Source organism: Paenarthrobacter sp. Y-19, assembly GCF_029223985.1.
GTDB classification, from domain to species: Bacteria; Actinomycetota; Actinomycetes; order Actinomycetales; family Micrococcaceae; genus Arthrobacter; species Arthrobacter nicotinovorans.
On sequence record NZ_CP119414.1, the window covers coordinates 225555 to 282997 of the forward strand.

52 protein-coding genes and 2 pseudogenes (1 of these 54 only partly in view) are annotated in these 57443 nt (G+C 63.5%); 20 read left to right on the top strand and 34 right to left on the bottom strand.

The genetic code is table 11. The features are described from left to right. Positions 1-35 precede the first annotated feature (35 nt). Positions 36-731: a hypothetical protein gene (locus PYR64_RS01105; protein WP_275777841.1), complete on the top strand. Its 696-nt coding sequence runs from the start codon at positions 36-38 to the stop codon at positions 729-731. Positions 732-811: 80 nt separating this feature from the next. Here the strand turns inward: PYR64_RS01105 and PYR64_RS01110 are convergent, their stop codons facing one another. After that, positions 812-1060, bottom strand: a complete 249-nt coding sequence (locus PYR64_RS01110) for a hypothetical protein (RefSeq protein WP_155845926.1) — start codon at positions 1058-1060, stop codon at positions 812-814. Between the two features lie 297 nt (positions 1061-1357). Here PYR64_RS01110 and PYR64_RS01115 point away from each other — a divergent pair, with 297 nt between their 5' ends. Beyond that, entirely contained in the window at positions 1358-1585 is a 228-nt protein-coding gene (locus tag PYR64_RS01115) for a hypothetical protein (RefSeq protein WP_275777843.1), read from the top strand. Positions 1586-1642: 57 nt separating this feature from the next. Here PYR64_RS01115 and PYR64_RS01120 read toward each other — a convergent pair whose 3' ends face one another. Together PYR64_RS01120 and PYR64_RS01125 are read right to left on the bottom strand one after the other, a co-directional pair. After that, on the bottom strand, positions 1643-1885 hold the full coding sequence (locus PYR64_RS01120; protein WP_144027634.1) for a hypothetical protein: 243 nt from the start codon (positions 1883-1885) through the stop codon (positions 1643-1645). A 70-nt stretch (positions 1886-1955) separates the two neighbouring features. Further along, positions 1956-2210: pseudogene (locus PYR64_RS01125) on the bottom strand (IS30 family transposase); the annotation flags it as partial. A 399-nt stretch (positions 2211-2609) separates the two neighbouring features. Between PYR64_RS01125 and PYR64_RS01130 the strand changes: the two are divergent. From PYR64_RS01130 to PYR64_RS01140, 3 genes are all read left to right on the top strand, one after another. Beyond that, positions 2610-4139: a M23 family metallopeptidase gene (locus tag PYR64_RS01130; RefSeq protein WP_275777844.1), complete on the top strand. Its 1530-nt coding sequence runs from the start codon at positions 2610-2612 to the stop codon at positions 4137-4139. Between the two features lie 95 nt (positions 4140-4234). Continuing rightward, on the top strand, positions 4235-4717 hold the full coding sequence (locus PYR64_RS01135) for a glutathione peroxidase (RefSeq protein WP_018778081.1): 483 nt from the start codon (positions 4235-4237) through the stop codon (positions 4715-4717). A 140-nt stretch (positions 4718-4857) separates the two neighbouring features. Continuing rightward, complete coding sequence (locus PYR64_RS01140; RefSeq protein WP_018778080.1) at positions 4858-5823, top strand: phosphodiesterase; 966 nt, start codon at positions 4858-4860, stop codon at positions 5821-5823. On the opposite strand, the gene PYR64_RS01145 is transcribed toward PYR64_RS01140, so the two are convergent. Continuing rightward, entirely contained in the window at positions 5801-7366 is a 1566-nt protein-coding gene (locus tag PYR64_RS01145) for a stealth family protein (protein ID WP_229778630.1), read from the bottom strand. The two genes, PYR64_RS01140 and PYR64_RS01145, sit on opposite strands and share 23 nt — an antisense overlap. A gap of 79 nt (positions 7367-7445) precedes the next feature. Further along, positions 7446-8366 (bottom strand): hypothetical protein, encoded by a 921-nt coding sequence (locus PYR64_RS01150; RefSeq protein WP_039239606.1) that lies wholly within the window; start codon positions 8364-8366, stop codon positions 7446-7448. Positions 8367-8511: 145 nt separating this feature from the next. On the opposite strand from PYR64_RS01150, the gene PYR64_RS01155 reads away from it, so the two are divergent. Together PYR64_RS01155 and PYR64_RS01160 are read left to right on the top strand one after the other, a co-directional pair. Next, positions 8512-8811, top strand: coding sequence for a type II toxin-antitoxin system VapB family antitoxin (locus PYR64_RS01155; protein ID WP_018778077.1), 300 nt, complete (start codon positions 8512-8514; stop codon positions 8809-8811). A 58-nt stretch (positions 8812-8869) separates the two neighbouring features. Beyond that, the gene (locus PYR64_RS01160; RefSeq protein ID WP_275777845.1) at positions 8870-9514 is read left to right on the top strand and encodes a LytR C-terminal domain-containing protein; all 645 of its coding nucleotides are present in this window, start codon (positions 8870-8872) and stop codon (positions 9512-9514) included. Positions 9515-9590: 76 nt separating this feature from the next. Here PYR64_RS01160 and PYR64_RS01165 read toward each other — a convergent pair whose 3' ends face one another. Then, positions 9591-10286 carry a TetR/AcrR family transcriptional regulator gene (locus tag PYR64_RS01165; protein ID WP_018778075.1) on the bottom strand — a complete coding sequence of 232 codons (696 nt, stop codon included), beginning with the start codon at positions 10284-10286 and terminating at the stop codon, positions 9591-9593. A 117-nt stretch (positions 10287-10403) separates the two neighbouring features. Here PYR64_RS01165 and PYR64_RS01170 point away from each other — a divergent pair, with 117 nt between their 5' ends. The 5 genes from PYR64_RS01170 to PYR64_RS01190 all read left to right on the top strand — a co-directional run bounded on the left by PYR64_RS01170 (position 10404) and on the right by PYR64_RS01190 (position 16392). Beyond that, the gene (locus PYR64_RS01170) at positions 10404-11402 is read left to right on the top strand and encodes a LacI family DNA-binding transcriptional regulator (protein ID WP_275777846.1); all 999 of its coding nucleotides are present in this window, start codon (positions 10404-10406) and stop codon (positions 11400-11402) included. Positions 11403-11584: 182 nt separating this feature from the next. Continuing rightward, a complete protein-coding gene (locus PYR64_RS01175) occupies positions 11585-12919 on the top strand; it encodes an extracellular solute-binding protein (protein ID WP_026267213.1) in 1335 nt (444 codons plus the stop codon). 35 nt (positions 12920-12954) lie between these two features. Next, complete coding sequence (locus PYR64_RS01180) at positions 12955-13902, top strand: sugar ABC transporter permease (protein WP_110504916.1); 948 nt, start codon at positions 12955-12957, stop codon at positions 13900-13902. A 2-nt stretch (positions 13903-13904) separates the two neighbouring features. Then, positions 13905-14801, top strand: a complete 897-nt coding sequence (locus PYR64_RS01185; RefSeq protein ID WP_275777847.1) for a carbohydrate ABC transporter permease — start codon at positions 13905-13907, stop codon at positions 14799-14801. Between the two features lie 52 nt (positions 14802-14853). Then, positions 14854-16392, top strand: coding sequence for an alpha-N-arabinofuranosidase (locus PYR64_RS01190; RefSeq protein ID WP_018778070.1), 1539 nt, complete (start codon positions 14854-14856; stop codon positions 16390-16392). Positions 16393-16472: 80 nt separating this feature from the next. Here PYR64_RS01190 and PYR64_RS01195 read toward each other — a convergent pair whose 3' ends face one another. After that, positions 16473-17231: a DsbA family oxidoreductase gene (locus PYR64_RS01195; RefSeq protein WP_255520247.1), complete on the bottom strand. Its 759-nt coding sequence runs from the start codon at positions 17229-17231 to the stop codon at positions 16473-16475. 68 nt (positions 17232-17299) lie between these two features. Here PYR64_RS01195 and PYR64_RS01200 point away from each other — a divergent pair, with 68 nt between their 5' ends. Further along, positions 17300-18373 (top strand): glycosyltransferase family 4 protein, encoded by a 1074-nt coding sequence (locus PYR64_RS01200; protein ID WP_275777848.1) that lies wholly within the window; start codon positions 17300-17302, stop codon positions 18371-18373. 52 nt (positions 18374-18425) lie between these two features. Then, positions 18426-20561, top strand: coding sequence for a glycogen debranching N-terminal domain-containing protein (locus PYR64_RS01205; protein WP_275777849.1), 2136 nt, complete (start codon positions 18426-18428; stop codon positions 20559-20561). On the opposite strand, the gene PYR64_RS01210 is transcribed toward PYR64_RS01205, so the two are convergent. The 8 genes and pseudogenes from PYR64_RS01210 to PYR64_RS21715 all read right to left on the bottom strand — a co-directional run bounded on the left by PYR64_RS01210 (position 20558) and on the right by PYR64_RS21715 (position 29397). Next, positions 20558-21088, bottom strand: a complete 531-nt coding sequence (locus tag PYR64_RS01210) for a GNAT family N-acetyltransferase (protein ID WP_018778066.1) — start codon at positions 21086-21088, stop codon at positions 20558-20560. The genes PYR64_RS01205 and PYR64_RS01210 overlap by 4 nt on opposite strands. 82 nt (positions 21089-21170) lie before the next feature. Then, the gene (locus tag PYR64_RS01215; RefSeq protein WP_275777850.1) at positions 21171-22499 is read right to left on the bottom strand and encodes a NosD domain-containing protein; all 1329 of its coding nucleotides are present in this window, start codon (positions 22497-22499) and stop codon (positions 21171-21173) included. Positions 22500-22528: 29 nt separating this feature from the next. Further along, positions 22529-23470, bottom strand: coding sequence for a carbohydrate kinase (locus tag PYR64_RS01220; protein ID WP_189076187.1), 942 nt, complete (start codon positions 23468-23470; stop codon positions 22529-22531). A gap of 13 nt (positions 23471-23483) precedes the next feature. Then, on the bottom strand, positions 23484-25043 hold the full coding sequence (locus tag PYR64_RS01225) for a glycoside hydrolase family 32 protein (protein WP_275777851.1): 1560 nt from the start codon (positions 25041-25043) through the stop codon (positions 23484-23486). Positions 25044-25083: 40 nt separating this feature from the next. Further along, complete coding sequence (locus PYR64_RS01230; RefSeq protein ID WP_018778062.1) at positions 25084-26133, bottom strand: LacI family DNA-binding transcriptional regulator; 1050 nt, start codon at positions 26131-26133, stop codon at positions 25084-25086. An 86-nt stretch (positions 26134-26219) separates the two neighbouring features. Further along, positions 26220-27149, bottom strand: coding sequence for a carbohydrate ABC transporter permease (locus PYR64_RS01235; protein WP_181423318.1), 930 nt, complete (start codon positions 27147-27149; stop codon positions 26220-26222). Then, the gene (locus PYR64_RS01240) at positions 27149-28036 is read right to left on the bottom strand and encodes a sugar ABC transporter permease (RefSeq protein ID WP_039239628.1); all 888 of its coding nucleotides are present in this window, start codon (positions 28034-28036) and stop codon (positions 27149-27151) included. The genes PYR64_RS01235 and PYR64_RS01240 overlap by 1 nt, the downstream gene beginning before the upstream one ends. Positions 28037-28110: 74 nt before the next feature. Then, positions 28111-29397 (bottom strand): annotated as a pseudogene (locus PYR64_RS21715) (sugar ABC transporter substrate-binding protein). 352 nt (positions 29398-29749) lie between these two features. Here PYR64_RS21715 and PYR64_RS01255 point away from each other — a divergent pair. After that, positions 29750-31102 carry a NosD domain-containing protein gene (locus tag PYR64_RS01255; protein ID WP_275777853.1) on the top strand — a complete coding sequence of 451 codons (1353 nt, stop codon included), beginning with the start codon at positions 29750-29752 and terminating at the stop codon, positions 31100-31102. A 131-nt stretch (positions 31103-31233) separates the two neighbouring features. On the opposite strand, the gene PYR64_RS01260 is transcribed toward PYR64_RS01255, so the two are convergent. The 4 genes from PYR64_RS01260 to PYR64_RS01275 are packed head-to-tail and all read right to left on the bottom strand — an operon-like array spanning position 31234 to position 34740. Next, positions 31234-31626 carry a universal stress protein gene (locus PYR64_RS01260; protein ID WP_018778057.1) on the bottom strand — a complete coding sequence of 131 codons (393 nt, stop codon included), beginning with the start codon at positions 31624-31626 and terminating at the stop codon, positions 31234-31236. Continuing rightward, the gene (locus PYR64_RS01265) at positions 31623-33230 is read right to left on the bottom strand and encodes a tripartite tricarboxylate transporter permease (RefSeq protein ID WP_055976971.1); all 1608 of its coding nucleotides are present in this window, start codon (positions 33228-33230) and stop codon (positions 31623-31625) included. Before PYR64_RS01265 ends, PYR64_RS01260 begins: the two co-directional genes overlap by 4 nt. Beyond that, complete coding sequence (locus tag PYR64_RS01270) at positions 33230-33733, bottom strand: tripartite tricarboxylate transporter TctB family protein (RefSeq protein ID WP_039239631.1); 504 nt, start codon at positions 33731-33733, stop codon at positions 33230-33232. Before PYR64_RS01270 ends, PYR64_RS01265 begins: the two co-directional genes overlap by 1 nt. Further along, on the bottom strand, positions 33730-34740 hold the full coding sequence (locus tag PYR64_RS01275) for a tripartite tricarboxylate transporter substrate-binding protein (protein WP_018778054.1): 1011 nt from the start codon (positions 34738-34740) through the stop codon (positions 33730-33732). Before PYR64_RS01275 ends, PYR64_RS01270 begins: the two co-directional genes overlap by 4 nt. A gap of 251 nt (positions 34741-34991) precedes the next feature. Between PYR64_RS01275 and PYR64_RS01280 the strand changes: the two genes are divergently transcribed. Beyond that, the gene (locus PYR64_RS01280) at positions 34992-36569 is read left to right on the top strand and encodes a sensor histidine kinase (protein WP_018778053.1); all 1578 of its coding nucleotides are present in this window, start codon (positions 34992-34994) and stop codon (positions 36567-36569) included. Beyond that, complete coding sequence (locus tag PYR64_RS01285; protein ID WP_018778052.1) at positions 36566-37234, top strand: response regulator; 669 nt, start codon at positions 36566-36568, stop codon at positions 37232-37234. The genes PYR64_RS01280 and PYR64_RS01285 overlap by 4 nt, the downstream gene beginning before the upstream one ends. 39 nt (positions 37235-37273) lie before the next feature. Here PYR64_RS01285 and PYR64_RS01290 read toward each other — a convergent pair whose 3' ends face one another. From PYR64_RS01290 to PYR64_RS01345, 12 genes are all read right to left on the bottom strand, one after another. After that, a complete protein-coding gene (locus tag PYR64_RS01290) occupies positions 37274-37750 on the bottom strand; it encodes a heme-degrading domain-containing protein (protein ID WP_210077426.1) in 477 nt (158 codons plus the stop codon). Beyond that, positions 37743-38774 carry a Gfo/Idh/MocA family oxidoreductase gene (locus tag PYR64_RS01295; protein WP_275777855.1) on the bottom strand — a complete coding sequence of 344 codons (1032 nt, stop codon included), beginning with the start codon at positions 38772-38774 and terminating at the stop codon, positions 37743-37745. Before PYR64_RS01295 ends, PYR64_RS01290 begins: the two co-directional genes overlap by 8 nt. A 4-nt stretch (positions 38775-38778) precedes the next feature. After that, positions 38779-39663, bottom strand: a complete 885-nt coding sequence (locus tag PYR64_RS01300; RefSeq protein WP_275777856.1) for a biopolymer transporter Tol — start codon at positions 39661-39663, stop codon at positions 38779-38781. A 95-nt stretch (positions 39664-39758) separates the two neighbouring features. Next, positions 39759-40757 carry a sugar phosphate isomerase/epimerase family protein gene (locus PYR64_RS01305; RefSeq protein ID WP_079581596.1) on the bottom strand — a complete coding sequence of 333 codons (999 nt, stop codon included), beginning with the start codon at positions 40755-40757 and terminating at the stop codon, positions 39759-39761. A 1-nt stretch (position 40758) separates the two neighbouring features. After that, the gene (locus PYR64_RS01310) at positions 40759-41964 is read right to left on the bottom strand and encodes a Gfo/Idh/MocA family oxidoreductase (protein ID WP_275777857.1); all 1206 of its coding nucleotides are present in this window, start codon (positions 41962-41964) and stop codon (positions 40759-40761) included. Between the two features lie 28 nt (positions 41965-41992). After that, positions 41993-43114 (bottom strand): Gfo/Idh/MocA family oxidoreductase, encoded by a 1122-nt coding sequence (locus PYR64_RS01315; RefSeq protein ID WP_055976951.1) that lies wholly within the window; start codon positions 43112-43114, stop codon positions 41993-41995. Continuing rightward, on the bottom strand, positions 43111-43857 hold the full coding sequence (locus PYR64_RS01320) for a sugar phosphate isomerase/epimerase (protein WP_018778045.1): 747 nt from the start codon (positions 43855-43857) through the stop codon (positions 43111-43113). Before PYR64_RS01320 ends, PYR64_RS01315 begins: the two co-directional genes overlap by 4 nt. Before the next feature lie 56 nt (positions 43858-43913). After that, the gene (locus PYR64_RS01325; protein ID WP_018778044.1) at positions 43914-44807 is read right to left on the bottom strand and encodes a carbohydrate ABC transporter permease; all 894 of its coding nucleotides are present in this window, start codon (positions 44805-44807) and stop codon (positions 43914-43916) included. Next, the gene (locus PYR64_RS01330; protein ID WP_018778043.1) at positions 44807-45769 is read right to left on the bottom strand and encodes a sugar ABC transporter permease; all 963 of its coding nucleotides are present in this window, start codon (positions 45767-45769) and stop codon (positions 44807-44809) included. Before PYR64_RS01330 ends, PYR64_RS01325 begins: the two co-directional genes overlap by 1 nt. A 15-nt stretch (positions 45770-45784) precedes the next feature. Then, positions 45785-47113 carry an extracellular solute-binding protein gene (locus tag PYR64_RS01335; RefSeq protein ID WP_018778042.1) on the bottom strand — a complete coding sequence of 443 codons (1329 nt, stop codon included), beginning with the start codon at positions 47111-47113 and terminating at the stop codon, positions 45785-45787. Between the two features lie 109 nt (positions 47114-47222). Further along, entirely contained in the window at positions 47223-48035 is an 813-nt protein-coding gene (locus PYR64_RS01340) for a hypothetical protein (RefSeq protein WP_275777859.1), read from the bottom strand. Further along, positions 48032-49123: a Gfo/Idh/MocA family oxidoreductase gene (locus PYR64_RS01345; protein WP_275777860.1), complete on the bottom strand. Its 1092-nt coding sequence runs from the start codon at positions 49121-49123 to the stop codon at positions 48032-48034. The genes PYR64_RS01340 and PYR64_RS01345 overlap by 4 nt, the downstream gene beginning before the upstream one ends. A 201-nt stretch (positions 49124-49324) precedes the next feature. On the opposite strand from PYR64_RS01345, the gene PYR64_RS01350 reads away from it, so the two are divergent. Then, positions 49325-50542, top strand: coding sequence for an ROK family transcriptional regulator (locus PYR64_RS01350; protein WP_018778039.1), 1218 nt, complete (start codon positions 49325-49327; stop codon positions 50540-50542). A gap of 85 nt (positions 50543-50627) precedes the next feature. Next, positions 50628-51821, top strand: coding sequence for an MFS transporter (locus tag PYR64_RS01355; RefSeq protein WP_110504932.1), 1194 nt, complete (start codon positions 50628-50630; stop codon positions 51819-51821). A 232-nt stretch (positions 51822-52053) separates the two neighbouring features. Here PYR64_RS01355 and aceB read toward each other — a convergent pair whose 3' ends face one another. Both aceB and aceA read right to left on the bottom strand, forming a co-directional pair. Continuing rightward, positions 52054-53706: a malate synthase A gene (aceB, locus tag PYR64_RS01360; protein ID WP_079581590.1), complete on the bottom strand. Its 1653-nt coding sequence runs from the start codon at positions 53704-53706 to the stop codon at positions 52054-52056. A 256-nt stretch (positions 53707-53962) separates the two neighbouring features. Next, entirely contained in the window at positions 53963-55294 is a 1332-nt protein-coding gene (aceA, locus tag PYR64_RS01365; protein ID WP_275777861.1) for an isocitrate lyase, read from the bottom strand. Positions 55295-55449: 155 nt separating this feature from the next. On the opposite strand from aceA, the gene PYR64_RS01370 reads away from it, so the two are divergent. Next, positions 55450-56964, top strand: coding sequence for an XRE family transcriptional regulator (locus tag PYR64_RS01370; RefSeq protein WP_020608529.1), 1515 nt, complete (start codon positions 55450-55452; stop codon positions 56962-56964). A gap of 209 nt (positions 56965-57173) precedes the next feature. Here the strand turns inward: PYR64_RS01370 and PYR64_RS01375 are convergent, their stop codons facing one another. Then, positions 57174-57443, bottom strand: the 3' portion of a protein-coding gene (locus PYR64_RS01375) for a hypothetical protein (protein WP_275777862.1). 108 nt of this gene lie beyond the right edge of the window; only the last 270 of its 378 coding nucleotides appear in the window; its start codon lies beyond the right edge, outside the window; its stop codon occupies positions 57174-57176.

The following is a 57443-nucleotide window of genomic DNA, read 5'->3' on the forward strand; positions in this document are numbered from 1 at the left end:
TTTACACGTGCCCTATGTTGGTTCATAGTCGAGCCATGAGAGAGGCCGGCATTCTTCCTGAGGACGCCCCCGACCCCCGTGTCGCATGGGCCGACAACCTCAAACTCATGCCCATTCCGATCATTGGGCTCGCACCCCAACCTTCGCTGGAGGACACGGACTCCGTCGGGCTGACCTATTGCTTGGATGATCGTGGATACAGCGATATGACCGCAAGCATCACCTACACTCTCTGGCGAAACCCGGATGATCGCTCAGACCCGGTAAACCTTGCAGACCTCGACGAAAAGACACGCAGATCGATCGAGGAAGTTCCGCCATGGCCCCGGCCGCGCTGGCTGATCGAGCAGGTGGAGCGACTGCGCTACCCGCAACTGTGGGAGGCCGTGCGAACCGTCTGGCACCGCGCTCCATCCGAGCGCTCATCGGTTCAATGCCTCCTGGTTGACCATGTCAACCACATCCTGATGAATCAGTACCGGCAGGAGATTTGGCCGGGCAGCAAACCTTGGGACCAACACGCACCCCCAATAGCCGGTCGGGTGGTCAACAGTCAGGCCAGAATCGTCATCAATGGAGTCAGTGTGCCCGGTGCGGAGGTTGATACGGACCCGTTCGTCTACGGCGTCGGCGCCCAACTAGCAACCGGCGGCGTCGTGACGGCCGTGCTTCCACGCGTTGAGCTCAAGAGCATCCACCTCCAATTCACCACCCGCGTGAAAGGGCCCTAGCGTCCGCAAGGCGATCGGCTTAAGTACTTCTGCGCTCTACGACGCAGTAGGAGCGCGTTGCTCTGATGTGACCGCTAGCGTTAGCGCCTAGCTTCGCGGCCGGAACTTGCGGCGCTCGGCATTCCCTTTGATCCCGCGATGACGCCACCGATCAGGAGCACAAAGCCAAGTCCGCCGATGGCGAACGGAAGGATAAAGGTTGGGGGCTCAACCCTAAGGGAGCCAGCTTCGTCGATCCAGGTCCCGTATTCGGTGCCGTAAAAGAAGATCAGCACCACAATTGCAGCCCCAATCAGAGCGCTGGCCCACGCCCACACATTTCCTCGCATGGTCCCTATCCTCTCAGTTCAATTCACTTTCGGCGGCGGATGCTTGCTGGCGCCCGTAGAGGGTTGCCCCTCCAGCCGCTGCAGGGCTGCGGTGGGAGTGCCCGGTGAAGGATCCAAGGATCGCTCAACGTGCAGCAGAGCCCCCGTCATTTGCCGCGCGTGTGACAACATGTGCTTATGAGCGCGCAGCTTGAGGTTCCGAGGCTTGGAGACCTGAGTGGCCTCGGGATTGCGGTCGAGCCGTCTCATCAGTCTGGGGTAGTTTCCTTGGTCGCGAGGGCTAACGACGGATGCACTGTGACACTGACCTGGGATGAGATCGCTGGATCAGTGAGCGTCCGCTGGCTGGACGGTGCCGTAGTGCGGCTTGCTGTCGAGCGAGAGACCCCGGTCAAGATCAGCGTGCGCGACGAGCGCGGCGTCATTGAGTTCCGCGTCTGGTCGCGCTGGGAAGGACTGGGCGGCGAATTAGTGGTGCAGGTCGGTGAGCACGTATCTGTGCGCGACACGCTTCTGCGCATATAAGAGGGTCCTGCGTTCGGCCAGGATCCTTTACAGTGCGCCCATCACAGTCGCCTTAGATCAACCCTTTTTGGCCAGACTTTCCAGTGTTGAAAGAACCAGAGGACGAACGTCTGATGCCTCGGAGTACGGCACACTGCTTCCAGGCGAATACAGCGAAAGAACGTACAGCAACTCTTCCGTCCGGTCGTCGCCGAGATACTCGTCGATAAGAACTCGTTCCAACGCCTGTGCAGCATGCATGGACTCGTCGCCGCAAAGGAACCGATCGGCTGATTGCTGGAGTCTTTCTGAAACGCTCATGGTGCCCTTACCGTAGCAAGACCTCTAGTCATGTGGCGCTTCCCGCAAAGGGATCGGCGGATTCAGGCGGTTATTGCGACAGGAGTCCTTCGATCGGTTTTCTGAACTCTAGTCTTTTGCGTGGTCGGTCGTTGAGTTCCTGTGCGACCCAGTCGAAGTCTTCGGCGCTGTGGATGCTCAGGTCGGTGCCGTTGGGGAAGTGCCGGCGCAGGAGGCCATTGGTGTTTTCGTTGATGCCGCGTTGCCAGGGTGAGCGCGGGTCGTAGAAGTAGATGTCGATGCCGGTGTCTATTTTCACGGTCTTCCAGTCCTGCATTTCGATGCCCCCTCCGCTAAGTCTGCAATCACGGCAAGAACCCAAGGGTCCTCCACCGGCCGCCGTCGATACTCACTCGGCGCGCATCAATACTCCCTGCGTTCCGGGGTTTCCCGAAGACCCGCCCGCGTGAAGCCCGCCCGTGAGGCCCGCCCTCAAAACTGCCGGTAAAGGGGCACTTAGCGCAACGCATTCACTCGACGTACGGGTGCCTTTCGAGCCTGTCGTTTCCCATGAGTATCCACAGCAAAAGCGCCCCCGGCGAAGCTCAAGACGTCTTGAGCAAAAACTGATCCAACCTTTCGCTCCACGGCGCCCGCGAAGCCTTTATTTCTGAGGTGATACCCGCAACAATGGTGCTTGCACGCCAGGCTGGGGTTTGGTGCCGCTGGCTTTGGGGAGTGTTTTGTGGGCAAGCATCATGAATCAGACCGGGCGATTGACCTGATCCGCACTGAAAAATTCCGCCGCGTTCTTATCGCCGGATGCCTTGCGGCCTTGGCCTTCTTCGCCTTCGGCTTCCAGCCCCTGACGTCCGTCCCCGCAGGAAATGTGGACGGAACAGTTGCCCAGGGCGTCGTAGGCCCCACGGCATTGGGTAGTCTGACCCCGCCGGAAGCCGAAACCATGATCATTGACCCCACACAGGCGCCCCCCGAGCAAACGCCCGGCACGCCAATGGTCTTCTTTGACCGGGCGATGGTCCGGACAGTAAGCAAGGACGGTTCCACCGGGCTGACGGTGGCTTCGGCCGGACTCTCCCGTCCGCCCGCCGGCAGCCTCTACGCGCCTCTCGAAGTCCTCAATCCTAGTTCCCCCTACGGTTACCGCTACAGCCCACTGACCGGGCTGGCCGGTGAGTTCCACTGGGGGCAGGACTACGCTGCAGCTTGCGGAACGCGTGTTTATGCGGCCGACGCTGGCGTGGTCCGCGCGGTTGGCTGGCACATCTGGGGTGGCGGCAACCGGGTGGAGATCGAACACGGCAACGGCCTGGTCACCACCTACAACCATCTTCAAGCCATCGGAGTGACGCAGGGCCAGTCGGTCCGCGTCGGCGAAGTCATTGCCGAGGTTGGCACCACCGGTTGGTCCACGGGATGCCACCTCCACTTCGAAACAATCGTGAACGGACTCCACACCAACCCCAACGGTTGGACGTACCTGCCCATAAAGCAGGTGGATCCGCTGCAAACCATGACGTTCGTGAACTACCAGCCGGGAGTTGGCACGGGAGCCTCCGCGCCCCAGTGGGCCGTCCCCGTTGCCGACGGCACCAACCGCGCTGTCATCGGCGGCGAACACGAAGAACCCGTCGCGCCACCAGTGGTGGTCCCGCCCGTCACCTCGGTCAACCCGCCCGGCCCCGTGGTGACGTCACCGACACAATCCACGACGCCGGTACCGTCACCGTCCGTGACGGCGACGCCGACAGCCCCCGCGACGCCGACGGTCACCCCGACCCCCACAGCGACTCCCACGCCGACGGTCACCCCGACGCCGACGGTTACCCCTACGCCGACAATCACGCCGACACCCACCGATACTCCGACGTCCCCGCCCGCGGTTCCTGAAACCACCACAGCTCCGGTTGCGCCGACGGATCCGGTATCAACCGTCCAGGCACCAACCGTCCAGTCAGCTGTCGCACCGCCGCCGGCCGCCGTCGTCGAACCACCCGCACCCGCGCCGCCCGCACCCGCGGTCGTGGAGCCGGTACCTGCGGTGGCACCGATCGTTCCTACGGTTACGCAAGCCGTGGCACCCGCTCCGACGCCTGTGGCCCCGGCACCCGCGCCGACGCCGGTGGCGGTCCTCCCGTCCGCGCTTCCGGTTGTGACGCTCCCGCCCGGTTACATCCTGATCGCACCGGACCTGGTCCAGCGGCCGGACGGCGTAATAGTGCCTTTGTCCACGCTCGTCATTCCCGCTCCCTAAAAAACGCAAGGGCCTGCATTTCGTGGCCCTCAGCCGGCTCCCGTAAGCTCGATGGCGGCGATCCCGCCAGCCGAAGACGTCAGGAAGCGAATCCCATGACCAGCCTTTACAGCATTCCCATCACGTTCAATGACGGCTCCGAAGGTGACTTCGGACGGTTCCAGGGCAAGGCTGTAATGGTGGTGAATGTGGCTTCGGAGTGCGGCTTCACCCGTCAATACGCGGGCCTTGAGGAACTGTACGGCAAGTACCGCGGGCAGGGACTGGAGATTCTCGGCGTCCCCTGCAACCAGTTCGGCGGCCAGGAGCCGGGTGCAGATGCGGAGATCGCGGAGTTCTGCGAGCGTAACTTTGGTGTCACGTTCCCGCTGACCAGCAAGGCGAACGTCCTGGGCAAGGAGCAGCACCCCCTTTTCGCCGAGCTCACCCGGGACGACGACGGCCAGCCCGTCAAGGTGAAGTGGAACTTCGAAAAGTTCGTCATCAACCGGGCGGGAGAACTCGTGGGGAGATTCCCATCCGCAGTGGAGCCTGACTCCGAAGACCTTTTGACGGCAGTGGAAAAGGCGTTGGCGTAAGCCGCCAAACCTGAAGGGAGGAAAGTAATTTTCCAACATTCCGCCGGAAATTAGCCAGTTGTTGGCTTGTTGTCTGGTTGGATTGGCCCTACTGGATTGACACGGGAGACGCCGTCTCCCACCAAACGCTAAGGCAAGCTATGGAGCTCATCGAGGCAGAGTACCCCCACCCAGGTCATGTGCTTTTGCACTTGAGCGATCTTCACCTGGTGGGTGGTCCAGGCACGCTCCACGGCTCAGTCGACAGTTCTGCCCGGTTGCAGGAGATCTGCCAACAGATCATTGCTTCCCGGATCAAGCCCGCGGCCATCATTTTTACCGGCGACCTCGCGGACAAGGGCGAGCTCGAAGCCTACAAGCGCCTCCGCGTCATGATAGAGCCGGTCTGCGACGCCCTGGGTGCCAAGGCGATCTGGGCCATGGGAAACCATGACAACCGGGCCAACTTCCGCACCGCTTTCATGGACGCCTCGGAGGCAAGCCAGCCGCAGGACCCTGTTGACCGCAGCTACTTCGTCGATGGACTCCGCATCATTACCCTGGACACCACGGTCCCGGGCCACCATTACGGTGAACTGTCCGAGGCCCAGCTGGACTGGCTGGCAGCCGAGCTCGCGACCCCGGCGCCGGACGGCACCATCCTGGCGCTGCACCACCCGCCGGTCCCGTGCGTGCAGGACCTCGCAGTCCTGGTGGAGCTGCGCGGCCAGGCCGCTCTGGCCGCCGTCGTCCGTAATACCGACGTCCGGACCATCCTGGGTGGACACCTGCATTACTCCACGACGGCGAGCTTCGCCGGCATCCCGGTGTCCGTCGCCTCGGCGACGTGTTACACCCAGGACCTGGGCGTGCGCGCGGGCGGGCAACGGGGACGCGACGGCGCCCAGTCCTACAACATGATCCACGTGTACGAGCACACCATTGTGCACTCCGTGGTGCCGATGTCCGGCGGGGTCACCGTGGGCGAACCCGTGGACGCGGCGGAGGTTCAGCGGCGACTGGCTGCTGCCGGCATCCGCATCCCGCACGAGTCCCGTGTGGGGGCCCACACTTCCCCGGGAACCCTGACGTCGTCCTTGCCGCTTATTTCTCCCAAGGCGCCTTGACCGGGAAGTACTTCTCCAGGAAGTCGGTCACCAGCTCAGCTCGTTCTTCCGAGTCAACCTCAGGGAAGCTGCCGTCGTTCAGGCAGAAGAAGTCCATGTGACGCTTGGCCAAAAGCTTGGGCAGGTAGTGCAGCCCGGCCCACATGGTGGTGTCCACATACCTGACCTTGGCGGCGGTCTGCGTCACGGCGCGGCCGGTCAGCAGGGCGTAATAGTGGTACAGCGAATTGGTGACCGAGATGTTGTCCGCGGCGCGGAAACGGCTGCCTGCGGTCTTGGCGAACTCGGCGGGGAATTCCTTCTCCATCTGTGCCACCACGCTGCGCCGTAACGGGGCAGCGGTGTGCTCCAGGTGCCGCGTGGTGATGCGGCCGAACCGTTCCCAGAGAAGCTTGCGGTTGACGCGGGCGGCGTTCTCAAAGCCGCTGCGTTCGGCGTCGTTCTCGCCCAGGCCGATGCGGGTGTCCGCTTCGATGAACTTGGTGATGCCGCCGGGCGTGAAGAACATGTCCGGGCCCACGGGCCGGCCAAAGAACATGTCGTCATTCGAGTACAGGAAGTGCTCGGACAGGCCCTCGATGTGGTGGAGCTGGCACTCCACCGCCTGGGAGTTGTGGGTGGGCAGCACGGAAGGATCGGCGAAGAATTCCTCGCTCCGAACGATCGTCACGGCAGGGTGGTCGGCCAGCCACTCAGGGGCGGGAGAATCGGTGGCAATGAAGATCCGCCGGATCCACGGCGCAAACATGTGCACCGAACGCAGCGCGTACTTGAGTTCGTTGATCTGCCGGAATCGGGCCTCATGGTCATCGCCTTCACCAAGGACGGCTTCGGCCTGCTGGGCGCGCCTGCGTGCGATGTACTCGGGATCGCTGCCATCAACCCAGGAAAAGACAATGTCGACGTCGAAATCGATGTCACTGGCGTGGTCGGCGAACATGTTCTCGATAGTGGGCCAAGCCAAACCATGCCGCTGCACGGTTCCGCGGACGGCGTCCTGCCGGAGCATGGTCCGGCGCGTCAGTGAGTTCTCCACGGGGAGTTCCAGGTGGTCGCCTTCGAACCTCCACAGCTCAAGCTGGACGCCTAAGGCGGGGCCGTACCAAAGCCCGCCGCCGACCTCGACGCGGGGGCGGTACAGGCGGAAGATCCGGGCCTTCCTGTTGGCCGAGAGTTCGCCGTCGGCCACCAGCACGGAGGTCTTCTTCCGGGCGTCCACCGTCATGGCGTAGAAGGGCTCGTTCTTGAAGGCAGCAGCCAGTGCATCCCGGACGTCCTTGCGGGACTCCCAGTCGACGGCGATGACCGGACGTTCGTCGTTGCCCCGCACCAGGATGAAATCGATGCCTGCGGCATCCAGCGCGGCCCGCACAGCCAGGAGGTCCGAAACCATGGCCTGTTGAGGTGTCAGGTCGCTGTTGATCAGGGCGTACCGCCCACGGTGACGGACGACGTCGGACCTGTGCTTGAGATGCGCGACGACGGCAGGCGAAACCGCCTCCGCAATCGTGTCCTCTTCGACGGAAGGGCTGCCGTGGTAAATCGGATCGACCTGTGCTTGTGTGATGGCTGTTTCTCCGGGATCTTCGGTGTTTCTGGGTGTAGGTGGTGCTGCGTCGCCGCTAGATGGCCAGGGCCTCGCGCCAGCTGCGGAGGAACGCTCCGCCGGCGTCGTCGTGGATCACGTCCTCTGCAAGGTCAAGGTCTGCGGCAGTCAGGATGGTGTAGGGCTTCACCGGTACGCCGTCCGCGGGCCGGACATCCACGTGCTTCACGTCATGATCGTTGTGGTGTAGCCAGTCTGCCATGGCGTAGTCCGTCCGGGAATCTCCCACGGTGCGCCAGGAGAGCGGGGTGATGCCCTGGGCGGCCAGGAGTTCAACGGCCCGGCTTGCTCCAAGGTCCTTGCCCAGGCGCACGGACTCGATGTCCGTGGAGATGATGGTGGGGTCCAGACGGTAGTCCGCGGTGTCATCGGATCCGGGCGCGTGATGGTCCAGGATGGCGGCACTGAGGCCGTGCCGTTCCATGATGCCCAGGGCGTCGGCGTCGAAGAGTTTCTGTTCAGCCAGGTAATCCGCGCTGGCTACGTTCAGGTGCTGCTCCACGGAAACCATGGCGCGCTTTGTCTCATCGAAGAACATGTGGGCGGAGTAATCCTCGGCCACCAGCCGGCGGATATCGTCGCCGTAGGCCTTCGGTACCGCGAGTTCGTGGTCCACGTGGATGGGGCCGGGGCCGTCAGCGGTGTAGCTGAACCACACGGCTCCCTTCTCGCAAATGGCGTGGATCACCGTGTTGGCGGGCATGCCGGCTGCGATCATGGGTTCCATGACCTGCTGGGCGATGAAAGCGTCCGAGCGGCCCGTGTTGAAGATGACCGGGATTCCGGCTGAGGCAAGGGCCACCATGTCGGCGATGATGTCCGGTTTGACGTCGCGCGTCACAGGGCTGGCTATGGGGCCATCGACGTCCAGCAGCAGGGCCAGTGCGGGCTCGGTGCGGGCAGCGGCACGGTCAGTACCTGGGAACGGTTGGGTCATGCCCCTATTCTGTCAGTCCCGCAGACCCACCACACAGCTATGACGTCTGTGACGCCCCGCGAAGGATAGTCACCTTTTGGCTACAACCTGCCTGTGCCGCGGGTCACAAGTTCCGTTACGGCGGTATCTTCCATAGGCTTGCAGGGTGATCTTCAAAGCTGTGGGCGAGGGACGCCCGTACCCTGACCATGGATACTCCGCGCCCAGGGACTGGGCTGCCCTGCCCCCGCGCCCTGTCCGCCTGGACGATCTGGTCACCACCAAGCGGACCTTGGACCTGGAGGCATTGCTGGCGGAGGACTCCACTTTCTTTGGCGATCTGTTCCCGCACGTGGTCCAGTACCAGGGCGTGATGTACCTCGAGGACGGTCTTCACCGGGCGGTCCGCACGGCGCTGCACCAAAGGACTGCCATCCACGCACGTGTATTGGTCATCGATGGCTAGGCTGTCCGGTCCGGGGGAGGATAACTCCCGGCCAAAAAAACGTAAGCGTCCCAAAGATGTGACGCAGCTCCATGGCCACCGTGTTGTGACGGGGCCGGAGCTACGGGCAACCTTTGCCGACGACGCCCCGGTCCGGCGAGGCAGCTTCGGGCGTCGTTTGTTCCACGGCATTGTCCTGGTGGTGTTGCTCGGAGTGATCGCCGCGGGAGCAGTTGGTGCCTGGGCGGTCATGAACGGCGTCATCAAAGTCCCGACGGCGATTGCCAGCAAAGCCCCCACCAGCCTGTGCCCTTCCACCACTTTCGACTACGTGCCCAACAACACCGTGCGGCTCAACGTCCTCAATGCGACGTCCCGCGGCGGACTCGCGGCAACGGTAGCCGACCAGTTCACTGCCCGCGGATACACAGTGGCGTCCGTGGGCAACAGTGACACCACATATTCAGGCATTGGCGTGGTGGTGTCCGGGGTCAAGGGCCAAGCAGCCGCCTTCAACATCCAGCGCAACCTGGCGGGGACTGACTATTTCCAGGACAACCGCGAAGACGAATCGGTGGACGTCATCATCACCCCGGGTTATGAGAGCCTGGTGGAGCCGCAGCTGGTGGATCAGACTCCCGGCAAGCTCCTCTGTCCGCGTGAGGAACTGCGAATCGCGGACAACTCCAAGTGGCCCATCATCCCCACACGACCCGCAGGCTGACACGCTTGCCGGTTTTCGCCACTCAAAGTCGTGGGCGACGCGGGGATTTGCGTGGCGTCAGCCCGTTTGGGTGGCACTAAACAGTTGGGGTAGCGGTGGCCAGCAGGACCGGCCTGCCGGCGTCGTCGAAACGCGCACCCGCACCCAACTGGATGAAACGCACAGTCTGCGCTGTCTGCGCCTCTTGCGCGGCAAGAAGCCCGACGTCGGAGGCCGGGGGCGGCGGGGGAGTCCCGCCGTCGGGCGTCCGGTTGCGTCGCGCGGCACTTGCCGACAGTGTGCCGTGGATGAGCCGCGCGAGCTGGGTGACGTCGATGTCCGGAAGGTAGCCCTGGTGGACACCATCCCGGAGGATGTCCTCGAGCAAGGCGTTGAGGTCGCCCACGTGGTCGGCGAGCTTGGCGAAGGAGCCGGGGGAGAGGACGGCTGCCATGGCCGGACCCGGCGGCAGGTGGCGTCGGCTGAGGTCCTCCACCTGCGCGCGGACGTAGAGGGCCAGCCGGTCCACCGGGTTCTGGAGCGCGGCCAGGGATTCCCGGAGGTCGACGATGAAACGTTCGGTCTCGTCCAGGGCGTACGCGATGAGGAGCTGCTCCATGTCCGCGTAATAGTTGTAGACCGCTGTGCGGCCAACGCCTGCATGGCGGGCGACATCGGTCATGGTCAATCCGGGCAGGCCATGGGTGAAGAGGAGCTCGCCGAAGGCCGTGAGAATCCGACGTTGGGTCTCGGCGCGTTGGGCAGCGTTCGTGGGGGCCGTGATCCTGGGCATATAGACACTTTACAGTGATCTGTCAGCAAACCGGGTCCCGACGCGGAACCCGCGGAACCGGGCGGTAACATCGTGGAAAACGGGAAAATCCGTAAAACATTGCAGCAAGGGGGCGTCTTGCGCGCAACGGTCAAAGACGTAGCGCGTCGCGCGGGGGTCTCACCCAAAACGGTCTCGAATGTCATGAACGGAATCGTTCCGGTGAGTGGACCTACGCGGCTGAGGGTTGAGCAGGCCATGCAGGAGCTGGACTACGTCCCCAACCTCTCGGCCCGTGGACTGCGCAATGGACGCTCGGGTGTGATCGGCCTGGCATTGCCCAACCTCGGCACCCCGTTCTCTGCGGAACTCGCCCGAAGCCTCGTTGAAGTTGCCCATGCCCGGGGCTGGAGCGTGCAGATTGAAGAAACCGGTTCCGACCCCCAACGGGAACAGGAACTGATGACACGCGCACGGGCCAACCTGATCGATGGCCTGATCCTGAATCCTGTTGTTCTCGATGAGAGTGCCGTGCGGGTGGGTGTGGCGTTGCCTCCAGTGGTCCTGTTGGGTGAGGTGTCGCAAGAACTCGCCGACCGCGTTTTTGTGGACAGCTTTGCCGCGGCCCGGGATATGACCTTGGCCCTGGCCCGCCCGGGGCGGCGCCGCATAGCGGTACTGGGCATCAACAAGGGAAGGAAATCGGCCACCGCCATCCAACGGACCCAGGGATATGAGGCAGCCCTGCGCTCCCTGGGCATCCCGCGGGACGAATCCCTCATGATCGCCTGCGATGAATGGACGCCTGGCTCCGCGGCGGAGTCCGTCATGCGGTATCTCGACAGCAACCCGCTGCCGGAGGCACTCTTCTGCTTCACGGATTCAATGGCCCTTGGTGCCTTGAACGCTTTGTGGAAGCGCGGCGTGCGGGTTCCCGAAGACATTGCTGTGGCCGGTTTTGACGATATTGCCGATGGCCGGTTCGCTGTACCGTCGCTCACCACCGTGTCCTTTGACAAGCGCATGATCGCTTCCGAGGCGTTGCGCCTGCTCACCGAACGTATGGCGGACAGGGGCCATGGACAGCGCATAGTGTCCGTTCCGTACAGCATCGAAGAGCGGGACAGCACCCGATAGGTTCCCGAAAAAAACAAATTGTTGGCGCTAACAATTTCTCTTGCCCTGCACATTACAACGATGTAATGTGAGACCTGCGTCACCCGGGGGCCACCTTTTACCCACGCGTGGAGACGCAGCGAAGCCGGACTTTCGTGCAGCATTGTGTGTCCTTTCAGCGGACCCTTCCAAAGGAGTGACGGGTGAAGCAGTTTGAATCTTTGACCGGGAGAAGTTTGTCCCGGAGACAGCTATTGACAGGCTCGGCGCTGCTGGGCGGCGGGCTTTTGGCCACGGGCCTCACAGGATGCGGCGGATCGGCGGGAGCCGCGGCCGTCCCGACCATCAACTTCTGGCACCTCCTCTCCGGGGGAGACGGCACCAAGATGCAGGCCATGATCGCCAACGCCAACAGCGCCAATCCGGGCTTCAAGGTCCACCCCACGGTCTTGGCCTGGGGACCGCCCTACTACACCAAGCTGGCCATGGCATCGGCCGGCGGACGGCCGCCGGAAGTAGCCATCATGCATGCCAGTCGGGTTCCCGGCTACGCCCCCGGCGGCCTCATCGAGCCCTGGGACCTGGGCCTGCTGGCAGAGAACGGCATCACGCCGGAGAACTTTGCCCCGCGTATCTGGGAAAAGAGCCAGCAGGACGGAAAGGTGTTCTCGCTCGCACTGGACTCCCACCCGTTCATCATGTTCTACAACACGGACATCGCCGGTAAAGCGGGGCTCCTGGAAAGCAACGGCCTCTTGCAGGAAGTGAACTCGCCGGACGGATTCAAAGCCATGGCACTGGAGATGCAAAAGGTCACCAAGGCCCACGGCCTCTCCTTCGGATACCTGAACCTCGGCTCGCAAATGTGGCGCCTGTTCTACACGCTCTACAAGCAGCACGGGGCCGAGATCGTACTGACTCCAGGCCAGCCCATGCAGGCCGACAGGGACGCTGCCGTTGAGTCACTGGAATTCATGGCGTCGCTCTTTGATGACACGATCGCGGCCAAGGGCAACGACATCAACACCGGTATCGCCGAGTTTGTCAGGGGCGACTCGGGAATGCTCTTCAGCGGCGGCTGGGAACTGCCCACCATGAAGAAGGCCAAGCTTCCGGTTGACGCTGCCACCATCCCGACGCTCTACGGGACGCCTGCGTCGTACGCCGATTCGCATTCCTTCGTGCTTCCACGGCAACTCGCGGTGGATGAAGAAAAACGCAAGGACGCCTACAAGTTCGTCAGCGACATCCTCAAGGGTTCGTTGTCGTGGGCCGAGGCGGGGCACATCCCGGCATACCAGCCCGTAGTGCAGTCGCAGGCATACCGGGAACTCACCCCTCAAGTCCACTATGCCAACGCCGCAGACATCATCGCTTACGACCCCGAGGCCTGGTTCAGCGGATCAGGCTCGGACTGGCAGAACTATTTTGCCGAGTACATCCAGAACGTACTTCTGGGACGCAGCAAAGCAGCTGAGGGGTGGGACGGTTTCGTGGCCCGCACCAACGACCTTCTATCCCGGCCCAACCCGGTCTGACCGGCACAGCACACCGAGCGACAAAGGAGTCCTTCATGAGTTCCTCTACAGTGTCCCGGCAGACCAGCCAAGTACGGACAAAACCCACTCCCGGCACCAAGACCGGGCCCTCCCTGCGCAACAGCAGGGACAACGTGAGCGGCTGGACCTTCGCGGCGCCGTTCCTCGTCTTCTTCCTCGTGTTCCTTGTATGGCCAATCCTGTACGGCTTCTACATGAGCCTGACGGGCAAATCCCTCACGGGAGCCAACGACGTCCTCATTGGATTTTCCAACTACTCCGAGGCCTTTGCCGACGCCGGTATGTGGCGTTCCCTGGGAAACACGCTCTATTTCACCGTGATCAGCACCGTGCCATTGGTGCTGGTGGCGTTGGTGATGGCTGCGCTGTTGAACATCGGCCTTCCCGCCCAGTGGCTTTGGCGGCTTTCCTACTTCGCGCCCTTCCTTCTGGCATCCACGGTTGTCTCCCTGTTCTTCGTCTGGATGTACAACCCGCAGCTCGGACTGATCAACGATTTCCTGTCCAAGTTCGGCATCCCGAAGATCGGGTGGCTCAACGATCCCAATGTGGCCATGTGGTCGATCGTGATTGCAACGCTCTGGTGGACCGTGGGATTCAATTTCCTTCTGTACTTGGCGGCAATGCAAAACATTCCCGCTCAGCACTATGAGGCAGCATCGCTGGACGGCGCCGGAGCCTGGCGGCAGTTCTTCTCCATCACGCTGCCACAGCTCACCCCCACCACGGTGATGATCGTGCTGCTCCAGATCCTCGCTTCCCTGAAGGTCTTCGACCAGATCTACCAGATGACGTCCGGCGGTCCGGGCGGATCGACCAGGCCCGTGGTCCAGTACATCTTCGAAACCGGGTTTACCGGATACCGGCTGGGATACTCCGCAGCCATCTCCTACATCTTCTTCGGACTGATCGTGCTGGTCTCTGCCTTGCAGTTCGTCATCACCCGCCGCAGGAGTGCATAGCCATGGCAAATACAACCCTCACCCGATCCATCCCGCGCAGCACTGCCGGCCAGGTCATCCGCCAACCTCGAAAGAAGCGGACAGTGGGCAAGGCCGCAGCCGTCGTGGTCGCCGCCGTCCTCGCTGTCCTCTGGTTAGTTCCCTTCGCCTGGGCAACGGTCACCGCCTTTAAATCCGAAGCGGACGCCTCGGCCTCGAAGGTCAGCTGGATCCCGCCGTCGGGCTTTACGTTCGACGCTTTTGCCAACGTCTTCCAAGCCGGCAACATCCCGCTCTGGACATGGAATTCGCTCTACACCTCCGCTGCGATCACCCTCATCACGCTGGTGATCTCCGCCCTCATCGCTTATGCATTGTCCCGGATCGAGTTCAAGGGCAAGAAGGTACTGATGACGGCCATCATCGCCAGCATCATCGTGCCGCCGCCGGTACTCATGATCCCGCTTTTCTACCAAATGCTCGCGTTCAAGATGATCGATACCCCGTGGGCCATCATCCTTCCGCAGGTGATCCACCCCGCCATGGTGTTCGTCCTCAAGAGGTTCTTTGACCAGATTCCGCGTGAACTCGAGGAAGCGGCCGTGATGGACGGGGCCAGCCGGCTCCGGATTTTCATGCAGATCATCCTGCCGTTGTCCCGGCCGATCCTGGCCGCCGTCGCGATCTTTGTGTTCATCGGCGCGTGGAACAACTTCCTGTGGCCGTTCATCTCCACCAACGACGATTCCCTGCTGACCCTTCCGGTGGGCCTGCAGACCATCAAGAGCGCCTACGGCGTGCAGTACGCCCAGAACATGGCGTCGGCATTGCTGGCCGCGCTGCCGCTGATTGTCGTCTTCCTGTTCTTCCAACGCCAGATCATCAAGGGCATTTCCACCACAGGACTTGCCGGGACCTGACCGGTCCGCATTGCTGCACCACCAGACCTGAAACACACAACCAAGGAGATACATGTCCCGCGCACGCATCACCCTCGATCGCGACTTCACCATCGGGGAGGTACCCCGCCGGCTCTTCGGCTCCTTCGTGGAGCACATGGGCCGCTGCGTCTACACCGGGATTTACGAACCCGGGCACCCGGAGGCTGACGAGCACGGCTTCCGCCAGGACGTCCTCAAGCTCGTCAAGGAACTCGGCGCCACCGTTGTCCGATACCCCGGCGGCAACTTCGTCTCAGGCTACAACTGGGAAGACGGGATCGGTCCACGGGAAAACAGGCCCCGCCGCCTGGATGGCGCCTGGCACACCGTGGAGACCAACGCCTTTGGACTGCACGAATTCGTGGACTGGTCCAGGCAGGCCGGCACCGAAATCATGGAAGCCATCAACCTGGGCACCAAGGGAGTCGAGGAAGCCCGCGCCATTGTGGAGTACTCCAACCACAGCGGAGGCACGTACTGGTCTGACCTCCGGGCGAAGAACGGCCACAAGGACCCGTTCGACATCAAGCTCTGGTGCCTCGGCAATGAGATGGATGGCCCGTGGCAGATCGGGCACAAGACAGCCGATGAATACGGCCGTCTGGCCCAGGAAGCCGCCAAGGCCATGCGATACGTGGATCCGTCCATTGAACTCGTCGCGTGCGGCAGCTCGAATTCCAGGATGCCCACCTTCGGGGCCTGGGAGCAGACCGTCCTCACGCACACCTATGAGGAAGTGGACTATGTGTCCCTCCACGCCTACTACTTCGAGGAGGAGGGCGACGTCGGCAGCTTCCTGGCGTCCGCCGTCGACACCGACTACTTCATTGAGTCAGTGATCGCTACGGCCGATGCCGTCAGGGCCAAGGGCAAGCACAAGAAGCACATTAACCTGTCCTTTGATGAGTGGAACGTCTGGTACCAGCGGGGCCGGGACACCGAGGACCAGCTGAGCAACATCGTCAAGGCTCCGTGGCGCGAACACCCGCGTGTCATCGAGGACCAGTACAACGTGACCGACGCCGTGGTGGTGGGGACCCTGCTCAACTCGCTGCTGCGCCATGGCGACCGGGTAAAGATCGCCAATCAGGCGCAGCTGGTCAACGTGATCGCACCGATCCTTTCCGAGGAAAACGGGCCGGCCTGGAAGCAGACCATTTTCCACCCGTTCGCCCGGATGGCGGAGCTCGCCACAGGACAGATCCTGCGGCTCTCAGTTGATTCGGACAAGTACTCCAACAACCGGTTCGGGGACACCGACCTGGTGGACGTCAGCGCAACGTGGAACGAGGAAACGGGCCGGGTTGCCTTGTTCTTCGCGAACCGCGGCCTGGAGGAAGCGGCCGACGTCGAGACAGCCCTGCGCGGGTTCGACGCCCGGCAGGTGGTCCGCGCCGAGGTCCTGGAAATTCCCGACGGCGGCGACCGCTTCACCATCAACAGCCAGGACCAGCCGGGCCGGGTTGGGCTCAAGCCGCTGGACGGCGTGAAGGCGACTGGTTCGGAGCTGCGCCTGACGCTGCCCGCCTTGTCCTGGGCCGTCGTGGAGCTTGAGGTGGCGAAGGCCTAGCCCTCGCCAATAAAGCAACGCGGGGTCACTTATGGCCTATCCCAAGGGGGATTTTGGGCCATAAGTGACCCCGCGTTGGGTTAAACGCTGCAGCCGTCCGGGCCGCAGGCCTCGGCGTCGGAAGCGCCGACCGGGATCAGCGGGTTGGCTTCCTGCCATGCCTGGTTCAGGGCCTGGCTGAAAAGTTCGGCAGGCTGGGCACCCGAGATGCCGTACTTGCGGTCGATCACGAAAAACGGAACGCCGGTCACGCCGATGGCACGGGCCTCGTTGATGTCTTCATTGACCTCGTCCGTGAACTTGTCGGACGTGAAGAGTTCGGCAACTTCCTGTGCCGGCAGGCCGAGAGCTTCACCGAGCTCCGTCAGGTACTCCTGGTTGCCGATGTCCTTGCCGTGCTCAAAGTGGTCGCTGAGCAGTCGTTCCTTGGCGGCGTCCTGGCGTCCGTGGCCGGCAGCCAGGTGGATGAGGCGGTGGGCGGTGAAGCTGTTGGCCACAACCACCTTGTCGAAGTGGTAATCCAGGCCTTCGCCCTTGGCGGTCTCCGTGACGTGCGCGAACATCTGCTTGACCTGCTCCGGAGCCATGCCCTTGCGCTGGCTGAGGTAGTCCAGCTCCGTGCCGTCATAATGCCCCGGAACGGACGGATCCAGCTGGTAGCTCTTCCATTCGATGTCCACGGAGTCGCGGTGGGGGAACTGTGCCAGGGCGGTCTCGAAACGGCGCTTGCCGATGTAGCACCACGGGCACGCGACGTCTGACCAGATCTCAATCTTCATGGTTGCGTCAACCCCGCCCGGCTCCAGTGCATTCCGGCGGCGGCCTGTTATTTTCCTCACGGGACGCCTAGCCTTGAGGAGGGTTATGAAGCCAGCCCATGGTTTGGGGGTTATGCGCGGAGGCCCGGATGCGCATTGGACTCATTGTTGGACCATGGTTTACCGTCCCGCCCGAAAAATACGGCGGCACGGAAAGGGTGGTGGACGCCCTCGCCCGCGCGCTGGTTGACGCCGGGCACGAAGTCCTCCTGGCGGCAGCCTCCGACAGCACCTGTCCGGTGCCCCGCATCCCCGGTTTCGGCCCAAGCCAGCCGGATGAACTCGGACTGACCCTCAGCGAGCTGGACCACGTCATCAAGGCCTACCGCGGGCTGGGCGGGGTGGACATCATCCACGACCATACGCTGGCCGGACCCCTCTACGCTTACCGACCTCCTGCCATCCCCGTGGTCACCACCATCCACGGCCAGTTCACCGCCCAGTCGGCGGAGCTCTACCGCGCCATGGAGCGGGATACGTCCATCATCGCCATCTCCAATGACCAACGGTCCATGTTCCCGGACCTCAACGTTGCAGCCGTCATCCACCATGGGCTGGACCTGTCCACGGTCTCCATGGGGGACGGTCAAGGCGGTTATGCGTGTTTTGTGGGACGGATGTGCCAGGACAAGGGGCTCATGGAAGCGGTAGCGGTTGCCCGCGAGGCCGGTGTACCGCTGAAAATAGCCGCCAAAATGCACGCCAAAGACGAACAGGACTTCTTCCGGGAAGTCGTGAAGCCGGCCCTGGGCCCGCAGGAGGAGTTCCTGGGTGAACTCTCCGACCCCGAAAAATACGAGCTCATGGGCGGTGCCGTGGCATTGATCAACCCCATCCAATGGCCCGAGCCTTTTGGGTTGGTCATGATCGAGTCACTGGCCACGGGCACACCTGTTGTGGCCACCCCGATGGGTGCCGCTCCGGAAATCGTCAAGCACGGAAAGACCGGCTTCCTGGGCGAGGTCCGGGACCTCGCCGGCTTCCTGGATACCGCCGCACGCTTGAGCCGGGCCGAATGCCGGCGCTCGGTGGACGAGTACTTCAGCGCCGGCCGGATGGCTGCCGAGCATCTGGCCCTCTATTCGCGCATCCTTCAACAATTCAGCAGCAAGGGGCTTCCCGACGGCGGCTACGTGGAAGAGAATCAGAGGCAGGCCTCGTAGCCAGAGGTTGCTTGTCCGCGAAACCAACCCCGCCAGAGGAGCCCTGCCGCGCATGACCGCTTGGAACGCAGACACGGAAGCCGGAGCATCCGAACTGGGGGCGGTGATCGTCGTCGAAGGCTCGTCCTTCTGCATTTCCGCCCACCCGGGCGACATCCACGCAGGCGGTTCGCAAGGCGCGTATTACCAGGACACGCGCATTGTGTCCCGCTGGGTGCTGCGCATCAACGGCGAACCCCGGGAGCCCCTGGTGGCCCGCAACCCGACGTCGTTCCAGGCCGAATACGTGGGCCGGGCGTGTACCGAGGACGGGCGCTTTGAAAGCCCGCTGCTGGTCCGGCACCAGCGCAGCGTCGGATCAGGGCTCCGCGATGACCTCACCATCACCAACTACTCCGGCACCCCGTCAACGTGCACCATCGAACTGCTGATCGACGCCGACCTCGCCGACCTCTTCGACGTCAAAGGCGGCAGGGTGGGAACCGCCGAGGAAACCATCAAGGCGGCGCGGGAGGACGGACTGCACATAGACGCCCTGCACTCCAGCGGACAGCGGCGGGGAGTGCTGTTCCAGGCGCACGGGGCAAAAGTCACGGAGGAAGGACTGACGTTCAACGTCACCATCCCTGCCCGTGAGCAGTGGTCGACCACCATCATTGCCCTGCCGCTGGTCAACGGTGAGGCCCCGGACGATCCCTTCACCGCAGGAACGCCCCTTAAACACAGCACGGGAGCACGCCGGCAGACCCAATGGGAGGAGCACGTTCCGCGCATCACGGTCAGCGACCAAAACGTCACGGACGTCCTTGCCCAAAGTCAGCGGGACCTCGGATCACTGAGGATTTTCGACGACGAACACCCCGGCCGTGCCGCCATCGCCGCCGGGGCGCCGTGGTTCATGGCCCTCTTCGGACGGGACTCCCTGCTTGCCTCCTACATGTCCCTCATGGTTGATCCGAGCCTGGCCGCCGGGACGCTCCAAACACTGGCCGGACTGCAAGGCAGCAAGGTGGACCCCGATTCCGAAGAGGAGCCCGGGCGCATGCCGCACGAGGTCCGGCTCGGGATCACAGCGGGGTTGTCGTTGGGCGGCACCGCCTATTACGGCACAGCCGATGCGACGCCGCTTTTCGTCTCCACCCTGGGCGAGTTGAGCCGCTGGGGCCTGGGGGAGGACATCATCGAGTCCCTCCTCCCTCATGCTGACCGGGCCATCGAATGGATGGAGAAGTACGGCGACCGTGACGGGGACGGGTTCATCGAATACCAGCGCCCCAACAACCACGGCCTGGTGAACCAGGGATGGAAGGACTCGTGGGACGGGATCAACTTTGCTGACGGCCGGATGGCGGAGGCACCGATCGCCCTGTGTGAAGTCCAGGCCTACGCCTACGCGGCCTACGTGGGCCGGTCCCTGCTGGCGCGTGCGGCGGGCGACACCGCCGTCGAACGCCGTTGCGCGGACAAGGCCGCAGAGCTGAAGGAGGCCTTCAACAAGACCTTCTGGTTGCCGGACAAGGGTTACTTCGCCCTGGCGCTGGACAAGGACAAGAACCCCGTGGATTCGTGTACGTCCAACATGGGCCATTGCCTGTGGGTGGGCATCGTCGACGAGGACAAGGCGCCACAGGTGGCGGAGCGGCTGATGTCCAAGGAGATGTTCACCGGCTGGGGCATCCGCACCCTCGGCTCCGACATGGGTGCCTACAACCCCGTCAGCTACCACAACGGCTCGGTCTGGCCCCACGATACGGCGCTCGCCGCCACGGGACTCATGCGCTACGGCTTCGTGGACGAAGCCAGCCGGGTGGCCAGTGGACTGTTCGACGCCGCCGAGCACTTTGGCGGTCAGCTCCCTGAGCTGTTTTGCGGCTTTGACCGTTCAGAGTTCGCGGAGCCCGTACCGTATCCGACGGCGTGTTCCCCGCAGGCGTGGGCGGCTGCGGCACCGGTCCAACTGGCCCGGATCCTGTTGCGGTTCGATCCCGATTTCACGCGGGACGTGCTCCACTTGGCTCCGATCCTCCCGGAGTCCTTCGGCGGGTTCACGGCCGACAACGTGCTGCTCGGGAGTTCGCGGCTCACCGTGCGGGCGTCCGGTTCCTCGGGTACAGTCAGCGGCCTTCCGGAGGGACTCCATTTGCGCAACGACCCCCGGCCGCAGCTGGCCGGGGACTTGTTTGGCTAAAGCCTGTTCTCCATGACGAAGTCGTGTTCCACCGTGTTGCCGAGCTTGAACGATTTGGTGCCGACGCGCTGGAAACCGCTCTTCTCGTAGAAGCGGATGGCCTTGGCGTTCTCGCTGTTGACGCCCAGCCACACCCCGGATGCGCCCTTGTCCGCGGCCAGGGCCAGGGATGCCTGGATCAGCCGTGCTGCGGCGCCCTTTCCGTGGTGGTCCGGGTGGACGTAGCATTTGCTCAGTTCGGTGGAGGGCTGCGCCGAAAGCACCGAGGCGACGTCGGGGTCGCTTGCCGGCTTGGCAATCAGCATGGTGTACCCGGTGAGCTGCCCGTCGTCGTCGAGCACCATGACCGTGATGTTCGCATCGGCGAGGTATTCCGAAAAGTTGGCCTCGCTGAGTGTCTTCTCAAGGTGCGCCTGGATGTCGTCCGGTGAGGAGCCCGGCGGGCACGCCAGCGGGAAGGTGATGGCGGCAAGCTCAGCCAGCTTCCCGGCGTCGTTGGCTGTTGCGGTGCGGATAGTCTCTGGCACGTGGTCCCCCTTGCGAGTTTTTGTACAGGTAATGCCCCTAAGAACGAATCTTAAGGGCATTAGCTGGACAAAAACTCCCAGGTTAAGGGGTGGGACGGATGGCGTTGCTTGCCCGGTCGGCGGTGATTTGGGTTTCCCTACCCGAGTCGAGGATAGTGTTCCGCGCTGATTCCGGGTCCACCAGGACCGCGGTCACGGCCAGGTCTTCAGCCGCATCGGTGGTCAGCAGGGCATCCACCTGGGCCTCGAAGCAGTCGTCGCTGGCGTTGGCGTGCACGTTCAAGGCCACCACGTGGTTGTTGGAGACGAAATTGCCCGCGCCTTCACGCAAGCGGATGATGACCGGCGTTGCGCCCTCCGGACGGACGCTCTCCGAGTCGATGATCTGTGAAAAGTGGTTCCCGATCACCGAGTTGTTGTTGCCGCTGACACTGAGGACCCCGTGGAGGTCATCCAGCCCGTTATCGATCCCGAGGAACGGCGTCCAGGGCTCGTGGTCGCGGAGGAAGTGATTGGTGGCCACGAGGTTTTCCGAGCTGTTCCGCTCCAGGACCACCATGCCCGGATAGAAGGAATGCAGGCGGTTGTTGGTGATGCTGGAGCGCGTCACACCGCTGAAATGGACGCTGCTGGCACCCCGTGGGAAGACGTTGTTGGCCGTGACCAGGAGTCCGCCATGGTTCTCCGCATAGATCGAGTGGCCCTTGAATCCCGCGCCGATCAGGTTGTCCGTGATCTTCGATGCCTGACCCCAGCCTCGCAATTCGATGCAGCTTCCGCATTCGGCGATGAAGTTGTTGTGGATGGAGAGGGCATCGGCGTTGTGGATGGTCAGGGCGTGTTCGAGGTAGATGAAGCCCATCTCGTTGATCCGGAAGGAGTCGTTGGCGCTGGCAACGTGAATCCCGGTCTTGCCATTGATGTATGTATTCTCGGCCGGCAGGTCAGAGCCGTCCGGGGTGAAGTGCAGGCCATCAATGCAGAAGTTGGCGAACTCCACCGAACTGATCCGGGGGCTGCCCGCACGCTCAACAAGGAACGCTGCTCCGCTGGCGGGGTCCGAGCTGTCAGCGGGAGGAAGATCCACCAGCACGCGGCTGCCGCCGGGCCACAGCTCATGAAGGTCGGACCATTCGTCCTGGGGAACGTTGAACCTGATGCTCGAGGACGTGAACCCGTGGCCTGAGCCCTGGATCCGAAGGAAGCTGATGTCGATCAGGACCTGCGTGCGCAGCCGGTAGTCACCCGGTGGCAGGTAGATCACCGCACCGGGCTTGCCGCCGTCGTTCACATCTGTGGCGTTCTGGCGTTCCTTGACGTCGGCGATGATGCTGTTGATGACCTCGCCGACATCCTTGGACGGGTCGCCGGTGGGCCAGGTGGTCACATCGTAGTAGTTGCTGCTGGACATGGTGTGGATCCTCGTGGAGTTGGGGGTGGTCAGGTGGCGGGCTGGTGTTCGGGCAGTTCGGCCAGCAGCTCGTCCGACGTCGGCGGGTTGGCGCCCGCACGACGGACAGTGATGGCTGCGGCCTTGGCGGCCCGGCCGCCCAGGGACTCCAGCGCCTCCTCAGTGAGTCGGTCAACTCCGGTCTGGAGGAGCCCGTAGATCAAGGCGGACATGTACGAGTCGCCCGCGCCAATGGTGTCAGCCACGGTGGACGTCACGGAGGGAACCAAGACCTGGGCGCCGGTGGTCGAGAGCATGGATCCTTCCGAACCCTTGGTCACCACCACGAGGCCGGTCCCAAGGCCCAGGATGCGCCGTGAAGTGTCTTCGAGGGACAGGCCCGGGTAAAGCCAGTGCGCGTCCTCATCACTGAGTTTGACCACGTCGGTGAAAGGAATGAGTTCCTCGAAAGTGGTGGTGGCCTGGGCATGGCTGCCCACCAGAGCCGGCCGGATGTTGGGATCGTAGGTGACCACACAGCGTTGATGTACCTGCTCAAGAAGATCGCGCACAGTTGCCGCTCCGGGTTCCAGGAAGGTGGCAATCGATCCTGTGTGCAGGATCTTGGGCAGGGTGGTTGGGGTGATCCGGGGAAGGTCCCACTGAATGTCGAAGTCGTAGCGTGCTGAACCGTCCGACGCCAGGGTGGCGGTTGCCGTAGCGCTGCGGACGCCTGCGCGGGCACCGGCCAGGAGTTCGACGCCGGCACCGGCCAGGTGCCGCTGGATGGCAGCACCATGGTGGTCTTCTCCAATGGAGGTCAGCAATGAGGTAGGCACGCCGAGCCTGCCGAGGCCGTAGGCCACGTTCGCCGGAGATCCTCCCGGATGCTCCACGGTGCCGTGGGTCGAGACGACGATATCCACCAGGGCCTCGCCCACAACCATGACTTCGGTTGCCGGACTGCTGGTTGGCTTTTGGATGTTCTGCATTGGAACCTGCTCCTTAGGCGGGTGTTGAGACAACGAGCTTGAGAACTGTGGCGGTGCCGCCTTGGGCGGACAACCGGGTTTCCCGGCTGTCGGCATCCGGATAGACCAGGTCCGTCAGGACCACCGTGCCGTCCTGGGCGAAGACTTCCACGGAGCACTGGTCCACCACAATGAGCAGCTTGAGGACGCCGTCTTCCAGTGCAACCGGTGCGGATTCGACGGATGCGAACTTCCCGTGGAACGAAGTGTCCCCTGACTGGGTCCGGTCAAGGGTCAGCCTGCCGCTGCCCGGGGTGTAGTTCAGCAGGGTGCCTTGGCGTCCGTCGGAGCTGGCCAGCAGTCGCAGCTCAACACGCTCTGCGGTTCCCGGCGCGATCTCAGCCTCAATAACCTGCGCCGTGCCCGGTACGGCGTCCGGCAAGGCGAGGGCTTCCGACCCCAACTCGATGGTGCCCACGCGAAACAGTTCTTCCTCCGGACCCGCGAGGACGGGGTACTGGACCAGCCGGGCGGTGCCGCTGATCGATTTCAGCTTCAGCTCGCGGGCGAGGGTCATGGAGGACCGCCACGGTGCTGTGGGCAACTGGTTGGCGTAGTCCCAGTTATTCATCCAGCCGATGATGATGCGCTTCTCATCCGGGACGTCGCTGAAGGACACCGCGGCGTAGCAGTCGCGGCCCCAGTCCAGCCACAGGCATTGCTGCAGTGCCTCAGCCCTGGCAGATTCGTCCGGTAGGGAGGTGACTCCCGCTGGCGCCGCAAGGGAACCCGCGTCCGGAACGAAGCTGACGCCGTCGAACTGTCCTACGAAGTACTGTCCGCCGGAACCTCCCGCGACAGCGCCAGGATTCACGTTGACGATCAGCACCCACTTCATGTCCTCAGGATCCCCGTCCACCGCCAGGGGAAAGAGGTCAGGGCATTCCCACTCACCGGCGTCGGCGTTGGCCGGGCCAAAGTCGCTTAGGAAGTCCCAGGTTTTGAGGTCGTCGGAACGGTAGAGAACCACCTTCTGCTGTTGGGCTTCAACGGCGACCATGACCCAGTACGCGCTCGCTCCGCTGTGGTAGCGGAAGACTTTGGGGTCCCGGAAGTGGGCTGAGTCCCGGGTGAGCACCGGATTACCGCCGTACTTTTGCCAGGTCATTCCCGAATCGGAGCTGTACGCCAGGGACTGCGCCTGCGTGCCGCTGTGTTCGGTCCCGGGCTTGAAAGCGCTGGTATATATGGCCACCAAAGCCGGCGCCCCGGCTGTGCCGAAACCGGAGGTGTTGCCGTGGTCCACCACCACGCTTCCGGAGAAAATGTCCTCTGTTTCATCGCCTGCGATAGCCACGGGGTGTTCGGTCCAGCGCAGGAGGTCCGGGGAGGTGGCGTGCCCCCAGGACATGTTGCCCCAGACGCTGCCGTAGGGATTGTTCTGGAAGAAGAGGTGGTACAAACCGTCGTGGAAGACCAGGCCGTTGGGGTCGTTCAGCCAGGTGTCCTGTGCCGTGAAATGGATGGCAGGCCGGAACCTGGGAGTGACGGCCGGGGCTGTTTCCGGGCGTGCGGCGTCAAGGCTACTGGACATGTGGTGCGTTCCTTTTGGGACGTTGAAGGGCTGGTTGGGCTTACCGTGGAGCCGCGACCGAGTCACGGCGAACCAGGGGACAGCCCAGGACGGTGGGGTGGAGCGCCATTAAGGAAAGATCTTCTTTGCCCTCGATGGCATCAATAAGGTGATCCGTTGCCCAGGCCCCCATCTCGTAATGGGGGAGGGCCACGGTGGTCAGGCCGGGGTAGAGGTTGGCGGCAATGAGTTCCTGGTCATCGAAGCCCACAACGGAGAGGTCCTTGGGAATGCTGAGCCCTAACTCGGCGGCTGCCCGGTAGGCGCCCATTGCCATCCGGTCGTTGTAGCAGAACAGTGCCGTCGGCACGTCAGCGCGGTCTTCCCGGGACAGGATCCGTTTGGCAGCCGCATAGCCGCCATGAACTTCGGAGACTTCGGACTCGACCGGTGCGGCATCGCCGTCGAGCCCTGCTTCGGTGAGCATGGCCCGGAAGGCCTGGAGCCGCTGGCGGGTGGCGGGTACGTCGTCGGTGTTGTTGATGAATCCAATCCGGGTGTGGCCGGCGTCCAGGAGTGCCCCAACAGCGGCGCGGGCGCCGCCGTCTTCGTCCGGGACCACCGCGGTGATGTTTCCGCCGATGGCCACGGAGTCCACCAGGACCGACGGTACGTTTTCCAGGTTCCGGGGAAGTTCCACGTTGCGGTGGTACATGGTGGCGTACAGGATCCCGTCCACCCGGCGCTCCAGGAGGGCCTGGACGTCGGCTTGCCTCGATTCGAGACTGGCGGAGCCCGGGGTGTTGATGATCATCAGGTTGTAGCCCCGGGCCTTGGCCGCCTCATCAGCGCCGAGGATGATCCGGCCTGCATGGGGTGTGGTAGCGATTTCCTCGCTGACCAGGCCGAGCATTCCTGTCCGCTGCGTGCGAAGGGCCTGGGCCAGGCGGTTGGGCCCGTAGCCGAGCTCCTCGGCGGCGTTCCGGACTTTGTCCCGGGTTTCACTGCTGATCCGCGCGTAAGAGACCTCGTTAAGGACGTGGGAGACGGTGGTGACGGACACGCCGGCGGCGACGGCAACGTCCTTGATACCGATGTTCTTGCTGCTCATGTGGCTCCCACGTCCTTATGGTTGGCGATGCCCCGGAAGGGCTATCAGTAGGCTACTCGTTGATGGTGGCAGTGGCCTTGGTGGCATTAGCCCTTGACTGCGCCCAGCGTCATGCCCGCGACGATCTTGCGCTGCAGCAGAAGTGTCAGCAGGATGACCGGAATCGAGTACACGGCGGCGAGGGCCGTCATGGATCCCCAATCCAGGCCGAACTGGGTTTGGAAGTTCGCGATCACCACAGGTGTGGTTTGCGAACGGATGGCGGTCATCAGGAGTGCGAACAGGAATTCGTTCCAGGATGCCAGGAAGGCGAAGATCGCAGTGACCGCAATGCCGCCGGACACTACCGGGATCACTACCCGCCACAGGGCGCCCAACCTGCTGCAGCCGTCCACGGTTGCGGCCTCTTCAAGGTCCCGGGGGACGGATTCGAAGAAGCTGCACATCAGCCAAATGGAGAGCGGCAGAGAGATGGTGGTGTGCGCAATGGAGAGGGCGATCGGGGTATCGGACAAGCCCGCCGAGGCCATCATGGACGCCAGCGGAATGCCGATGGCCACGGGTGGAACCATGCGGGTCACCAGTGCAGCCATGATGAATACCTGGCCGCTGGGGGTCTTGTAGCGGGTAATGCCGTAGGCGGCCGGAACGGCCAGAACCAGCGATAGCAGGGTGCTGATGACGGCGGTCTGGATGCTGTTGATGAAGGATGCCACCACCCCGCTCCGGCCCAGGGCGTTGGTGTAGTTCTCCAGCGTCCATTCCCTGGGAAGGATGGTCGGTGGGACGGCGATGGTATCGATCGGCGTCTTGAAGGACGTGAACAGCAGGTACAGGAACGGGAAACCGTAGAGGACCATGGCCACTGCCAGCAGGATCCAAAGGATGGTCCGGGTGCTGCGCCGGCCGGCTTCGAGGCCTTCGCGGTTGGCCCCGCGCCGCTTGCGCAGCGGCTGCGCTTCCGGGAAGTCCGACGACGGCGGGCTGGCTTTGGTGGTGACGCTTGTGGTGCTCATCAGTTGTCCTTTCCTGGCCGCCAGATGGTGGTCACTGCAACAAAGGCAATGGCGAGCATTGCGAGGAGGTAGATGGTGCCCATGGCACTGGCCAGGCCGGGGTCGCCGAAGCGGATCATGGTGCGGTAGATCAACAGGCTCATCGTCTCGGAGGCTGACTGCGGTCCGCCGTTGGTCTGGATGAGGATGGTGTCGAAGGCCCTGGCCGCATCGATTCCGCGGACCACCAGTGCAACGGCGATCACTGGGCGGAGCAGGGGAAGGATGATCCGGAACAGGAGTGCCGGAGCCCGTGCACCATCCAGGCGGGCGGCCTCAATCAGATCGCCGGGGATGTTCTGGAGGCCTGCGAAGAGCACCAGGCACATGAAGGACGTGGTGAGCCAGATGTCCGGGATGGCCACCGAGAACAGCACGATGTTGGGGTCGGACAGCCAGCCGATCTGGTTGGGGTCCGAAAGGATCCCTGCCTGGTGGAGGAGTGTTCCGATCAGACCGAAGTTGTCGATCATCAGGAACTTCCACAGCAGGCCCGCCACGATCGGGGCGATCATCAACGGGTAGAGGAAGACGGTCCGCCAAATCTGGGATTTCCTGCCTAGCGTGGTGAACAGCAGTGCCATGCCCAGGCCGAGCGCGAATTCGAGGGTCACCACCACCAGGGTGTAGGCGAACGTACGCCACCCGGCGCTGGTGAAGGCCTCGGAGGTGAAGGCGGTGACGTAGTTTTGGAACCCCACAAAATCGCGGGGCCCGCCGGCGATGGGGGAGATCTTGAAGAAGCTGTCTGCCACCAGGCGGAAGAGGGGGTAGGCCACGAATACGGCCAGGAACAGTGCCGCGGGCGTCATCAGATAGAGGGCGAAGCGGCGATCGGAGATACGCACGGTATTTCTTTTCTGCTGGTTGGGACCGCGGCCGGCACTGTCATTCAGTTGCTGACGGTGCCGGCCGCGGAGTTCTACTTCAGGAGGTCCTGGATCTGCTTCTTGGCATCGGCCAGGAGGGCTGAGGTGTCGCCACCGGCCACGGCCTTCTGCAGCAACGGGATCAGGACGGTATCAACGATCTGCTGCCACTTGGCGGTGGCGGGCCGGGTGGCCGTGGCCTGGCCGTTGAGGGTCTCGATCAGCGGCTTGAAGCTCTCGTAACCGGGCTGGTCCTGGTACTTCTGGAAGGCGCTGATCCGGGAGGCCAGACCGAGCTTGGATTCGATTCCCTTGTCGTTGTAGTCATAGGCGCACTTGACGAACTTCTTGGCGGCGTCCGTGTTCTTGGTTGCCTTGGGAACGGACAGGTACCACGGGCCCGGAACGCCTGCGACGCCGGCGCTGCCGCCAATCATTGCTGCGGCTCCCACCTTTCCTGCCACCGGGGCATCGGCGGGAATCTGGCGGTAGGCGTGGGCCCAGAAGCGGGTCATGGCCGTCTTGCCCTGGTTGAACAGGTTTTGTGCTGCTGCCCAGTCAACCTGCGCTGCACCGCTCGGGGCATCCTTGGCCAAGCTCACGTAGAAGTCCAGGGCTTCCTTGTGGGCGGCGTTGTCGATGACCACATTGTTGTCCTTGTCCAGGACCATGGGGGAGCCCGCCTGAAGGACGTGGGCCAGCCATTCAGTTTCCACGGCGCCCTTGACGTCCGTGCCGTACATGCCGTCCTTGGTGAAGAACGCGGAAATGTCCTGGTACTGCTTCCACGTCTTGGGGGCGGCGAGCTCGTAACCGTACTAGGCTTGGAAGTCAGCCTTGTTCTTGGCGTCCTCGAACAGGTCCTTGCGGTACAGGATGATCTCGGCATTGGTCCAGGCCGGCATGCCGATGAAGTGGCCATCCACGTTGGCTTCTTTGACGAGGGCCGGGAAGATGTCCTTCTTGACGTCGTCCGTGAAGAGTTCGTCCAGGGGCTGCACGGCGTCCTTGAAGCTGGGAAGCCATACGGAGTCGAGTGCGGCAACGTCGAAGGAGACGTTGCCGGAGGAGAACTCGCTGGAGAGGCGGTTGAACATGCCGTCGTAGGGGAGTTCGACGAAGTTCACGTCGATGCCGGCGTCCTTCTTGCACTGCTCGGCTACGCCTGTCAGTTCGGCGTGGCCGCCGGCTTCAACCAGGACATTGATGGAGCTGGAGCCGCCCGATCCGCCTGAGGATGGTGCGGGACCGCCGGCGCCACAACCGGTGGCAACGAGTGCGACGGCGGTGCACAGCCCGCCGAGGGTGACGAGCTTGGAGATGGTGTTTCGAGTGGACATCGCTGTCGACTCACTTTCTCTTGAACGGAAATTGCAGAGAGATGGGGATTTCACGTCTTTGGCTTGAAAAATCGTTTTGCCAAAACGACTTGGCAACACCTTAGAGCTGGAAGTTCGGGAGTGTCAAGAGCCAATTGCGGCGCGCGGTCTTGCCAAAATTACTCCTCGGATTTTGTCGTTGACAGTGTTGTTCGATGCCACTTACTGTTTGTTCCGGCTCCCGATAAAACGATTTGGCATTTTTGGCATGGACGCCACGCTCACTACGCCATTGCCCGGACGCAGGAGTCCGGGCCAATGGGGCGGGGCCAATCAAGCAACACGAATGAACAAGGACCGGCAGGAGACCAATATGGAAATTGACGAGACGCTTGACGTGAAAAACACCAGTCGTCGGATGCTCGTCGGCGCTGGAGCCGTGGGCTCGCTGGCGGCCGCGCTAAGCCTGGGGATGTCCCCGAAAGCTGAAGCTGCGCAGGATGCGAAAGCCGGCCCCTTCAACTCGCCGAACACCTATGACGTCACAGCTTGGCGGATCAAGGGCCAGCCCAAGGTCACAGCTGAGTCGGATATCGGCGCCGTCATCAACGACATCATTGCCGACATCAAAAAGCGCCAAACGACGCCGGACACCAGGCCGGGAGCCGTGGTGATCATTCCCCCAGGGGACTACGACCTTCGCACCCAGGTGGTAGTGGACGTGGATTACCTCACCATCGCGGGCTTCGGCCATGGCTTCTTCTCCCGCAGCATCAAGGACAACGTGGACCCTACGGGATGGCTGAACCTCCAGCCAGGCGGCAGCCACATCCGCGTCCTGACGCCCCCATCCGCACCACAGGCATTCCTCGTGCGTCGGAGTGGCAGTCCGCGCCTGTCCGGAATCGTGTTCAGAGACTTCTGCCTGGACGGGGTCAATTTCACCCCGGACGGGAACAGCTACAGGAACGGGAAAACGGGCATCGAGGTCGCATCCGACAATGACTCCACCCATATCACCGGGATGGGATTCGTCTACCTTGAGCACGCCCTGATAGTTCGCGGCGCAGATGCCCTCCGGGTCCACGACAACATGATCGCCGAGTGCGGGAACTGCGTCGAACTAACTGGTGCCGGGCAGGCAACGATTGTCAGCGACAACCTGATGGGTGCAGGACCCGAGGGTGTGACGCTTCTGGCCGAAAACCACGAGGGCCTGCTTGTCACGGGGAACAACTTCTTCCCGCGAGGACGAAGCCTCATCGAGTTCAACGGCTGTAACCGCTGCTCCGTATCGTCGAACCGGTTTCAGGGCTTCTATCCTGGCATGATGCGCCTGCTGAATGGATGCAAGGAAAACCTCATCACGTCCAATCACTTCCGCAGGGGCACCGAGGGGTTCCCCCCTTTTATCAATCGCACAAACGGTCTCGATGACCTCTACGGCGTTCTCCATACGCTGGGAGACAACAACCTCATTTCAAACAACCTCTTCGCCTATGACGTCCCACCGAACAAGGTTGTCCCCGCAGGCGCCCAGCCAACCATCATCCTGATCGCGGGAGGGGACGGCAATGTCGTAGCCACTAATCACGTGGTCAGCAACGTGGCCACCCAGCACGTGGTTCTTGACGGATCCACCACCCATTCAAAGGTGCTCGACAGCGGATCCGCAACCACCATTACGTCCTACAGCCCGGACACGGCAATCCGGCCCACACCCTGACCCGGAAAGGAAGGCGCGGCTTTAAGTACGACGGCGGCTGGTCACCAAGGGCGACCACCCGCCGTCGAGCGTTTTTGTACAGCTAATGCCCCTAAGAACGCGTCTTAGGGGCATTAGCTGTACGAAAACTCCTAGTCCGCCTTCACCGCAAGGACCGGGCAGTCCGCTTCCAGGAGGATGCGCTGGGAAACGCTGCCCATGATGAGCTTGCCTACCGGGCTGCGCCGGCGGAGGCCGATCACGATCAATCCGGCGTCGTGCTCGTCGGCAGCATCAAGCACCTCGGCCGCTGCGTCATGACCGCGGATGGGTTGCTTGATGATGTGCTGGATGCCGTGCTCAGCCAGCCGGTCCTCGATGCTCTGGATCTCCGGCTCCTGGGCATAACGGTTGTCTACCAGGGCGTCGCCCTTGGAGGAATTGATGACCAGCAGGGTGTCGTTGCTCTTCTTGGCCTCGGCGATGGCCTGCGTCAGTGCTGCTTCGCCTTCTGGTGTGGGGACGTATCCCACCACGATGGTCATGGTTTCTCCTGCCGATGGTGTGCGGGCGTGGTTGGTTCGGTCTTCGTGGTTGAAGGCGTCGCCGGGGTCTGCGGCTCATCCTGGTCCGAAAGCATGGACGGCCCTGTAAGAGCTGCCGTCGGACGGTTCCGCCGGATGAGCTTGAGGACCAGCGGCCAGGCCAGGATGATGCCGATGATGACGTAAATACCGACGGCGATCGGCTCGCTCCAGAGCCCGGCCGGGTCGCCTGCACTGAGCTGCAGGGTCTTGCGGAGCTGGCCTTCCAGTCGCGGGCCCAGGATAACGCCAAGAATGAGCGGCAGGACGGGGAGTCCGAAGCGGCGCATCATGAACCCCAAAGCACCCAGTATCAGCAGGATCACCAGGTCGAATGCCTGGAGATTCACCGAGTAGGCGCCCAACGTGGCGAAGAACAGGATGCCTGCGTACAGGTACGGGCGGGGCAGTTGCAGCAGCTTCGCCCACAACGGTGCCAGAGGCAGGTTGATCAGCAGAAGGAGCAGGTTGCCGATGAACAGGCTCGCGATCAGCGCCCACACCAGTGGTCCCTGGCTCGAGAAGAGCTGCGGGCCGGGCTGGATGCCGTAGGACGTGAACGCTGCCAGCATCACTGCCGCGGTTGCGTTGGTGGGCAGGCCGAGGGCCAGCATGGGAGTGAGGGTACCGGCGGCGGCTGCGTTGTTCGCAGCTTCCGGACCCGCCACGCCTTCGATGGCTCCATGGCCGAACTCTTCGGGGTGCTTGCTGAGGCGCTTCTCGGTGACGTAGCTCAGGAACGTGGGGATTTCCGCTCCGCCTGCCGGCAAAGCCCCGAACGGGAAACCGAAAACCGTGCCGCGAAGCCATGGCTTCCAGGAGCGTTGCCAATCCTTCTTGCCCATCCAGGGACGGCCAACGGGAATGACATGCAACGGGGTGCGGCGCAGGTGTGCCGCCACCCAGAGGGCCTCGCCCACCGCGAAGATGGCCACAGCCACCACCACAATGTCCAAACCGTCGGACAACAGCGGCTGGCCAAACGTGAGCCGGCTCTGGCCCGTAACGGAGTCCAGGCCCACCAAACCGATGGCCAGTCCCAGGCCGAGGGAGGCGAAGCCGCGCAACCGCGACGACCCCAGTACCGCAGTGACAGCCAGCAGGGCCAACATCATGATCGCGAAGTAGCTGGGGGAGCCCAGGCTGACCGCGAACTTCACAACGATCGGTGCGCAGACCGCAAGGAGGGTAGTGCCAATGGTGCCTGCCACGAACGAGCCGATGGCCGCCGTCGCGAGGGCTTGCGCCGCCCGCCCCGCCTTGGCCATCTTGTTGCCTTCGATGGCCGTCACCACGGACGACGATTCGCCGGGAGTATTCAGCAGGATGGAGGTGGTGGAGCCGCCGTACATTCCGCCGTAGTAGATACCGGCGAACATGATGAAGGCGCTGGTGGGTTCAAGTGCGTACGTGACAGGGAGCAGCAGGGCAACGGTCATGGCCGGACCGAGCCCGGGAAGGACACCTACAGCGGTGCCGAGGATGACGCCGATCATGGCGTACATGAGGTTCAAAGGAGTGAGGGCGGTGGAGAACCCGTCCATCAAGGAGGACCAGACGTCCATCAGAGGATTCCTTCCAGGAGTCCGGCCGGCAGCGCAATGCCCAGGCCGAGGTAGAAGCCGTAGAAGGTCAGCAGGGAAAGTGCCACGGAGATGAGTCCGTCACGGACATAACGGCGGCTTCCGAGGGCCAGGACGCTGCCCCAGAAAAGCACCGTGCCGGAGATGACCCAACCAGCCCAATCGATCAGCAGGATGTTGAGCAGGAAGGCTCCCGCCAGCGGCAGGACGGTCTTCCAATCGGCAGGGTGCGCCAGGTCCACATCCTCGCCGCCTTCGGCCTCGCCCCTGCCGCCACGGAGGACATTGATTGCAAGCAGAACAGCGCAGGCCACCAGGAGTCCGGCAACGATGAACGGGACAGTCTTTGGACCCACCGGGTCCGATTTCGAGTACGGGGTTACCAGGCCGTTGGCGTCCAGGAAGACCAGGACTCCGACCACGCCGAGCAGGAGGGCGACCCCCAGCTCGGCGCGGCCTTTCAAGCCTGTTGCTGGAGAGCTCACGCCAAGCCAAGCTTGGTGAGGACGTCCGCCACCCGCTTGTCCTGGTCAGTCAGGAACGTCTGGAATTCGTCGCCGGTGACAAAGGCATCCGTCCAGCTGTGGGTCTTGAGTGCTTCCTTCCAACCGGCGGACTCGTGCATCTTCTCCAGCGCGGCGATCAGGGATTTCTTGTCGGCGTCGCTGATGCCCGGAGGGGCCACGACACCGCGCCAGTTGGTGAACACGAGGTCGATGTTGGATTCCTTGAGCGTGGGGGCGTCCACGCCGTCAAGCCGCTTCTCGCCGCTCGTGGCAAGGACACGGACCTCTCCGGACTTGATCTGTTCCAGGTACTCGCCTGCGCCGGAAGCTGCGAAGCCGAGCTTGTTGCCAAGGATGGCGGGAAGGAGGTCGCCACCGCCGTCGTAGGAGACAAAGTTGACCTTCGTGGCGTCGATGCCCACAGCGCCGGCCAACTGCATCGGCAGGAGGTGGTCCGGGCCGCCGGGCGAGGAGCCGCCGCCTACGGAGATCGACGCGGGATCTGCTTTCCACGCCTTCACCAGGTCATCGATGGTCTTGTAGGGGGAGTCCTTGCTGACCATGATGGCGCCCGGCTCTTCAATCAGCTTGGCCAAGGGCGTGGTGTCCGTCAGTTTCGATTGTGACTTGTTGGTGTAGCTGGCACCCACCACCCCCAGGCCCATGAGCATGGTCAGATCGCCGTTGCCCTTTTCGTTCACCACGCGGGCCAGGCCCACAGTGCCGCCTGCGCCTGCAAGGTTGAACACTTCAGTGTTGTTGGCGATCTTCTCATCGTCCAGGACCTTGGCCGCTGCCCGGGCGGTGGTGTCGTAGCCGCCACCGGGAGTGTTCGGAACCATGATCTGGAGGCCGGTGATGGGTCCGGCGGCAGCGCCGGAGCTTTCGGAACCAGTGGAGTTCTTGCCGGTGGCACCACAACCGGTGGCCATCAGGGCGAGGCCGGCGGCGACGGCGGCGACTCGCAATGCGCGGATCTGGCGCATGGTGTTCCTCTTCTCAGTTTTGAATTCTCTGCAGGGCGATCAACGTTGTGCCCCGTGAACTGATGCTAGGGGCCGCAGTGACGCCGATCACTCTTGTGTTCGCAGTGATCTTTAAGTTCATTGCGTTCACGGTCCTGGACGGTCCATCACGGCTCTGGGGTATAGTTCCGATACGCCACGCGGAGCGCCCCCAGACACCTCCGGACTCTGGCACCACCAAAGGAAACCACGCAGTGACTCGAAGAAGAGGAATGTCCCTTGCCGGGCAATACCTTGTGCTGCAGTTGCTGATCGTCCTGGCGGTGCTGGTGGCGGTGGTCGCCATCTCCCTGGCGCAGTCGGCCGCCGCGTTCGAACGGACTGAGGGCAGGCGGGCGTTGTCGGCAGCCGAAGCCCTGGGCAACAACCCCACCGTACGCGCGCTGCTCCCCACGGCGGAACCGCGCGGCGGTTCGGCGCTTCCCGCCGTCGCCGAATCCGTCAGGACGGTCTCGGGTTCAGCGCACGTGGCCCTGGCAAAACTGGACGGCACAGTCATCACGGCCTCGGACCCCGGACTGATCGGCCGGCCCTTGCCACTGGGAGAGAGCCGGGTGATGGAAGGAAGAGCCTGGACCGGCGTCGTCACCAGCAACAACGTGACAGTGCTGTCCGCCCACGTGCCGGTAATCGACGACTCCGGGCAGATGATCGGCATCGCATCCATCAGCCGCAACTACCCGTCCACCCTGGAAAGACTCGGCGACGCCGTTCCCAACCTCCTCACCTACCTGGGCGTGGCCAGCGTCCTGGGGGTGGCGGGTTCGCTTCTCCTGTCCCGTCGCGTCAAACGGCAAACCCTCGGCATGGAACCGCGGGAGATCACCGGACTGGTGGAAAACCGCGAAGCCATGCTGCAGGGCCTCAAGGAAGGTGTTGTGGCGTTGGACCCCCATGAGCGGATCACGGTGGCCAACCAGAGCGCCCGACAGTTGCTCGGATTGCCCGACGACTGCGTAGGCAGGAAGCTGCGCTCCCTCCCCGTGGAATCCGCCCTGAAAGTGGTGCTGACCCGCGAACAGTCGGACCCGGACCAACTGGTGCTGGTAGGGGAGCGGCTGGTGGTGATGAACCGGGTGGCGCTGCGCTCGCACGGGCGCGACATCGGTTCTGTGACCACCCTGAGGGACCGCACCGAGTTGTCCTCCCTTGAGAGCGAACTTGGTGCCACCCGTACGGTAACGGACACCCTCCGCGCGCAGGCCCACGAGTTCGCCAACCAGCTCCACGTCATTTCGGGCCTCATCCAGATCGGCGAGTACGATTCCGTGGTGCAGTTCGTCAACGGTGCCACCGTGGAGCGGACCCGGCTCAACGACGACGTGACCCGGCGGATCGAGGATCCCGCGCTCGCTGCCCTGCTGATCGCCAAGGCCAGCCTGGCCACTGAGCGCGGCGTCGAGTTGAAACTGGACCCCCGGTCCGCGCTTCCGCGCGTCAAGGACGAACTGTCCCGGGACATCACCACCGTGGTGGGCAACCTCGTGGACAACGCGTTCGACGCCGTCACTGGCCTCGCCGGGGCATCGGTCCGCGTGCTCGTGGAGGACTCGCCGGACGGTGTCGCGGTCACTGTCCAGGACAACGGCCCGGGAGTGCCCGCCGGTTCTGCCGAGGAGATCTTCCAACAGGGCTACTCCACCAAGGAACCGGGACCGGGGGATGCCCGGGGCTTCGGCTTGGCGCTTTCGCGGGTCATCTGCCGGCGCAGCGGGGGCGAACTGACCGTGGCCAACGACGACGGTGCAGTGTTCACCGCACGATTCAGCAAAGGGGCTCACCACAAGTGATCAAGGTCTTGATTGTCGATGACGACTTCATGGTGGCCAAGGTTCATGCCGGGTTCATCCAGCGAAGCCCCGGTTTCGGGGTGGTGGGTGTTGCCCACACCGGCGCACAGGCCTTGGCGGAAACGCGTAGGCTGCAACCCGATCTTGTGCTCCTGGACATCCACCTCCCGGACATCAACGGCCTTGACCTCATGCACCAGTTGCGGGACGTTGCCCCGGACCTCGACGTGCTGGTGATCAGTGCAGCCCGCGAGGTTGAGACCGTGCGCAAAGCCCTCCGCGGCGGCATCGTCCACTACCTGATCAAGCCCTTTTCCCAGTCCGATCTTCAGGAACGGCTGGAGCACTACCTCAGCGCCTACCAGGGGCTGGATGCTTCCAAGGTCGAGGCTGAACAATCCGACGTGAACAGGGTCTTTGGGTTGGGTGTTTCCGAGCGGACCCTGCCGAAGGGCTGCAGCGTGGAGACCCTGGAACTGGTGGAGTCCGCGTTGAAATCAGCACCGGGTGATTTGTCAGCCGCTGAGCTTGCCGAACAACTCGGGACCTCCCGTGTCAGTGCCCGCCGCTACCTTGAGTACCTCCACGACGAAGGCGCCTTGGACGTTCGACTCAAGTACGGCGTCGGACGTCCCGAAAGGCGCTATGTGCTGAAGGGGCGGTGAGGCCAAACCAGCCCTGGCCGGGTTCAAGCCCTGCTGCCCCTAAACCCCGACCGTCTTCAGGTAGCTCCGGATGCCATCGACCACCAGTTGGTGGTCCTCGTCGGAGCTGAGGCCGGACACCGTCACAGCCCCGATCACACCTGCACCACGCACGCGGAGAGGGAAGGAACCACCCGCCAGGGTGTAGTCCTCGTGGGCCAGCCACCCGTTGCCCAGGGGGCTGTGGGTACGGGAGGCAAACAGCTCGGTCAACAGTGCCGTGCTGTGCTCGAAACGCAGCACCGAAGCTGACTTCCGGCGGATCCACTCTTCCTGGTCCGCCGTCGCGCCGGGCAGGACGCAGCGGAAGAGCACGATGTTGTGCCGGCGGATGTCGATGGCAACCCCGAACTCCGAACTGATGGCATGATTGGCGATCAACGAACCAAGGCGCCAGGCGTCATGGTGATCGAACGAAGCAAAGACCAGTTCTTCTTCCTGCCGGCGAAGCTCGGCGAGGCGTGGGGATTCAGTCACGGTGGTTTCCTTCCGGGGCGGCATCAGCGTCGTAGCTCAGCCCGATCTGGCGGCGGATCTCATCCATGGCAGCCATGATGGAAACGCTCTCGTCCGGCGGAAGGATGGTGCCTGCGGTGGAACCTTCCCGGACCAGCCGCTCCAGCTCAGCTGCCTGGAACTGCATGCCGCGACCGTTCACGGGCTGCTCGTAGCGCTCACCCACGGAACCGTCGGCCGCATGAACGGTGAAGGGGACAGGGTTGTACCAGGTGTGTTCGACGTCGATCCAGCCTTCGGTTCCGATCACCATGGCCCGGTTGGCGCTTGCTGCGTCAAGTTCGCAGTCGACGATCGCCTGCGCACCGCCGTCGTAATCGAAAACCGCCGCAGTCTGGCGGTCGACGCCGGTAGCAGTCATGGCAGCGCTGGCCCTGATCGAGGCCGGCGTGCCCAGGATGTCGAACGCGAAGGAGACCGGGTAGACCCCCAGGTCCAGCAGTGCGCCGCCGCCCAGGGCGGGATTGTTGAGGCGGTGTGCCGGGTCCTTTGGGAGGTTCTGGTTGTGGCTGGCCACCACCTTGCGGACTTCGCCGATGGTGCCTGCGGCGATGATTTCCCGGAGACGGATCATGTGCGGCAGGAAACGGGTCCACATGGCTTCGAGCGCCACGAGCCCCTTTGATTCCGCGAGTCCTACAATGTCCCGGGCTTCACGGGCATTCATGGTGAACGACTTTTCCACCAGCACGTGCTTGCCGGCGTTCAAGGCCAAGAGGGCGTTCGCGTGGTGGAAGGGGTGCGGCGTGGCGATGTAGACGACGTCAACCAAGGGGTCGGCCACCAGGTCTTCGTAGCTGCCATGCGCGGTGGCGATCCCGAACTTTTCCGCGAAGGACCTGCTGGACTCTGCCGAACGCGAACCCACCGCCTGGACAGTGAAGCCGTTCTCCTTCAAATCCTGCGTTTGCAGCCCGGCTATGAATCCGGTGCCGAGAATGCCCCAGCGGATGGTTCCGTCGGAAGTACCGTTGCTTAGGGTCACTTAGTTAGTCCTTTGCAGAGTCAGTGAGCGGGTACGCCACATACGCAAAGCGCGCGGAGTCCGGCGACCAGCTGTTGACGTTGAGGGTACCTTGGCCACCGGAAAGTGGCCATGCTTGGAGTGGGGTGGTCCAGTCCTTGGTCGAAACAAGCACGACGTCGACGGGCAAGTCAGCGGGGTGTCCAACGGTACCGCCGGGGAACCGGATGTAGCTGGCGTAGTGGCCATCCGGGGACAGGTGGGGAAACCAGTCGACGGTGTCGGACTTCAGCAGCTGAGTAAAGTCGCTGCCGTCCGGTCGGATCCGTGCAAGCTGGGCATGCCCCGGAGTTGTTGAGAACGACTCCGTGTTCAGGTAGATCCATTGCCCGTCAGGCGAGTATTCGGGCCCGTCGCAGTGGCCTGAACCGACGTCGACCCGGGCGGCAGCGCCGCCGTCGGATGCCATGGTCATGAGCTTGCCGGGCTGCTTGAGGTCGCCGGCCTTAATTCCGACGTACGCGAGTTCCGTGCCGTCGGGGCTGGCGCCGTGGAGGAAATGGAAGGAGCCGTCGTCCTCGGTGATGCGGGTGGCAGGGCCGCCCTTGAGCAGTCCACGGTAGATATGGCCGTCGTTGGCGGAGAGGAAGATGCCGGTGCCGTCCGGTGCCAGGACGTGGTCGTTGTTGAGGTCTGGGATGCCACTGAGCGGGATTTGGGTCAGTTTCGCAGTGGAAGCGTCAAGACGCCACAGTTTCCCGTCCCCGTTCAGGATGAGGGCTGAACCGTCCATGGTCCAGTTCGGGGCTTCGAGGAGAATGTGGTCAGTGGCGTAGAGGGTTTCGCTGTGGCCCGTGACCGACGCGATCCGCACCTCGCAACGCTGGCCGGGTCGAAGGGTGCGGATCACGGTTGGCTCCTTGCCACTTTGGTGGGAGCTTTTGTACAGGTAACGCCCTGAAGAAGGCTTCTAAAGGGCGTTAGCTGTACAAAAACTCCGGAGGGTTAGTCCTGGCTGAAGGCGGCGTCGAAGCTGGTCTGGGAGGCGGGGAAATCGAACTTCTTGAGCGCGGCAAGGGCTTCGGGGGCGCCGTGCAGGCGGTCCATGCCGGCGTCTTCCCATTCCACGGAGATAGGTCCGTCGTAGCCGATTGCGGTCAGGGCGCGGAAGGACGATTCCCAAGGCACGTCGCCGCGTCCTGCGGAGACGAAGTCCCAACCGCGGCGCGGGTCGCCCCAGGGCAAGTGGGAGCCCATGACGGTGTTCCGGCCGGTGGGGCGGAGCTTGGTGTCCTTGCAGTCCACGTGGTAGATCCGGTCCTTGAAGTCCCAGATGAAGGACACGGGATCGATGCCCTGCCACATGAAGTGCGACGGGTCCCAGTTCAGCCCGAAAGCTGGACGGTGGCCTATCGCTTCGAGGGTCCGGACGGTGGTCCAGTAGTCGTAGGCGATCTCACTCGGGTGGACTTCGTGGGCGAAGCGGACCCCGCATTCGTCGAAGACGTCCAGGATGGGGTTCCAGCGGTCGGCGAAGTCCTGGTAGCCGGCCTCGATGACTTTCTCGGGGACAGGCGGGAACATGGCGACGTATTGCCAGATGGAGGAGCCGGTGAACCCCACCACGGTGTCCACGCCGAGCGCTTTTGCGAGGCGGGCGGTGTGTTTCATTTCTTCGGCAGCGCGTTGGCGGACGCCTTCGGGGTCGCCGTCGCCCCACACCTTGGACCCAACGATCGCCTCGTGGCGGAAGTCGATGGGGTCATCGCAGACGGCTTGGCCTTTGAGGTGGTTGGAGATGGCCCAGACCTTGAGGTTGTACTTTTCCAGGATGGCGAGTTTGGACTCGACGTAGCCGGGTTCGTCCCAGCGCCAGGCGTCCAGGTGGTCTCCGGAGACGGCGATTTCCAGGCCGTCGTAGCCCCAGCCCGAGGCAAGGCGCGCGACTTCCTCGAAGGGGAGGTCGGCCCACTGGCCGGTGAACAGGGTGTACGGGCGGGGCATGTCAGGCTCCTTCGGTAGGGTTTGCGTGCAACTGGATCAGTGAGCTTTTGGCGGCTGCGGACTCTTCCACGGCGGCGAGGATGTGCTGGACGTTCAGGCCCTCTTCGAACGACGGCGATGGCTGGCTGCCGTCGCGAACGGCAAGGAGGAAGTCCCGGATCTGGTGGGTGAAGGTGTGTTCCCAGCCGATGATGTGGCCTTGCGGCCACCATGCTTCAAGGTAGGGGTGAACGGGCTCGTTGACCAGGATCCGTCGGAAGCCCTGCTCCCGGACCGGGACGGTGGCGTCCAGGAAGCCGAGTTCGTTCAGTGCCTCGAGGTCAAACAGGATGGTGCCTTTATCGCCGTAGATTTCGAGCTTGAGGGAGTTTTTCTGGCCCGTGGCCACGCGACTGACTTCAACGGAGGCGATTGCTCCGGAGGCGAGCGTCAGCGTTGCCCAGGCGGCGTCGTCGACCGTGACATCTTCCGGACCATCCGGTCCGGGGCGTCGGTCCACGAACGTCTGCAGGCGGCCGGAGACCTCGGTAACGGCATCGCCCAGAAGGAACAGGACCTGATCAATCGCGTGCGAAGCGATGTCGCCGAGCGCGCCGGAACCGGCGGTTTCCTTACGGAGGCGCCAGGTCATGGGGGATTGCGCGTCGGAGAGCCAGTCTTGGAGGTAGGCGGCACGGACGTGGCGGACGGTGCCGAGGCGGCCCTCGGCGATGAGTTCGCGGGCCAGTGCAAGGGCGGGGACGCGGCGGTAGTTGAAGCCGATCATGGACTGCACTCCGCGTTGGCGGGCTTTCGCGGCAGCGGCGGTCATCAGTTCGGCCTCGCCCAGTGTGTTGGCCAGCGGCTTCTCCACCAACACATGTTTGCCCGCTTCAAGGGCGGCGATGGCGATTTCCGCGTGCATCCAGCCCGGGGCGCAGATATCGATGATGTGGATGTCATCGCGTTCAATCACGGAGCGCCAGTCGGTGGCGGATTCGGCCCAGCCGTACTTGGCAGCGGCCTCGGCCACCTGGGTGGCGTCCCGGCCAACGAGCACTTTCTGCTCGAAGGCCGGGACGTCGAAGAAACTGGCCACATTCCGCCACGCATTCGAATGGGCCTTCCCCATGAAGGCATAGCCAATGGCGGCAACCCCCAGGGGGGCCTTATCCTCGCGGGAAGCCAGGCTGTCGGAAGGCAGGGACGAGTGTGTGGGCGTGCTCATGGTCAGGTTCCTCGCTGTTGCTGCGGACTTAGAGTGTGGCGGTTTCGGGAGCCCAGTCCTCAGGGACTGCCGCCGAGGCCGGCGCGTTGCTGGTGACATCCACGAACGTGCCCGATTCCACGGACTCGGCGATCGAGACCATGCTGTCCAATACGTGGTAAGCCAGATCGCCGGTGGCGCGGTGCGGAGTTCCGGCCCGGAGCGCCCGGGCCATGTCCAGCACACCCAGGCCGCGGCCGTTGGCGGGGCCGGTTGCGGCGATGATCTCGGGTTCTTCCGCGCCTGGACGCCAGAGCTTCAGCTCGCCGTCGAAATAGTTTGGGTCCGGCAGTGAGAGGGTCGCCTCAGTGCCGGTGATTTCCACGAAGCCCATCCGGAGGCGCGGCGACTCGAAGGAGAACACGCTGTGGCTGGACTGTCCGCCTTCGAACTGCGCCATCGCGGACACATGCGTGGGAACCTCGACGGCGAACTCCTCGCCGGCCTTGGGTCCGGAACCGATGACGCGGGTGGCCTTGGCGGAGGAGCCGACGGCGGCCACCTTGCGGACGGAGCCGAAGGTCTGGATCAGGGCCGTGAGGTAGTACGGACCCATGTCGAACAGCGGGCCGGCGCCGTGTTGGAACAGGAAGGCCGGGTTCGGGTGCCAGGATTCCGGACCCGGGGTCTGGAACGTAGTCATGCCGGTCAGTGGCGTGCCGATGTCACCGCGTTCAATGATGCGGCGCGCGGTCTGCAGGCCGGCACCTAGGAACGTGTCCGGTGCGGTTCCGAGGCGGATTCCCGCTGCATCTGCGGCCTTGAGGAGGCCCAGACCGGATTCACGGTCCAGCGAGAACGGCTTCTCAGTCCATACGTGCTTGCCCGCGTTGACGGCAGCCGTGGCTACCTCGACGTGCGCCGCAGGAATGGTCAGGTTCACAATGATTTCGACGTCGGGATGGTTCAGTGCCAGCTCCGGCGCGCCAAACTCGGCGATCCCGTATTCCTCGGCGCGGGCCTTGGCTGCCTCTTCGAACAGGTCGGCGATCACCAGGACTTTGACGTCCGGGAAGGTGGTGAGGTTATCCAGGTACTGCTTGCTGATGTTGCCCGCGCCGATGACGGCGACGCCTACGGGGCCCTTGCGGGTTGAGGGTGTGAAGCTCATGCCTTGGCCCCTGCCGATTCTGCGTTGAGGAATGCGAGGCTCTCCGTGATGCCCTGGAAGATGTCGCCCGAATAATCGTCGAACTCCACCACGCCCACTTCCAGGGACTTGGCAGCTGCGATGACATCCAGCACCGGAATGGTGCCCTGGCCGGCGGGCTGCTGGGCTTTGGTGTCGGTGTTGCCGGGGCCATCCTTGATGTGGATGAGCTTGACCCGGTCACCCAGGCGGGCCAGGAGTTCCACTGGGTCCTGGCCTCCGACGGCTGCCCAGTACGTGTCTACCTCGAGGACGAGTTCCGGATCCAGCAGTCCTTCGAAGTATTCAAGCGCAGTGGTGCCTTCGATGGTGGACTGTAGCTCCCAGGCGTGGTTGTGGTAACCAACCCGGATGCCGTACTCGGCGCCTTTCTTCGCGGCGGCGTTGAGCTTGGCTGCCGTGCCCTGGATGGTTTCCGCATCCTGCCAGTGCTCAGCCGGGAGGAACGGATCGATGACGGTGGTGATGCCCAGCTCTTTGGCGGCAGCGAAAATTTCGTCCTGGTCCTGTGACAGGAGCGGGGCGTGACCGGACGGAGCGGTCAGGCCGTTCTCCTTCAAAGCCTTGCCGAGTTCCGAAGCTGTGGCCACGAAGTTGTACGGCTCCACCTGCGTGTAGCCGATCTCAGCGACCTTCCTGATGGTTCCAGGCAGGTCCTCCTGGATGGCGTTGCGGAGGGTGTACAGCTGGAGTGAGTAAGACATGGGTTTCCTTTTCGGGAGTGGTTTTCCGGGAGTTCGGGGACTTGGCGCCAGTCTAATCAGCGGCCGGCCAGGGAGCCGCCGATTCCGCCAACGCTGAAGTACTTGTTCAGGGTGGCGAAAACAATGATCGGCGGCAGCATCATGACCACGGCCAGGGCCATGACGGATGTCCAGTCAGTGGCGTTTTGCTGGAAGAAGGATTGGACACCCATGGGCAGGGTGAAGATCTCGTTGGAACGGAGGAACACGATGGCTACCAGGTAATCGTTCCAGGCGAGCAGGAAGGCGAAGATCGCGGTGGAGAGGATGCCCGGCAGCGAGTTGCGGAGCACCACCTTGGTGAAGGATCCGAAGACTGAGCAGCCGTCAATCCATGAGGCTTCTTCAAGGCTGATGGGGATGGAGTCGAAGTAGGCGGCCATCATCCAGGTAGCCACGGTCATGGTGGAACCGACGTAGATGATGGTGATGCCCAGGAGGTTGTCCACCAGTCCCATGGCAGCGAAGAGGATGAAGAGGGGGACCACGGAGGTGATGATCGGCAGGGACTGCATGACGAACAGGAGCAGTGAGTAACCGGACACTGCCTTGGAACGTCCGCGGGAGAGGACGTAGCCGGCGGGAGCGGCCACCGCGACCGAAACCAGGACCGTGGACAGTGTGGTGACCAGGCTGTTCTGGAGCCAGGTGGCGGCGAGCGTCCCGTTGAACACGTTGGCCAGGTTCTCGAACGTGAAGCCTGTGGCGGTGCTGTTGGCTCCGGGAGTGAAGGCCAGGACCACAGTGACCATGATGGGGACCAGGACGATCACCGTGATGGCCAGGATCAGGGCGAACCTCCACCAGCGTCCGCGCATACCGGCTTCGGAGAGCACCCGGCGGGTTTTTCCGGAGTCGGTGATGCCCAGGGCGGGACCGGATTCGGGGTGGGCGTGAAGTACTGTGCTCATTATTCGACGCTCGACTTTCGGATCTGGCGGTACAGGATGACGGAAATGACCACCAGGGTCATGGTCATCAGGAAGGCGATGGCGACGCCGGGGCCGGTGGCGAAGTCCTGGAAGACCGTGCGGTAGGCAAGGACCACCAAGGAGGTGGTGGCACTGACGGGGCCGCCGCCGGTGAGCAGGTAGATGGTCGGGAAGTCATTGACGCAGAAGATCGTCATGAGGATCCACGAGATGTACGTGGAGCGGGCGATCAGCGGGAGCGTGATCTGCGTGAACTGCTGCCACTTGGAGGCGCCGTCCATACTGGCTGCTTCGTAGACGGTGGTGTCCACCGAGGCCAGTGCCGCGGAGATCATCATCATCATGAAGGGGAAAGAGACCCAGACCTTGAACACCATCACGGTGATGGATGCCAGTGTGGGGTCGGCCAGGAACAGCGGTGTCCCCAGTCCCAGCCCGCGGAAGATCGACGGGATCAGGCTGTCGGGGGTGGCCACCAACCAGTTCCAGGCGGTGGAGGAGACGACGATCGGCACGACCCACGGCAGGAGCAAGAGGACCTTGAAGGTATTGCCTGCGGGGATTCTGGTCCGCAGCAGCAGGGCCAGGCCCAGTCCTACCAGCCAGGAGCCGAAGACTCCGACAATCGTGAACCAGAGCGTGAACTGTGCAGCTTTCCAGAACGCGGGGGAGGACAGGACGCTGGCGAAGTTCTCGCCGCCCACGAAGTTGCCCGTCTGGAGGAGGTCGCCGTCGTGGGTGGCCTGTACCGCGGCGTGGATCAGCGGGTAGCCGTGGATCAGGACCAGCAGCACCACCGAAGGCAGCAACAGCCAGAAGAAAGTACGGGTGGTCTGCGCGCTGAGTTTGCTCTTGCGTTTGCCGGGGCCGGCCCCCGAGCCGCCGGGGGCCACTCCCCGGCGGGCCCGGGACAGGCCCGATGTTGCAGTAGTTGATGACATGGCAGAGGTACCGTTCTACTTCTTCAAGACCGATTCGAGGCCGGACTGGAAGGCCTGCAGGGCGCTCTTGGCATCAGCTGCCTGGCCGGTAAGGATCGACTGGCTGAACTGGTTCAGCGCCTGGCCGCCGTCAAGGGCTGCGAGGTTTGCGTTGAGCGTGCTGCCCTGGGCTGCGAAGGTCTTGGCGATCGGCTGCCAGTCCTTGACGATCTTGACGTTGTTGGGGTCGTCGGCAAACTCGGGCAGCTCGGTGATCGACTTGAAGACGGGCAGTGCGGACATGAGCTTCTGCTTCCACAGTTCCTTGAGCTGGCCCAGGTAGTACACGAGGAACTCTTCCGAGGCTTCCTGCGACGGGGTGTTCTTGTACATCATGATGTTGTTCGGGAACACGATGGTTGCCTTGTCACCGTGCGGACCGGTGATGGGGTCGGCCACCAGCAGGTCTCCGGAGGTGTCGCCGACGCGTTGCGGCACGTTGACCTGGAACAGGCCGAAGCCGGCCTTGCCGTCCTTCCACTGTGCTGACATGTTGTCCGTTGTGTAGCTGACGGCTGCGGGATCCACGATGCCGTTGGAGACAAGCTCGCGGACGAATTCGATGGCTTCCACGTTGCGGTCGTTCAGGAGGTCCAGCTCGCCGTCCTTGTTCCAGACACCGCCGCCGTTGTTGACCATCATCATGATCATCGAGTGGTTGCCGTAGTTGTTGCCCGAACCGGCGCCCGTGGCGAAGCCGAACGCGCCGACCTTCTTCAGCGCCTTGCCGGCTTCAAGCAGTGACGGCCAGTCGGTGGGCAGCGACACGCCCGCCTTCTCGAACAGGGACTTCCGGTACCAGAACACGCGCATGTCCAACTGCCACGGCACGGCGACGTATCCCTTGTCGGACTTGAACGGGTCCAGCACGCCGGGCAGGAAGTCATCGAACTGACCGTTGGACTTCAGCTTTTCAATGACTTTGTCGGCGTACGCGATCTGGCCCTGCTGCTCGAACTGGAAGGCCTGGAAGCCGCCGCCGGTGGAAACGGCCGGGCCGGTCTTGGAAGCGATGGCCGAGGAGAACGTCTGGTAGAAGTTGTTCCACTGGATGATCTGGTAGTTGGCCTTGGCGTTGTTCGCGCCGGAGAAGCCTTCTGCGATCTTCTTGGCGGATTCGTTGTAGGCGGGGGTGGCCCACGGCATGTCCCAGAACTTGACCGTTCCACCAGCGCCGCCACCTCCGCCTTGGGTAGCCGAGCCTCCGCCGCAGGCTGCCAGCAGCGGCACGGAAGCGGCCGCCGCGGACAGGCCGAGGAAATTGCGGCGGGAGAAGGACCGGGTGGCTGCGGACTGAACATTCATAGTGATTCCTTTCGGGACCGGCGACGCTGTGCGTTGGTTTGCCGGTCCAGCTCAACTTTGAGTAGGGCAACGGATACTGAATGGCTGGTGGAACGGAGGTGCTGGTGTTTCAGGTGAGGGTTGCGATGGATTCCGAAACCGCAGCGAACTGCTGCAGATCCGAGGGGAGGGTGCCGGCGTCGAGGTGTTCCTTGAGCCGGCGCCAGGTGGCGCGGTGAGCGGATTCGTAGATCGTTGGCAGAAGCAGTTCACCGTGTGGACCGGTGACTTTCACGGTGGCCGGCCAGGCAGCCACCGGATCCGGCAGCGAAACGGCGGCGCCGCCGTCGTCCGTCAGCATGGTGACGGTGACGCTTGCGGCCCGGGCGTTGGAAAGGATGCCCTGCAGGGCCACCGGTGCGCCGTTGGCGAGTACCGCCGTCGCGGTGTAGCCGTGCGGCCTGCGGTCCAGGAGCCTGAGGTTTCCCAACGGTCCGGTGAGACGCACGACGGCGGCAAGTTGGTCCGCGAGCAACGCGCCGCTGTCGGTTCCCACCGGAGCGGTGGCGACGACGTCGAGGACTACGGCGCGGCCGGCCATGGACCGGACTGCGTCCTCGGCTGCCGCGGTGGCCGGGTTGGACGCCCAACGTTGGTCGAGGACCACGGCCGAATTGTGCCGTGCTGCCGTCTCTGTGAGCTCGTTGACGTTTTCGGGTGAAGGGTTGACCACCACGATGCCGCGGGCTCCCGCACTGATGGCTTCCACGGCGTGCCGGGTCCAGTCGGGCTGTCCGGCGATGACCTGGACGTCGGCGCTGTTTTCATCCGCGGTCGGGCAGAACGATTCGGGCAGGGAAGCCACTGCCAAGGCAACGGCGCCTGCTTTCTGCGCCTCGGGTGTGGCCTGGACTGTGTAGTGCTCGAAGGCGGCGGCGCTCATGCGTGGACTCCTTCGGAGACTGCGGGCTGTACTGCCGTCCGGCGATCAAGGGTGGCCACCGTGGCCTCGGCGATGTCCAGCGCGAACGTGAGGTCGTCAATCAGGGTTTGGGCCGACGGCGGCTGCTTGGTGCCGGCGGCGAGGGCCGCGAGTTCGCGCCATTCCCCTTCGTAACCGTTGTGCTCAAAGGGGCCAAGGATGGTTTTCTGCGACCCGCGGGAGAACGTTGCCACCGCTGAGCCGGCCTGGACGTACGACGGGGTGAAGTCGATGCGGAGGGACTCGTCGTCGGACAGGGCTTCGAAGCTCCATTCGGGCTTCCAGGTGTTGTTCATGGCTGCGCGGAGCTCAATGGTCCGGGTGGGGGTCCGGAGGGAGATGACGTAGCCGAACGGGCGGACATGGCGTGCTTCAAGCACTTCGATGTCCTTGAAGTCCGGCGTGAACCTGCGGATCAAGGGGAGGTCGTGGATGGCGAGCCCCATGACCCCGCCGCGGAGTGCGCCTTTGATGACCTCGGGGTCCGAGTAGTCGGGGGCACCGCCGGCGGGACGGGTGATGATCTCTGTGGCAAAGTCCTCAAACCGTGAGTTGGGCGGGAGGACGATGGAGGAACGGATCGTGTGTGCCTTCTCCGGAAGCTCGCCCCAGTTGTTCCGGGCGGCGAGCCAGCCGGGATCGAAGGTGTGCATGGCGCCCACGATGATCGGTACTCCGGTTGCCGCGCTGACGGCGGAGATGCGGGCAGCTTCTTCGGCGTTCATGGCGAAGGGCTTCTCGCAAAGGACAGCCTTCTTGCCGGCGTGGCATGCTGCGATGACCTGCTCGGCGTGGAACTGGTGGGGGCTGCAGATGGCCACGATGTCCACGTCCGGGTCACCCAGAAGGGCGTCGATGCTGGTGCTGTGGGTGGCGCCAACGCGGGCGGCAACGGACTCAGCCACCTTGGGGTCGACATCCATGATGTGGCGGACAGACAGGATGTGGCCCAACCGCGCCAAGGATGGCAGGTGGATGGCCTGGGTGACCGGGCCGGCGCCGAGGATGCCAACATTCAGGATTCGGGTGGCGTCTGTAGGGCTGGACAAGTTCAGTTACCTCTTCGTAAGCGGACTGGCGCATGAGCGGAACGGGAGGGATCGATGCTGTGGATCCCTGACATCGAGCGTCGTGATGTGCTGCTCATCACAACCTAGGGGGACTTTTGTCGATCGTCAAGCAAAAGTTGAAATATGGCCGACAAACTTTCATTGCATGACATGCATAAGCAATCGTGCTTCACTAAATGCATGACTCCAGCACCCGGAAACGACGCCGGAAACACCATGGTCTTAGAGGCCGGCAACCTGTCGCGCGCTGGCGATCTCTTCCAACTTCTCCGCGACGGCCAAGCCCGGACACGCGCCGAACTTGCCCTCACCACCGGACTTGCCCGCTCAACCGTCGCTTCCCGCATCGACGCCCTGATCAACTCCGGGCTGGTCGGCCCGGCCGGTGAGGCAAGCTCCAGCGGCGGCAGGCCGCCGTCGCGCTTTGCCTTCAACCCGGCCGCGCGCGTCGTGCTGGCGGTCGACGTCGGAGCGACCCACGTGATTGTTGCCGTCACCGACCTCGGGGGCAGCATCCTGGCGGAGCGCCGGCTGGGACAGGAAGTCGCCGACGGTCCCGAGGTAGTGCTGGGCCGCGTGGTTTCAGCAGGCCGGGAGCTGCTTGCCGAAGCCGGACGGGAACCGGGCGACCTCGCCGGGATAGGCATCGGCCTCCCCGGGCCCGTGGAGCATGACACGGGGCGGCCCGTGAAGCCGCCGATCATGCCGGGCTGGGACGGATTCGACGTCGTCACTTACGTTCAGCGCTCGCTGCCTGTTCCCGTACTGGTGGACAACGACGTCAACATCATGGCCCTGGGGGAGCGGACCGCCTACTGGCCGGACCACGACAACTTCCTGTTCATCAAGGTGGCCACCGGCATCGGTGCGGGCATCATCAGCAGTGGTGAGCTGCAGCGGGGTGCCAACGGCACCGCCGGCGACCTCGGCCACGTCCGGGTGCCACGTGGCGACGACGTCCTCTGCCGCTGCGGCAACTACGGGTGCCTTGAAGCGCTCGCCTCCGGTCCCGCCGTCGCGCATCAACTGCAAACGCAGGGGCTGGAAGCCACCAACGGCGCCGATGTCCTGCGGCTCGTGGGCGAGGGAAACCTCCAGGCTATCCAGGCGCTGCGACAGGCCGGACGCGATGTCGGAGATGTCCTGGCAACCGTGGTCAACCTGCTCAACCCCTCCATGATCATCATTGGCGGCAGCGTGGGGGAGGCAGGCGAACACCTTGTGGCGGGAATCCGCGAAGTGGTCTACCGGCGATCGTTGCCGTTGGCCACCACGCATCTTCGGATCGGCATTTCCATGGCCGGAGACCGCTCCGCGATCCTGGGTGCCAGCCAGATGGTGACCCAGTACGTTCTCTCGCCTGCGGTGATTGAGGCCACACTCCAAGCGACGGGCTAGGCCTTCATGGATGCCGTGGGGCGGCCGGGGGCGTGATAGCAATGAAACTGATGAAAACGCTTCCTGTCCCTTTCCGGTCCGCACCATGAGCCAGTTCCTCGCCAAAGTTCCCCGAGGCTGGCTGATCCTCGCCTGCATAGGGCTGATTGCCTTGAACATGCGCGGACCGTTCGTCGCCGTGGCGCCCGTAGTGGATCTGCTCCGACAGGACCTTGGCTTCTCCCCGGTTGAACTCGGACTGCTGACAGGCATCCCCGTGCTCTGCTTCTCCCTGGCTTCGCCGTTGGCTTCGTTGGCCGGACGCCGACTGGGCGCCGAATTCGCCGTCATGCTCACGTTGCTCGGCGTGCTGGCCGGTGTGGTGATCCGTTCCAGCGGCGGTGGGGCCCTGGTCATGGCCGGCACAGTGGTCATTGGCGTGGCCATCACCATCGGCAACATCGCCGTGCCGCTGATCATCCGCCGCGACTTCGCTCCCCGCCGGCAAGCGACAGCGATGGGCGTCTACACCGCGGCCCTGAACATCGGTTCGTTCCTCACCTCAGTGGCCACGGCTCCGCTGGCCGAGCTGGTGGGGTGGCGGCTTTCCTTGGCTGCCAGCGCGCTGCTGGCCTTGGCGGCAATCCTGTTTTGGGTGCCCACAGTGGGTACGCGCCGGGCCTTTGTCCCAGCCGCGGTTGAGGCTGCCGTCCCTTCAGGTTCGGGACCCGTTGCGGGGGTGGGCTGGTTGACCGTCGGCCTGACGCTCGGCTTCGCCGGCCAGGCGTTCTCCTACTACGGCGTCACCGCGTGGCTGCCAAGCTTCCTGTCCGACGAACTCGCCATGGGCACGGCCGAGGCCGGCGCGGGCTCCTCACTCTTCCAGATCTTCGCGATTGTGGGCGGCCTGGGCGTCCCGCTCCTGGCCCGTTTCACCAGTACGACGACGGTTGCGGTCACCTTGAGTGCGATGTGGCTGACCGTTCCCGTTGGCTTGTTGCTGGCCCCGGGCTTCTGGTGGTTGTGGTCCTCGCTGGGAGGCGTTGCCCAGGGTGGTGGAATTACGGTGATCTTCATTGCGATCATCAAGTTCGCCCGCTCGCAGGCCGCCGCAGGGAAGATGTCCGCCGTGGTCCAGGGTGTTGGCTACTGTTTTGCTGCCTTGGCGCCCACCGTTGTCGGATACGTGCACAGTGTTACCGACGGCTGGACGGGTCCGCTCTTCGTGATCCTCGGATCGGTGCTCGCGTTCTGTGTGTGCACGACGTTGTCCGTGCGCTGGGTGGCCCGGCAGCGCTAAGGGGCCGGGCCGCTCCGGGCCGCTGGGCCCCTCCAGCGGCTGATTCGGGGGTTCGCTGCACAGGATGCCGTGCGCACGGCATGGTGTGCAGCGAACCATCGAATCCGGAGGGCCTTGAGCATGGAAAAGCCCCGTTGCTGGGCTGCCTCCCCGACCATCGGGGTCACTTGTTGCGAAGAGTGCAGGCAGCCCAGCGTCGGGGCTTGGCGTGTCGACGACCAGTACAGTGCAGCTAGGCGGCGACGAGTTCCTCTTCCGTGGCCTCTTCACGGGCCTCGGTGAGGAAACGGGCGTAGGCGGGAATGGTCAGGAAGGTGGGGAATTCCTCAGCCAGGGTGACTTCCTCGAAGATGGCGCGGGCATCTGCAAAGCGATCCCCATCGAAGCGTTCCAGGCGGGCGAATTCCTCGTCCAACATGTCCTCTACCCATTCACGGCTGATGATGTCGCCCTGGTCAGTGATGGCGTGGGAGTGGATCCACTGCCACAGCTGGGACCGCGAAATTTCGGCGGTGGCGGCGTCCTCCATGAGGTTGTGGATGGCGACAGCGCCGTTGCCCCGCAGCCAGGACTCGATGTAGCGGATGCCTACCTCGATGTTCAGGCGTACCCCGGCCTCCGTGATGGTGCCCTCGGTGGTGGAGATGTCGATCAGCGCACGGTCATCCGGGGTGACGTCCTCGCGGGAACGGTCCAGCTGGTTGGGGCGGTCTCCGAGAACTGAGTCGAACACTTCGCGGCACACCGGCACCAGGTCCGGGTGGGCAACCCAGGAGCCGTCGAAACCGTCGTTGGCTTCACGGGTCTTGTCCGCACGGACCTTCTCGAACGAGGCGGTGTTGGCGGCCTCGTCCTTGCGGTTGGGAACAGCGGCAGCCATGCCACCGATCGCCATGGCACCGCGGCGGTGGCAGGCCCGGACCAGTTGCTCGGTGTAGGCCCGCATGAACGGCTGGGTCATGGTCACCTGGCCGCGGTCCGGGAGCACGAAACGCGGTCCGCGGGTCCGGAAGTTCTTGATCAGGGAGAAGATGTAGTCCCAGCGGCCGGCGTTCAAACCAGCTGCGTGGTCCCGCAGTTCGTAGAGGATCTCTTCCATCTCGAACGCTGCCGTGATGGTCTCGATCAACACCGTGGCGCGGATGGTGCCCTGCGGGATGCCGAGCAGATCCTGGGCCAGGACAAAGATGTCGTTCCACAGCCGTGCCTCGAGGTGGTTCTCGATCTTGGGCAGGTAGAAGTATGGGCCTTTGCCCTGCGCCAGCAAGCGGCGGGCGTTGTGGAAGAAGAACAGTCCGAAGTCCACGATTCCGCCGGCGATGGGTTTGCCGTCAATCAGCATGTGCTTCTCCGGCAGGTGCCAGCCACGGGGACGGACCACGATGGTGGGCAGATCCTCGGCCGCCTTGAGCTTGTATTCCTTGCCCTCGGGAGAGGTGAAATCGATCCGGCGCTCCAACGCGTCGGTCAGGTTCAGCTGGCCCTGGATGACGTTGCGCCACGTCGGCGTGGAGGAGTCCTCCATGTCGGCCAGCCACACCTTCGCACCGGAGTTCAGCGCGTTGATGGTCATCTTCTTGTCCACCGGACCCGTGATCTCAACACGGCGGTCCTCCAGTCCCGGTGCCGGGGGAGCGACCCGCCAGGACGGATCATTCCGGATACCCTCAGTTTCCGGGCGGAACCGCGGATCCTGACCGGCGGCGATCTGCCCACGGCGGGCATGCCGTGCCTGCATCAGCTCCTGACGACGATCAGCCGTAGCCCGGTGCAGTTGGCCGATGAACTCCAAAGCGTCCGGCGTGAGGACCTCGTTCTGCCGGCAAATGGGCTGAGCGGTCAAAGTGATGCCATTGATAGTGAAGTTGTCAGTGAAGCTGTTCATTTCAATCTCTCCTATGAGAAGCAAATGTTCGACGGCGGCAGTTGCATGAGCGGGCCAGGTTGGAGGGGGAAACCCTCCGCGTGCTATTCCCCATCCCGGCCGCATGGCCTCGCGGGGCTCGGCCGGCGGCCGGGACAGGGCCCCTTTTACGCACGCTTCCGGGTTCCCCCGCCAAGCCGGTGCGTTCACGCTCGGGCGACAATCGCCGTCGTGCCTTCCGGTGAGCGCAGCGAACAGCTCACCTTTGGGCGTTTGGTTAGTGGAATTGGCCCTCTTCGGTCGATCCGACCAGTGCGAGGGTGGATGCGTTCGGGTTGAGCGCGGTTGCGATGTCGTCGAAGTAGCCGGTGCCGACTTCGCGCTGGTGCTTGGTGGCGGTGTAGCCGCGGGACTCGGAAGCGAATTCCTTCTCCTGGAGCTCGACGTAGGCGCTCATACCTTCACGGGCGTAACCGTGGGCGAGGTCGAACATCGAGTAGTTCAGAGCGTGGAAGCCGGCCAAAGTGATGAACTGGAACGTGAAGCCCATGGCACCGAGTTCGCGCTGGAACTTGGCGATCGTGGTGTCGTCCAGGTGCTTGCGCCAGTTGAAGGACGGGGAGCAGTTGTAGGAGAGCATCTGGTCCGGGAACTCGGCCTTGACCGATTCGGCGAACTTGCGGGCCAGCTCCAGGTCCGGGGTGCCGGTCTCCATCCAGATGAGGTCGGAGTACGGTGCGTAGGCCTTGGCACGGGCGATGCAGGGTTCGATGCCGTTGCGGACTTTGTAGAAGCCCTCAGCGGTACGTTCGCCGGTGATGAATTCCTGGTCGCGCTCGTCAACGTCGGAGGTGATCAGGGTTGCTGCTTCGGCGTCGGTGCGGGCGATGACCACCGTCGGGGTACCGGCGACGTCGGCTGCCAGGCGGGCTGCGTTCAGGGTCCGGATGTGCTGCTGGGTGGGGATCAGCACCTTGCCGCCCAGGTGGCCGCACTTCTTTTCCGAAGCGAGCTGGTCTTCCCAGTGAACGCCCGAGGCACCTGCGGTAATCATGGATTTCATAAGCTCGTAGGCGTTCAGCGGGCCACCAAAGCCTGCTTCGGCGTCCGCGACGATCGGGACCAGCCAGTCTTCGACGGTCTTGACGCCTTCGGCATACTCGATCTGGTCCGCACGGAGCAGCGCGTTGTTGATGCGGCGGACAACCTGCGGCACCGAGTTGGCCGGGTACAGGGACTGGTCCGGGTAGGTCTGGCCCGACAGGTTGGCGTCGGCGGCCACCTGCCAGCCGGAGAGGTAGATGGCGCGGAGGCCGGCCTTGACCTGCTGCACAGCCTGGTTACCGGTCAGTGCGCCCAGGGCGTTGGTGTAGCCGCCGGTGGGAGCTTCCTCGGTGAGCTGCTTCCAGAGCTTCTCGGAACCGCGGCGGGCCAGGGTGTGCTCTTCGGAGACGCGGCCACGGAGGCGGACAACGTCGGAAGCCGAGTAATCACGGGTGACGCCTTCCCACCGCGGGTTGGCGGACCATTCGAGTTCCAGCGCTGCTGCCTGCTCGCTTGCTGTCTCCTGTGCGGAGTGCTGTTCTGCTGGTTCAAACGATGCGGTCATTGCATGTCTCCTAATAATCCAAGCGGGGCTCCCCGGGCCGGCCTCCGCTGCACCTTTGCTGCATCGGCCGGCTTACCCGGGTCTGTATTTCTTTTTCGTAAGACCTACTTTTCTGCACTTCCAAGAGGGTTGCTAGAGGAAAACTATGGAAAGAAATGCACTTCTTCGCGTATTCTCAAGAAATGTCGCCTGTGAGCTGGAATCGCGAAGTCGCGTCGCCGTCGTTGTCCCCTGCGTCCCCCGAACTGGACGTCATCAGCCTTGGCCGCCGCGTGCGCCATCTGCGCAAGCAGGCGGGGCTGACGCTCGATGACCTGAGTGCCGCCGTCGGGACCGCGCCAAGCCAGCTGAGCCTGATCGAAAACGGCAAGCGCGAACCCAAACTGGGGTTGCTTCAGCAGCTCGCTGCGTCCCTCAACGTGAGCATCGACCAACTGCTCGGGGCGGAGCCGCCAAGCCGTCGCGCGGCCCTGGAAATCGAGCTGGAACGGTACCAGCGCGGACCGCTCTACGAGTCGCTGAACCTGCCCAAAATCCGCATCAGCTCGCGGCTTCCGCTGGATGTTCTGGAGTCGCAGGTGGGGCTGCTTCAGGAACTCGAACGCAAACTTAACGAGCAAGTCGCGACGCCTGAAGAGGCCCGCCGCGCGAACGGCGAGTTGCGTGCCATGATGCGTGAGCGCGGTAACTATTTCCCCGAGTATGAAGCCGAGGCACAGAAGGTCCTCAAAGGGGTCGGGTACACCACCGGTCCGCTCAGCCAGCACGTCATTGCTGACATCGCCGAGAACCTTGGTTTCTCCCTCCATCACGTGGGCGATCTGCCGCACTCGACGCGGTCCGTGACCGATTTGAAGAACCGCAGAATTTATCTGACGCAGAACCAGCGCCAGGATCACGACCCCCGCTCAGTCCTGCTTCAGGCGCTGGGTCACTATGTCCTGGGGCATGAAACTCCGCGGAACTATGGGGACTTCCTGGCGCAGCGGGTGGCCACTAACTACTTCGCTGCGGCATTGCTGCTGCCGGAGCAGGCCACGGTGGAGTTCCTCCAAAAGGCCAAGGCCGCCAAGGAAATCGCTGTGGAGGACATCCGCGACGCCTTCGCTGTGTCCTACGAGACCGCCGCGCACCGGTTCACGAACCTGGCCACCAAGCACCTGGGCATCACCACGCACTTTCAGAAAACCCACCAGTCGGGCATCATCTACAAGGCCTACGAGAACGATGGCGTGACCTTCCCGCAGGACCACACCGGGGCGATCGAGGGCCAACCGTCGTGCAAAGCGTGGACATCCCGGGCCGTTTTCGATGTGCCGGACAAGTTCAGCGCCTACAGCCAGTACACGGATACGCCGTCCGGCACGTACTGGTGCACGGCCCGGACGGAGCGCTCGGCAGCCGGTGAATTTTCTTTGAGCATCGGGGTGCCCTACCAGCACGTGAAGTGGTTCCGCGGCCGGGAGACGACTGCCCGTGCAACCTCGAACTGCCCGGACCCGAACTGCTGCAAGCGGCCGCCTGCCTCGCTGGCGAACGAGTGGGCCGGCAACGCATGGCCTTCCGCCCGGGCCCACTCGCACCTGCTTGCCGCCATGCCTCCGGGCGCGTTCCCGGGCGTGGACGAGACCGAGGTCTACTCCTTCCTGGCGGCGCACTCCGAGCGCTGACGTCCACGCTCTATCACGTCCCGCGTGTTTTGGCTGGACGCTCGCTCACGTTCCGGGTGTTTGGGGGTGACGCTTGCTCACGTTCCGGGTGTTTGGGGGTGACGCTTGCTCAGCAGCGTTCGGAATCGGAGTCTCCGCTGCCATGCGGGCGACTAGTTGGAATGGTTTGTCCTCAATGCTAAAGAGGTGGCAGGGTGACCAGCTTTTGATCAATCGCGCACCAGGTTCGCGGTGGTCCCGCTGCTGAACGTGTGAAGACGTGGTAAGCCCACGTCATCGGCGGGACCGCAAAGCTCGGGCGTGGACAGCTGGAAGAGTGCATCTGCCAAGAAATCGCGTTCCTGCGGGTTCAGTGCAATATCTTCGCGTCCCTGCAGCTCCTCCGCCCATGCGCAAAGATCATCTGCACTGATCTTCCCAGCCCAGAATTCGTCAAGGGCGTGGCCGATATCCTGAGCGAAAGCAGTGGCTAGCTCCTC

Excerpts from the sequence above, each read along its gene's own strand:
- PYR64_RS01105 (WP_275777841.1), top strand. The coding sequence starts at position 36 with ATGAGAGAGGCCGGCATTCTTCCTGAGGACGCCCCCGACCCCCGTGTC.
- PYR64_RS01110 (WP_155845926.1), bottom strand. The coding sequence starts at position 1,060 with ATGCGAGGAAATGTGTGGGCGTGGGCCAGCGCTCTGATTGGGGCTGCA.
- PYR64_RS01120 (WP_144027634.1), bottom strand. The coding sequence starts at position 1,885 with ATGAGCGTTTCAGAAAGACTCCAGCAATCAGCCGATCGGTTCCTTTGC.
- PYR64_RS01135 (WP_018778081.1), top strand. The coding sequence starts at position 4,235 with ATGACCAGCCTTTACAGCATTCCCATCACGTTCAATGACGGCTCCGAA.
- PYR64_RS01140 (WP_018778080.1), top strand. The coding sequence starts at position 4,858 with ATGGAGCTCATCGAGGCAGAGTACCCCCACCCAGGTCATGTGCTTTTG.
- PYR64_RS01150 (WP_039239606.1), bottom strand. The coding sequence starts at position 8,366 with ATGACCCAACCGTTCCCAGGTACTGACCGTGCCGCTGCCCGCACCGAG.
- PYR64_RS01165 (WP_018778075.1), bottom strand. The coding sequence starts at position 10,286 with ATGCCCAGGATCACGGCCCCCACGAACGCTGCCCAACGCGCCGAGACC.
- PYR64_RS01180 (WP_110504916.1), top strand. The coding sequence starts at position 12,955 with ATGAGTTCCTCTACAGTGTCCCGGCAGACCAGCCAAGTACGGACAAAA.
- PYR64_RS01185 (WP_275777847.1), top strand. The coding sequence starts at position 13,905 with ATGGCAAATACAACCCTCACCCGATCCATCCCGCGCAGCACTGCCGGC.
- PYR64_RS01190 (WP_018778070.1), top strand. The coding sequence starts at position 14,854 with ATGTCCCGCGCACGCATCACCCTCGATCGCGACTTCACCATCGGGGAG.
- PYR64_RS01200 (WP_275777848.1), top strand. The coding sequence starts at position 17,300 with ATGCGCATTGGACTCATTGTTGGACCATGGTTTACCGTCCCGCCCGAA.
- PYR64_RS01205 (WP_275777849.1), top strand. The coding sequence starts at position 18,426 with ATGACCGCTTGGAACGCAGACACGGAAGCCGGAGCATCCGAACTGGGG.
- PYR64_RS01215 (WP_275777850.1), bottom strand. The coding sequence starts at position 22,499 with ATGTCCAGCAGCAACTACTACGATGTGACCACCTGGCCCACCGGCGAC.
- PYR64_RS01220 (WP_189076187.1), bottom strand. The coding sequence starts at position 23,470 with ATGCAGAACATCCAAAAGCCAACCAGCAGTCCGGCAACCGAAGTCATG.
- PYR64_RS01225 (WP_275777851.1), bottom strand. The coding sequence starts at position 25,043 with ATGTCCAGTAGCCTTGACGCCGCACGCCCGGAAACAGCCCCGGCCGTC.
- PYR64_RS01230 (WP_018778062.1), bottom strand. The coding sequence starts at position 26,133 with ATGAGCAGCAAGAACATCGGTATCAAGGACGTTGCCGTCGCCGCCGGC.
- PYR64_RS01235 (WP_181423318.1), bottom strand. The coding sequence starts at position 27,149 with ATGAGCACCACAAGCGTCACCACCAAAGCCAGCCCGCCGTCGTCGGAC.
- PYR64_RS01255 (WP_275777853.1), top strand. The coding sequence starts at position 29,750 with ATGGAAATTGACGAGACGCTTGACGTGAAAAACACCAGTCGTCGGATG.
- PYR64_RS01260 (WP_018778057.1), bottom strand. The coding sequence starts at position 31,626 with ATGACCATCGTGGTGGGATACGTCCCCACACCAGAAGGCGAAGCAGCA.
- PYR64_RS01265 (WP_055976971.1), bottom strand. The coding sequence starts at position 33,230 with ATGGACGTCTGGTCCTCCTTGATGGACGGGTTCTCCACCGCCCTCACT.
- PYR64_RS01275 (WP_018778054.1), bottom strand. The coding sequence starts at position 34,740 with ATGCGCCAGATCCGCGCATTGCGAGTCGCCGCCGTCGCCGCCGGCCTC.
- PYR64_RS01280 (WP_018778053.1), top strand. The coding sequence starts at position 34,992 with ATGTCCCTTGCCGGGCAATACCTTGTGCTGCAGTTGCTGATCGTCCTG.
- PYR64_RS01305 (WP_079581596.1), bottom strand. The coding sequence starts at position 40,757 with ATGCCCCGCCCGTACACCCTGTTCACCGGCCAGTGGGCCGACCTCCCC.
- PYR64_RS01310 (WP_275777857.1), bottom strand. The coding sequence starts at position 41,964 with ATGAGCACGCCCACACACTCGTCCCTGCCTTCCGACAGCCTGGCTTCC.
- PYR64_RS01315 (WP_055976951.1), bottom strand. The coding sequence starts at position 43,114 with ATGAGCTTCACACCCTCAACCCGCAAGGGCCCCGTAGGCGTCGCCGTC.
- PYR64_RS01320 (WP_018778045.1), bottom strand. The coding sequence starts at position 43,857 with ATGTCTTACTCACTCCAGCTGTACACCCTCCGCAACGCCATCCAGGAG.
- PYR64_RS01325 (WP_018778044.1), bottom strand. The coding sequence starts at position 44,807 with ATGAGCACAGTACTTCACGCCCACCCCGAATCCGGTCCCGCCCTGGGC.
- PYR64_RS01330 (WP_018778043.1), bottom strand. The coding sequence starts at position 45,769 with ATGTCATCAACTACTGCAACATCGGGCCTGTCCCGGGCCCGCCGGGGA.
- PYR64_RS01335 (WP_018778042.1), bottom strand. The coding sequence starts at position 47,113 with ATGAATGTTCAGTCCGCAGCCACCCGGTCCTTCTCCCGCCGCAATTTC.
- PYR64_RS01340 (WP_275777859.1), bottom strand. The coding sequence starts at position 48,035 with ATGAGCGCCGCCGCCTTCGAGCACTACACAGTCCAGGCCACACCCGAG.
- PYR64_RS01350 (WP_018778039.1), top strand. The coding sequence starts at position 49,325 with ATGACTCCAGCACCCGGAAACGACGCCGGAAACACCATGGTCTTAGAG.
- PYR64_RS01355 (WP_110504932.1), top strand. The coding sequence starts at position 50,628 with ATGAGCCAGTTCCTCGCCAAAGTTCCCCGAGGCTGGCTGATCCTCGCC.
- aceB (WP_079581590.1), bottom strand. The coding sequence starts at position 53,706 with ATGAACAGCTTCACTGACAACTTCACTATCAATGGCATCACTTTGACC.
- aceA (WP_275777861.1), bottom strand. The coding sequence starts at position 55,294 with ATGACCGCATCGTTTGAACCAGCAGAACAGCACTCCGCACAGGAGACA.
- PYR64_RS01370 (WP_020608529.1), top strand. The coding sequence starts at position 55,450 with ATGCACTTCTTCGCGTATTCTCAAGAAATGTCGCCTGTGAGCTGGAAT.